This is a genomic window from Fibrobacter sp. UWOV1, from assembly GCF_900142495.1.
Classification (GTDB): Bacteria; Fibrobacterota; Fibrobacteria; order Fibrobacterales; family Fibrobacteraceae; genus Fibrobacter.
Genome location: NZ_FRBA01000017.1, coordinates 1 through 42,641, shown reverse-complemented (window position 1 = coordinate 42,641; position 42,641 = coordinate 1). Strand labels below are relative to the sequence as shown.

Here is a 42,641-nt window from a genome sequence, read left to right as displayed (position 1 = left end):
TGAAACGGGAACTGGAAAAGAGCGGAAAGAAAGGAAATGTAGCCTAAATCTGATGTTGGAACAAACTATTTTTGCGAAAAACCCTTGACACTACCACAAAAATATCGTTCATGTGGCGATTTCGGGTGGCCCGGAAAAACCGTATTATCTAAAAAAGGCGGGTATGACGCCCGAAGGTTGCTTTGTGCGTGTGGGAAGTTCAGTCCATGGAATGAGCGAAAAGATAATTCTGGAGACGTTCGCCTCTCGTGCAAAGATTTCTCTTGCCAAGATTCCAGCTCCGCGGCAAGACCTGACATTTAGCCAGCTAAAAATCTACTACGAAGAGAGCAAAAAGCCCTTGAACAGTCAGTTTGCCAAGACGCTGGAGTTGCTTACTCCCGACGGAAAATACAATTACAATGCTTATCTCCTTGCTGATGAAAACGGAGTATCCATAAAGGTGGCGCGGTACAAAGGCACGGACAAATATGACCTTATTGAAAATGAGGAATTTGGTTATTGTAGCATTATAAAGGCTGTAAAATCGGTACTCACGCGATTGCAGGTGGCCAACATTACGCATGCTAAGATTACTCCTATGGAGCGTATTGAAAAGCCCCTGGTCGATCCGGTTGCCTTGCGCGAGGCTGTAATCAATGCCGTCGTTCATAATGATTACACGAAGGAGGTCCCGCCCCTGTTTGAGATTTTCTCTGACAGGATGGAAATAACGAACTACGGCGGGTTGGTGGAAGGCCTTTCAAAAGAAGATTTCTTCAACTGCTGTTCTATGCCGCGCAATCGCGAACTTATGCGTATTTTCCATGACTTGGACATGGTCGAACAACTCGGGAGCGGCATGCGGCGTATTCTGCGTTCCTATGACAAGAAGGCGTTCTCATTTACGGATCATTTCATGCGGACTTCGTTCTATTTTGAAGGATTGCAGCGGTTGGGTGATAGGATAAATGATAGGATAAATGATAGGATAAACGATAGGATAAAACTTACGGAAACGGAATCGCTGATTTACGCAGAAATAAAGCGGAATCCATCTATTACGACTCCCTTACTTATACATGAAACAGGTTATTCCGAACCGACGATTAATAGAACTTTGAAGTCTTTACGGGAAAAATCGTACATTGCTCGCATTGGCGCTCGAAAGAATGGACGGTGGGAAGTGTTGAAACAAGGGTCTTGACAAATCTGTTCCAGAAATATATATTTAGTGCACAAGTGAGTAGAAAATGGTGAAGGTATGTCGAACGAACTAGCCAAGCAGATATCGTATATTCTTTACAGTAGTCCTGAAGAAGATGTCAAGGTCATGGCCTTAGTCAAAGACGAGACCATCTGGTTGACGCAGAAGGCTATGGCCGAGCTGTTTGATGTTAATGTTCCGGGCATTTCGAAACATTTGAAAAACATATACGAGGAAGGAGAGCTTAGTGAATCCGCAACTGTTTCCATTTTGGAAACAGTTCAAAATGAAAATGGTCGTTCCGTAAAGCGCAATGTCTCTTTTTACAATCTCGATGCAATTATTTCCGTCGGTTACCGTGTAAATTCTGCGAAGGCCACAAAGTTCCGCATTTGGGCTACGGGAATCCTGAAGGAATACATCAAGAAGGGTTTTGTGCTCGACGACGAGCGCTTAAAGCAGGGTAACGCTGTTTTCGGTAAGGACTACTTCAAGGAACTTTTGGAAAGAGTCCGATCTATCCGTGCGAGCGAACGCCGCATTTGGCAGCAGATAACGGATATTTTTGCCGAGTGTTCCATAGACTACGACAAGGATTCTGAAATAACGAAAAAGTTTTTCGCCACGGTTCAGAACAAGTTCCACTATGCGATAACAGGGCAGACTGCTGCGGAAATCGTGTACGAGAGGGCCGACCACAAAAAAGAGCACATGGGGCTTACGACCTGGAAAAATTCTCCGAGCGGCCGTGTGCTGAAAAGCGACGTGAACATTGCCAAGAATTATTTGTCAGAAAAGCAGATCCGTCAGCTGGAACGCGCTGTGAGCGGTTATTTTGACTACATCGAAGACTTGATAGAGCGGGAGATTGCTTTTAACATGGAGCAGTTTGCTGCAAGCGTGAACGAGTTCCTGGAATTCAGGCGCTACGATATTCTTGATGGCAATGGAAAAGTCAGCCGGGACCAGGCGGACGAGAAAGCTTTCGGAGAATACGAGATTTTCAACCGCACGCAAAAGATTGACTCTGATTTCGACAAGGTAATCCGGAAAATAAAGAAGAATTAAGGGGCTTTTTGCCTCAAAAACGCCATTTTGCCTATTGCGCAGAAAAATAATGAATTTATTTTTACTGCATGGCGTTCAAGGAAGCCGACTTAGAGAAAGTGTTTATTGACCTCCTGGTTCAGGAGGGCTGCAAGTATGTGCCCGGCGAGGCGATTGACCGTGGCGAGGGCGAGGTCTTGATCGAGCAGGACCTGCGTGACTACTTGTACCGTCGCTACGATTCCGAGGGCATTACCGAGAACGAAATCCGTTCGGTTGTTCTGCAGTTGCGGAATCTTTCGGCGAGTGCGCTCTACGAGAGCAACAAGAAGTTCTGTTCCTGGCTTTCGGACGGTTTTATGCTCAAGCGCGAGAACCCGAAGGACAAGGACATCCTCATCGAGCTTTTGGATTTCAGGCCGCTGGGTGAGCATAGAAAGTCGGGATTCGGTGTTGATGCCGATGAAGAGCCGATGCCGCTGGCGGCCGATGTGGCGGCGAAATACTGCGCCGACTGCAATATCGTCAAGATTGTAAACCAGTTTGAAATTGTCGGTTCCGAAAAGCGTATTCCCGACGCAATCCTTTTTGTGAACGGGCTCCCGCTTGTGGTGTTCGAGTTCAAGAGTGCCGTGCGCGAAGAGGCGACGGTTTTCAACGCCTACGAACAGTTGACGGTTCGGTACCGCCGCGATATCCCGCAGTTGTTTGTCTATAATGCTTTCTGCGTGATTAGCGATGGCGTGAACAACCGGGCGGGCAGTTTCTTTGCCAAGTACGATTACTTTTATGCGTGGCGACGTGTGGAATTTGGCGACAGGCGAATCGAGGCCGAGGGCATCGAAAGCCTGTACTCCATGATTCAAGGGATGTTCAATCGCAAACGCCTGTTGGATATTTTCAAGAACTTTCAGTATTTTCCGGACAGTAGCAAGAAAGAGCAGAAGGTTCTGTGCCGTTATCCGCAATATTATGCGGCGCGGTCTTTGTACGAAAACATTTGCAAGGCTCGCAAGCCGTATGGCGACGGCAGGGGCGGCACGTACTTTGGTGCGACAGGTTGCGGCAAGAGCTTTACGATGCTTTTCTTGACGCGACTGCTCATGAAGTCGCTAGAATTCAAGACGCCGACGATTGTGCTGATTACCGACCGCACCGATTTGGACGACCAGCTTTCGGGATTGTTTACGGCTTCCAAGAAGTATATCGGCGACGAGCGTGTCGAAAGTGTGGAGAGCCGTGCCGACTTGCGTGAAAAATTGCAGGGCCGCAAGAGTGGTGGCGTGTTCCTCACGACCATCCAGAAGTTCAGCGAAGATATCGAACTGTTGACCGACCGTGATAATGTTGTCTGCATTTCGGACGAAGCGCACCGCACGCAGACTAACCTGGACCAAAAAATTACCGTGACCGATAAGGGCGTCAAGACGAGTTTCGGTTTTGCGCGCTACCTGCACAATTCCCTGCCCAATGCGACTTACGTGGGCTTTACGGGAACGCCGATAGATGCGACGCTCGATGTGTTTGGCCCCGAGGTCGATGTTTACACCATGACCGAATCGGTAAAGGACGGCATTACGGTGCCCATCGTTTACGAAGGCCGTGCCGCCAAGGTGGTGCTGAACAATTCCGTTCTTGAAGAAATTGAAAAGTATTACGAAGAAGCCGCAGAAGCAGGTGCCAACGAATACCAGATTGACCAGAGCAAGCAGGATGTGGCCCAGATGGGCGTGATTCTCGGCGACCCCGACCGGTTGAAGGCCGTGGCGAGGGATTTCGTGGCGCATTACGAGGCTCGCGTTCAGGAAAAATCGACCGTTCGTGGCAAGGCGATGTTCGTTTGTTACAGCCGCCAGATTGCATATGCGCTGTACAAGAACATTTTGGAACTGCGCCCGGAATGGGGCGTGGCGAAAATTTGCGACGATGCGGAATTTGCAGGCGAGGCGACCGAACTTACCGACAAGGAAAAGCGGGAACTGAAGCCGGTTGAAAAAATCAAAATGGTCATGACCCGCAGCAAGGACGACGAGAAAGAACTTTACGATTTACTCGGCGACAAGGACGCCTATGCCAAAGCGGAAGTAATGAGAAAAGAAATAAATCAGTGAATGTGGCTGGAGCCCTTGATTTTATTGGGTTTTCTTTTCTCATTTAACCCGAAAAATGTGTGTTTTTTGATTTTGCCGTTTTTTCGCTATTTTCGCGGTTTCTTCATTTTGCGGAAAAAGATGTTTCACTTTTCGTGAGACATTTTTTTTGTGAATTGGCGTTTTTAAGCCGTTAAAGGCGTTTTGAATTTTTATTGAAAATTGGGGTGCGGACATTTGGTGCGGACATGTTTTTGAGGCGTGACGCATTTCGTGAGATAAAGTATATTTAAAATATGATAGATGAATTCGTAGAATGTAAATTTGCCGAAAAGGCTGAATCTGATGATTTAAGCATTATTGAAATTCTTGGAAATACATTCAATGGAGTAGCAGCTGGAAAGGCTTATTCTCCAGATCTTATGTCGTATTCAGAAGATGTAATGAAAAATAAATTTCGACAAATGATTTATGGTCAGGATATAGCTAGTAATCTATCTAAAGAAGAATTGAAGGAATACTCGGAAAAATTCATCGGTTTAATTATTGCATCTACATTTGGTGATAAGGTGATTTTAACAGAAGAAGAATTCAAGTTTTTCAAGAAATATGCTGGTATGACTCCGAAACAATTTATTGAGAGCACCAATCGCAGAATTGACAAATTGAATGTAAGTATTGAATTGAAACTATAAAAAAAGGCAGGATTTTGCATCCTGCCGTTAAATTTTTCGCGGTGTAGAAAATCAGCCTTCGGTTTTATCACCTTTTTTCTTCTGGAATATGGCGGCGAATTCTTCGATGGTTGGCACCTGGAGCGTTCCCTTGCCGTAGGGGTTCGGGGAGCGCATCTGCGGGCATCCCGTGCCGAGTTTCTTGCTGGTGGCGTATTTCTTGACCATTTCGTGGACTTCGAAAACGTTGAAGTTATAATCGAAGCGGTCGAAGCCGTAGAACTGGAGCACGGTGCCGATGAACGGATCGTGGAATACGAGCTTTTCTTTCTGCTTGGCGAGCGATGCCGTTTTCTTGAGCAGCATGGGAAGCAAAAGCTCCAGCTGGCTGTCGGTTTCAGCCTGTTCAGAGGTCTTCTGTGAGCCCTGGAAGTCCTTCCAGTTCCTGAGCGCGGCATGCCAGTCAGAGAGCGGGAGCCCGGATTTCATCTTCCAGCCGGTCATCGAATAGTAGTTGTAGAAGCGCCTTGCGCAGTCTGCGGACTTGCCAAGCTTCGCGGCATACTCGACGGCTTCGTCTTCGCTTGCGGGGCGGTTGCCCACGTTTGTGCGGGTGTTCTTCCCGGCGCGTTTGACGGAAACGACGCAGTAATCGTCCTTGATGCCTACGGCGTCCTCTGCATGCATGATAAAGGTGATACGCACGGTAAGGCTACGGCCTGTTTCATTGCCGCCTTCGGTCTCGAAGAGCACCAGGCGGTCGCCGACGCAGTAGAACTTATCAACCTTGTGGATGACGAAGGTCAAGTCGCCGTTCATGAGCGATTCAAAGTTCCTTTTTCTGATTTTCAAGACGTATTCCATAGCGTTTACCTCACGAATTGCCAGCTTTGCGGAGCCCTTTTGATGTGCAAATCTTCGGGATAGAGCCAGTCGGGACCGTATTCATCGACGCCACAAATCTCCCAACCGTAGAGCTTACCTCTGCCTTTTGCCTTGTATTTCTTGATTTCATCGAGAGAAACGCACGAATTTTCGACAATCTTTGGCGTTATTTCGGTGATTTCATGGCAAAAATTCACGTATATGACGCTAGTGATGCTTTTCAGTTCGGTGTCGTAGAGGTAAACCTTCAAACCGTCGCCGTCCAATGCTTTCGGGGCTGTCTTGCGGAGTTCCAGTGTCTTTTCGCCGCTGTAGATCAGTTCTGCCCACTTGTGGTGGATGCTCATCAGGATTTCTTTCATCTTTTACTCCTTTACAGCAGGGCGTTCACCTTGGCGGCGATTTCGAACATGCGTTCTTCCAGGTACTTGCCCGGGCAAGCCTTGTTCTTGAACCACTTGTGCAGCGTCATGTTCTGGATGAGTTCGCCGTCGCTGTTCTCTTGGCCGACCAGGGCCTTTTCGTTGTGCCAGCGGAGTTTGGTGATGCCGTTCCTTTTGCAGATGTCGGCGACCAGGTAGATGAGGCTTGAAAATGCAGCGTCGGTTACACGGTAGGGTGCTTTTTCGTCGCTCGACACCTCGATGGTGACTGCACGGTGGTCATTGACGGCGTTGCTGCTGCACCAGCTGCGGTCGGATTCATCGACATAGAGTGCGATGTGGCCCTGGTCATCGATGCCGTAGTTGGCAGACGCCATGCGGGCCTTGGCTGCGAACAGCTTGCCGAGTGCCCGCACGTTGATGTGGCCTGCGGTGCAGTGGATGGTGATGGTGTCGATCTTGTGGTTCCGGGGCGTAGTCCTGTTCGGGCTTATCTCGGCGTGGGATACTAGCGGACTGTTCATTTTGACTCCTATAGTGATGAGGCTACCATGTAGAGTACGGTTATTGCGAGTGCGACAAAGGCGACGCAGTAGGCCGCCTTTGCCGTGGTCTGTATGACCTTGAGTATGCCTTTTCGGGTAATCATCTGAATGCGTTTGCGGTGATTGCCCTGCCGTTGAAGCGTTTGAGCGTGAAGCCCTTGCTGTCGAGCCACTGCATCTTCACGAGGGTCTTGTTGTGGTTGTAGATGTCGCCCTGGTCTTCGTCGAGCGTGTTGTAGTGGGAACCGGCAAAGAACTTGACCGCGTAATAGACGGCGTTACGCTTGACGGTGCCCATGCCTGCGTGTTCCAGCATTTCGCGCAGGAGCAGGTCGGCATATTTCTTGCTCAAAAAGCCGTGGTAGTTGACATCGTGGATGAGCCAGGCGAGTGCAAGAAGGATGTCGCCTATTTTCGGGATGAACGGGTTCACGACGGAAGGGCCGCTCCTGAAGTCGGTCATGTAGCCCGCCATGATTTCATACACCAGGGTTCCCGGAATGCAGTCGCACTGGATTTCGATGCGCAGCTTGTTCACGATTTCGTAGAGTTCCAGGTTCTTCAGGCTCTTTTTCCAGGTGGGGACTTGCGGCCTATACGCGATGTTCACGGTCAACTCCTGCGGGGTGGGTGGTGTCGCAGGCCTTGCAGACCCACTTGCGGTCTTCGAGCTTGCAGTATTTCTTGTGACCGCACCAGCTGCAGGTCACGTATTCGTTGTATATTCGGGTGTCTTTCATTTGGCCTCTGTTGTAAAAGGGTTGCCTGCGGATGCTTCGCGGCTGCACCCGCAGGCGTCGTTTGCTGCTTATTGGTCAGCTTTGCCGAGTTTAGGGGCAGTGCGGGGACTCTAACCCCGCCGCCGAAGGCTTCACAACTCCTTCGACGTGGCCAACCGCAACCGCCCGGGGACTACCGCCACGACAATGGCTTAAAACGTGACGGTAATCGTGAGGACTGCCGCCGCTACCCAGTAGACGATCTTGCGCACATTCATGTCCACCACTCCTTAGACGACGGCTGCCAAAAGGTCGAGGATGATGAGTACCAGCGGGAAGATTTGTTGTTTGGTCACTAGCCCTTCTCCCACGTTTCGGCAAGGTCTTCCATCGCCTTGTGCGGGGTGGAGCCCACGCCCCGGAGGAGCGGCTTGCCTTGGTTCTGCCTGAGCACGACCGCGTAGCCGAACTGGGAGTCGGCTTCGAGTTCAAGCTGGTCGCGGAAAAGGTCGAGTGTCCTGTAGGTTTCGCTATTCGGCATCTTTCTTTTCCTTCTTGGCTGTTGCTACGATGTCGTTGAAGTTGAGCACGATGGTTTCCCACACTTCGCCGGAGTCCTTCTTCACCTTGCGCCTGAAGTTGATGGACTGCTTGGAGGACTTGACGATGATCGACTCTTTCAGCATGCGCATCGCCTTCTTCCACTCGGAATCCTCGATTTCGAGGTGCAAAAGCTTCATGAGCATGGCGGTGTTCACGCGGCCCTGCTTATCGACATTGAACGCCTGCGTGATGACCTTGCCCAGGTTCTCGTCGATACCGTCAAGACGGTCGTTGAGCCACTTGTCAACGATGGTTTTCACCATCTGGAGCTTTTCGTCGAAGCCGATGTGGTCGTCGATGCGGCGCTCGATGACAAGCGACTTGTCAAAATTCTGGAGAAGGATGTTGCCCTTCCAGTTCTCGCGGACACGGTTTTCCTTCGCGATTTCGTCGAGATACTTGTCGATACTACCGACGATTTCGACCTTGGTTTCCGCAATCTTTTCGGCGAGCTTCACGACCTTCTTGAAGGTCGCTTCCACCAGCTTGTCGCGCTTCTTGTCGATAGCGGGAATGTACTGTTCGGGCACGGGGCGGCCACGGTCGTCGAGCCAGTTCCCGTCTTTGTCTTTCTTTGCCATAGGGTTACCTCTGGTTGTTGTTCTTGTTTCGGTTAAATTCTTCGGGGCTCTGCGCCCCCATGGCGTGTATCGCCTTGATAAGCACCTTCGCGTCGTCCTTGCAGATCCATGTGACCACTTCCACGCTGGTGAGCCGCTTGCAGAAGGCGTTCAGGGCCTTGCGGCGGTCTTCGGAAGTCTCTGCGCGGCTGACCTGCGCCCACATCGCCTCAATGGCGCGGAGCTGTGCGGGGCTTGCCTTGTGCTTGGCCCTGCCGGAGAGCTCGTTGAACTTCTGGGCCTTGCCGTGGACCTGTTCGCGCAGGCTCTTGATGAGCGAGCTGCGCTGCTGTGTCGAGAGCTGCTTGGAGCTTTCGACCTGGTAGCGGTCGCGCAGCATGTCGCGATAGGCTTCGTCGTTCATCCCGAGCAGGCGCACAAGGCCGTGGATTTGCCTGTACTGTTCGGCTCTCTTGTCGGCGGGAGTAGTCATTAGCGTGCCACCACGAGCATCTGCGATGCGGATTCAAGGATTTCGTTGTCGAGGGTTTCGCGGTCGTTGTTGCGCATGAGTTCCTTGCTCCACATCACGAGGTGCGAGAGCAGGCGGAAGTTCCTGCGGCAAATCTGGGCGGCGCGTTCGATGCAGTTGCCTTCGTACTTTGGAAACCGGCTCTCGATGAACGCCTTCACGTCGGCATTGTCCAGGAGCTTTGCACGGCACGGTGCGCTGATACGGCTGTTCAGCTGGGCGTAGTGGTTCTTGTCGCCCTGCACGTTCTTTTCGAGCCTGGGCATGCCGCAAAGGGCGATTCCCACGCCCGCCTTGTCGTGGACGCGGCGGATGAGTTCGAGCGCACGGTAGGGCAGGTGCTCGGCCTCGTCGATGATTACCAGACGGCCCGAGTCGTTCAGCTTGTTCACGACGCGCACGAGCTTTTCGTGCAGGCTTCCGCGTTCGTCGAGACCGAGTTCTGCGCAGAGTTCGTCGAAGAGAGCCTTGGCGGTGTAGCCGTGGTCCGCCTCGATAAGGATGACGCTCGGGTGGGCCTTCGCGAAGGCCTTCAGCGCGGTTGTCTTGCCGCAGCCCGCGTCACCCGTGAGCATCCCGCAGATCTGGTGGCTGAGGACCAGCGAGCAGAACTTGTGAATGGTCTTGAAGCACTTGGTCTGCACGATTCCTTCGTTCTGCTTGATAGTCTCGCGCTGGGCTTCTACTTCGAGGAAGTCCTTCACCTTCTCGCAGATGGCGTCGATGTCGCCGGTATAGGTGCCCTTGCAGAAGTAGCTGAGCGTGGCGGGGCTTATGCCCATGGCGTTCGCCACCTTGGTCTGCGATGCCCCGGTGCGGGACATGTAGTCCTTGAGTTGCTTGATGATTGCGTCCATATTCTATCCTTTATGGTTGCTGGGTTAAAAAGGGGTGCCTCCGGGGGCGGTTTTCAGGGAGACAAGTGTTGTGTTGCGGCAAAGTGTGCCTGCCCCCATCGGCTAAGTTCTAGAGGAGTCCCGCCTTTACCAGGCGTTCCTTGATGCGGTACCAGGTGCGTATCTCGTGCCGGTCCACATCGTCCGGGAACCGTCCGGCGCGTCTGATGATCATCAGCGCCTTGTCCACGTTGTTTTCGGCAACGGGTCCGGCGACCGCACGGTAGATTTTCAAGAGCTGTTCGGAGTCCATTACATCGCCTCGCCTGTCAAGAGTTCATCCCATAGGTCGGTGCTCGGCTTTTCTTCCACTTCACCATCGACGATGTTGTAGAAGTCGGCGTTGCCCACCTTCTTTTCTGCCTTGAGCTGTTCGGAGTCGCGGTCGTGGCGCGTGAGGTGCGTTGGGCCTTGCGGCACGAAGATGTCCTGCGGGCCCACGGCGGTGCGCATTGCGCTGATATACTCTTCGGCCTGTTCCTTCGACATGTCGGGGCAGATTTCCTTGAGCATCTTTTCTTCGTGGCGCTTGCGGGCGACACCTTCGGCAATCTGCGCCTTGCCCACCGCATCGTCATCCTTGACCATGGCACCCACGGCGCTCTGCAGGGAGCATTCGCCGATGAGCTTCTTGTTCTGGTCGTAGCACCAGGCGGTGCGCATGTCGTCGGGGTCGTAGCGGAAGGTGACCTCGCGGCCCTTCCACACGGGCATCCATTCGGCCCAGTACCAGGTGTCGAGCTGTGCCAGGTGGAAACCCATGTGCATGATGCGGCCCGACACGGTGCGGCTCACCAGCATGGAGAGCGTTTCCTTCGAGACGCGGCGCATCGGTTCGCGCTTGACGATTTCTTCGTTCCAGAGCTCGCGGCGGGTCATGCCGTTGTGGTGCTTTCCCTGGCAAGGGAGCCCCGGGAAAACGTTCGTCATGTATTCCTGCGCAAGGCCGTAGAACTCTTCCCAGGTAAGGAAGTTCCCGCTCTTGAGCACGCCCTTCAGGGGCTCCGGCTTCTCGACAACGGTGCCGCCCTTGAAGCTGTTGAACATACGGTCAAAGCCGTTTTTGATAATCAAGAAATTGCGTTCAATGATCTTCGCGCGGGCGTTACGCACGATGGCGAAGTGCATCTTGATACCGAGACGGCTTGCCATGGATTCGGCATACTGCTCGTCTTCCACAATCTGGTGGCCACGGCTTTGGCCGGAGAAGTCGCGGTTGCGGTATTCGCGACCGTTGTCCACGTAGATTTCTTCCGGCAGACCGTAGCGTTCGATGCCGTGACGCATGGCGCGGAGCGTGTTCTCGGTGCCCGGGGCGTCGTGGTGCAGGCACCAGCCCATGGGCATGTAGGTCTTGAAGTCCATGAACAGCGTGATGTAGCAGGTGGCGGGCTTTTCCTGCCCCTGCACCTTCACGAACACGTCCCACGTGCGGGTATCGCCCACCCACACCTGCCCCGCCTTCAGGTCGGAGTAGTCGCGGTCCAGGTGGAAACCCTTGTTGTCGTAGAACTTCTTCTTGCCTTCGCGGGCAAAGTAGATGACATCGGGCGCGAACTCGCTCTTGAGCCTGCGATTGAAAGCCGACTTGCTCGGGAACTCGCTCTGGTCCTTCACGTCGCCGCGTTCCATAGCCTTGCCGAGCGCAATCATCCAGCTGGAGAATACGCTTATCTTGTTCGCGGTCAAGTAGGCGTTCTTAAAATCCTCGAACCAGGCGTCGCGTACGGTGGAGTGCATCACTTCGCGGTGGTTGATGAGTGCAATCTTCCCGCACTCGCCGACCTGCGAACGCTGACGGTAGATGCTCTTGATGCTCGTCTTCATTTCGGGGTGGGCCTTGTTCCAATCGTCCACGAAACGCCCGAGTTCCTTGGTGCCCGTGATGCCTTCGCACTTGAGCAAAATGAGAGTCCACTTGTCGAAGTTCTTCTTTGCGCGGTCGGTGGCGCGGTCATAGCTCCTGATGACCGTCTCCACGTCCTCTGCGCGGGTGGCGACTTCGGGGGCTTCTGGCAGGGTCTCCTGGACATAGCGGTTCGAGGCCTCGGCGGGAAGGCTGCGGACATCGATTTCGAGAACCTTGCGCCCGTCCTTTTCGCTCCAGCGGTAGTTCCACATGGAGACGCTACGGCGAACCTGCCTGTCGGAAATCCCGAGAAGCTCCGCTGCCTTCGTTGAACTAATCCAGATAGGTTGCATTAGCGGCTGGCCTTACCGAGGAGAAACGCGCGGACACGGCGGGACTTCATGCAGTCGCCGCAGAAATGGTCACGGTTGATGGTGATGCGGGCTTCTGCACCGCAGATGTCGCAGTGGCGGACTGGGGCGACGAAAGCGGGACGGGCGGGGATAGTTGCGGTTGCGGTAATCATGGAAAACTCCTTGGTGGTGTGTGGCGGTGTTGTTTAGTTCATCAGGCTGTCGATACCCTTCTTGACAAGGAACTTCAGGAAATCCTTGTTGGAAGGGAAGGTCGTGCCGTGTTCGAAAAGGCTCTGCTTCGCGGCGTTGATTTTTTCGGTCAACGGCTTCGGGAAGGTCATCGACGGCATCATGTTGGGGAACAGTTCGCACTGTGCGGACTCTTCGGCAGGGGCGACCGTCGTGGCGTCGGTAGCCGCCGCGTAGTCGATTTTGCGCTTGACGGTGTACTTGCCCGTCTTGCGGATGGTTGGGAGCACGTCTTCCACCACCCAGCGCTCGAACCTGACCGCGTCGGGCATGCGGCTGCGCATGATGAGGCGGTAGAGGTCGGGCTCGTTGATGGCGATCATCGCCTGCTTGCCGCCCTTGGTGTCCACCGTAATCTTCTTGGCGAGTTCGTTTGTGCCGTCAAGGTCCTTGCTGTCATAGACCTTGTTGCAGTGTTTCTTGATGACTGCCGCCGTGTCCTTTGTATAGCCGAGAATCTTGCAAATGTCGTCGGCGACGAACCACGCGTTCTTCTGGTCATCGAGAACCATGCGGATTGCGGTATCGTTGAAGATGCGATAACGGAGTCGCAGGGCCCCGGACATGGTCGGGTCAAGGTCGTCTTCCTTGACGCCGGTTTCCCTGGCGATGCAGTGGGCGGAACTGCCGGAGTATTCGGCGGGAACGATGTCGCCGGACTGGGAGTCCGTGTCAATAGTCGGGGTTTCCACTTCGTCCAAAGGGGCAACCGTTTCGGTTGACCCTTCGAGGGTGGTTTCGGGTTCTTCGTCGAAAATTTTCTTGATCATTATGCTACTCCTTTGGTGGTGAGTCCCAGGTCCTTGAGGATGGGGGTAAGCTGGTTGTTGGTGCGGTAGCCAGTGGCTACTTCCCTTATGTATTGGGCGCTATAGGGCTTTCCGGCGATTTCGGAAACCCTTTCGGCGGCCTTGCGCCATGAGAATTTCGTCACTGTAAGATTTTTATCCATTTGGAAAAGTTCCTCGTCTTTTTTAACTTTTGTAGTGGTGGTTAATCACTACTACATTCATAATTTAAACAATAGTTTTATCCTTGTCAAGATAAAATTAAACAAAAAGTGAATTTTTCTTATGTTCGGCGATAAAATCAAGGCTTTTGCGCAAAAAAAATATGGTGCAGACAAGCATTTGGCGGCTGCATTGGGTATGTCTCCACAGCAGTTGGCTGCATACACGGCTGAAAAAAGAAAGCCGGGTTTTGAAATTCTGCAAAAATTAGCCGGTTTGGGGTGCAGTGTATCGTGGATTCTTGACGATGATAAAACTATTGATGAATTAAACAATAGTTTCAACTTTGTCAAGGGGGATTCCGAAAATAAAGGTATTCTTGACCTTTCAGGCGCTCTTGAGCTGTCGAACACGCCCGCAAGCCGCCTCGCCCAGCTCGTGGGGGTAAGCCCCGCCACGCTCGACTCCTGGCGGCAGGGCACCGCCACGCCCACCGTCGAGGAACTCTCCCGCCTCTTCAACCAGGTCGTCGCCCTCGCCCTGAGCTCCCGCCACGCCGCCACCACGCCCGAAGCAGAGAACCCACCCACCCAAGCTACCGCGTAGCGGGGAATATTATTGAACTTTTTTAGGACATAACCAATTATGGCAACAAAGACATCTTCAACAAAGGAAATTACACTCAGTCTTTTTGCTCTTACAGAGACGAAAGACGTGAATATTACCGAAGAAATCAAAAAGGAACTTAAGGGCAAGATTACGGTCGAAAGTAGAATAGTTTCGCTTGAAGACGGCAAGGGTAAAGCATGCGCAATGAATGTCACGACTAAAGGAGACATTGTTTTATTGCATATAGCAAGATATGAAGAGGGGGCTCCGATTGATATCATAAGGCGTGCAACCAGCGACTTGCAAAAGGATTCTATTGAAGTTGAAGTGAAGGCTCCTGAAAAGGATTCTGATTACCTAAAATGTCAAGCCATGGCATTGTTCTGTGGTAATGCCGCTATAGCAATGGTTTCCGACGGTCGCGAATATTCCCTGGTGTGGAATTTTGTTCACAAGCTTCTCGGCAAAGCGAAATTCATTCCTGTTCAAGAGCCTTCTCGCGCAATTCAAGAGGCTATCGAAAATCACGGCATCAAGTATGTGCGATTGAACGGTTTTGCACAACCAAAATCTGTTCAAAAGGCGATTAGAAGTTCCGATATGAGTAAACTTGATTTTTGTACTTCTGAATGCAGAGCTGAAAGCAAAAATGATGCAGTAAAAGTTGAGCTTAAGTTTATCCCTGAAAAAAATGTCAAAGCGTTTTTCGGTTCTTTTTTGTCGGTGGGAGCACGTGGAGAAACAGTGTTTGATTCTGACGATGGAATGTTCTCTGTAGTTGCTGAAACTAGTCAAGGAGAAAAAATTAAGAAAGACGGTTTTTGTCGTACAAAAAAAGTTAAATTTGAAAAGTACGGATCTTTTGTTTACAAGAAAGAAGCTTTTGCGGAATTGACAAATTGGTTTAAGGAGCTTAACGTAAATCATGATTGGCCTTCTGAATAAAATACCGCCTAACGCCAAGCACTCTTTTGTTGCGATACTTGGCATTGTGTTGGGATTCATGGTTTCACGGCAAGAACATTTTAATATCGTCTTTGAATCAATGGACGGTGCTCTCACGTATTTGAGCATTATGTCTTCCGTGTCCTTTGCAATACTTGCCGTTCTTATGCAGATGTTCGACCATAGCATTTCTGGAACATGCGCAAAGGAACTTAAAAAGAAAGCCATTAAAACAAATAACGAAATGAGTGTAGAAGTATGGAGAATTATATTCATGCTTTTACCTGTAGTAGCTTATTCAGCAATATCCTTTTTTGATGTTCGTACTCCGGAGAACGCCGGTTTCCTTGTTGGTATAACTTTTGTTGCGTTTGTATTTTCGTTTATCCTCCCTTTCAAATACCTGAATTTCATCAGGAACCAGATGGTGAACATTGTCGAGGAAAAAGAAGACGAAGAGATTAAAGAAAATCTCGATAACGCCGACGAACTCTTGAAACAAATAGACTGCATGTCAATTCCAAAGGATGAATCTGAAACCGATGCTGGCGAAGACGCAAAAGGCGAAGAAGAAGGCAAGGAATCTTAAACAAAAACGCTTGGAGTCTTTGATTTCTTCACCGAGTTTATCACTAGTGCTAGAAATGATTTTTCCAAGGATAGAGAGTTCTTCTCTATCCTTTTTTGTTTGAGCAAGACATTCGTCAAGTACAAATAAAGAGTTTATACCTGATTGAAGTTTCCCATTCATTTTTCATTTCCTTTTTTTACGTTGTTGTTTTTTTTGCGTTTTTTGATTATATTTGGGATACAGAATGAGCTTCTGGGATTCCCTGACAATCGACGACCTTCCGAATGACGACCTGAAGTGGGTGGCAAACACCCTCGGGCTCGACATTGCCAAACGTATCTGGAAGAAGTTCGCGGGCAACCATGTAGCCTGCCCAGCCAGGATGAACCCGACAGCAGTGCGCCGCTATATGCGCGACAACTTCGACAAGCCAGTTCACCAGCTTGCGTTTGAAACCGGAGTCAGCGAGCGCACGATCTACAGGTACATGAACGTGGTTGAAAAGAAGCCTGAAAACAAAGGGCAGCTTAGCCTGTTCTAGCATACACTTTATTCCTTCATCCATTCGCCGGTTCTTGCGTGGTGCAGATAGTTTTCGGCCTTGCGGATATCGTCTTTCCAGTCGTTGTCGGGCTTGAGTCCTGCGCGGCATTGATACTTGACGGCGGTGCCGATGTCGTAGGCGGCTTCACGCGGGAGTTCTTCGCGCTTCACGATAGCGTGGATAATCTTGATTGTCTCCACGGGCATTTCGTTGTAGTAGGCGCGTTTGGGCTTGTTTGTTTTGGGTGCGGGTTTTGTCATTTGAGACCTCCTTTCTTTTTCATTTCATCGACGATTCTGTTTGCCAGAATATCCTTGATCTTGGTTTCGTCCTCTTCCTGGAGAAGCATGTAGGGGCGGGCGGGAATGTTCGCACCCGGGTGGTGGGCGCTCTTGCGGTAGAATACCGTGCCGCCCACTGTGAAACGGAGCGCCCTGCGGTTCTTGGCCACGATGTCGTGTGCTGGGATTGAACCGCCGAACTGATGGATGTGGGCATATTTTTGGGGGCCGGTCATTACGGTGACGGCGTTGCCGTCGCTGTCGAGCTCGTAGTGGATTCCCTTCATGAGCGCCCCGGTGCCAACCAGGGTCTTTCCCTTGGGCTTTTTCGAGCTGGGCCACCGGACGGGGCGGCCACCTTCGCGGAAGTTCTGCTTGACGCTCTTTGTCACAAGGTTGCCGATAGCCGCCATGGCGGGCTTCAAATCACTGGCAGTCCGCTTCGCGATATCGATAATTTCGTTGAATTTATCGATTATTACGTCTGCGTTGATAAAATTTGACATGGGGTTGCATTTCCTTGGGTAAAATGGTATATTGTCCTAAAAGAGGTTAATATGCAAGGTCCAGAATTTGAAGAACTTTTCGAGTTGTGTTACGAATGGTCTAATCACGATGCACCGCGTTTTCTTGAATGTTCTCTCAAAAAGAATACTCCTGATCATGTAAAAAAGGCCTTTGAAAAACTCAAGAAACTTCAGAAAGAATATGATGATGCTGGTGTTATCATTTAGCCATTTATTACGTTTTTTCTAATCTCCTTTAGTTTTCCCATTAAAGCTTTATAGACTGCCTTTGATTCCTCGACTGCTTCTGAACGGTTTGTAAATACATCCGCCATTGCTTCTGCAATAGTTTCCCTGTAATTGGTTTCGGCATAACGAGAGATCTTTGACCTGAATTTTAAAATGCTGTCATCATTCAGTGGAATGCCTTTGTCTTCTATAGCTTTTTTTACAATTTGTTCAGCAACGCTCTCTGCTTTAGTGTAAAAAGAGAAATAGTTGACTTGTGTTATCTTGAAGTTTATAACATGTCCCATTTCGTGAGCGGCTGTGGAAAACGGGCTGCCGTTCTTTGGGTGATATCCTGTATCCTTGTAGGGGATTCCGTCTTTGCCGAAATGTTTTTCGTTTAATCCGATGGATAGCGGAGAATTTGGAATCTTTTTGTATCCTGTATAAGCACGCTCTCTTTTTGGTGGCTTGATAGCCTTTTTTAGTATCTCAATTTGAGCTTCGGGAAAAACTTCCATTACAGAATCAATACCTTTTAAAATTCCTTTGATATTGTCCAAGTCAAATTTTTTGAGTTTTTCATCTATTTTAAAACCCCGTTTGTTTTCCATATATTCAAACAGTTTTTGGTGGTTGTTGAAAGAATCAATTTTTTCATCAATTACGAGCTCGGGAATATTACCTGCAATAACGTCCTTTCTTTCGTCGATTTTAGCTTTAGCGACAGTTGAATTCTTTTCCTTTGCAAGTTTTTGAATTTCGATATCTTTTTCAAACAGCTTTTCTTCTTTCTCTTTCGTGTATTCCTTTAGCCTCTGGTTTTCGGCATCGGCGTCGCCGATACTGTAATCCCAGTTCTCGCCGATGTTCCTGGTGTCGTTTGCGGCGGTCGGCGCTCTGGTCACCTTCTCGTCGCCACGGTCCATTTCGTACTTGCTGATGAACTCCTTTTCGCAAAGACAGCCGAAGCCGTTGGGCGGGCTGTGCTTTTCCCACCAGGGGTCATTTACAGGGAGCACGGTGCCGTTCCAGTGCTTGTGTTCCTCGCGGCTCCCGGGGAGCATCATGCACACGTACTTGGCATGGGTGAACACTTCGGGCATGGCCCTTGCTTGTCGCTCCTGGGCTGCCGCCGCTGCAGTGAGCATATTCGTCTGGTAAATGACCTTGGAACGCCATGCACCGTATTTCGGCTTTTCCATCTTTGCATCAAAGCTGGGGTCTGCTGCTCGCCACTTGCTTGCAATCTTGTAGAAGTTGTCGCGGAAGTCTTGCAGGGAGTCACCCTTTTCGATGGCCCTGTCAACTGCGTTTCGGAAATCGAGCAGGATGTCGGCGCGCATTGCGCCGGCAACGGTGAACGCCCTCGTGTGCATTGCGCCCTTGAGGCTGTTCCAGCGTTTTGTAGGAATGTTGATTTTCTTCTTGAAGTAATCGACGGCTTCCCTGTAAGCGCCCTGCTTGAATCCGAGTTCCTTAGCCATTGACGATTCCCGCCTTTTTCAGGATGGAGAAACGGCCCGCAAGATCTGCGGCAATAAAGGCCTGTTCCATTTCGTCAGCAATTTTGTCCATGGGCATTTCGCCATAGCAGCCGCCCAGCTTGTCGCGGACTTCTTCGAGGCTCTTTGCGTTTTCCACCAGTTCCCTGATGGGAGCGAGAATATCCACCTTTTCGCATTCGTCTTCCAGGAGTTCTGTGAATGCATTCACCTGGTTTCGGAGTTCGTGGGCGGTCTTTCTGACCTTGCCCTTCTTTTCGGGGCCTTCGGCGAACATGCCGCCTTGCTGAACTTCGGTCATCTCGAAATACTTCTCGTCGATTCCGTAGATGTCGCTGATGTATTGGGCATTGAACTTGACTCCCAGCTGCGAGAGCTTTGCGTCACGTTCGAGGCGTGCCTGCTGCATGTCTTCCGGGAGAATGATGTTCATCCACGGTATGACCTTTTCGCCGGGCCAGTTGATTTCGTAGATCCACCTGATAAGCTGATTGAAGCTGGATTCAATCATGGCGGCATCGTCAAGGGCCAGGTCCAGGCGCACGTCGTTGTGCACGGTGGCCATGGCCTGGGTGCCGCCCGAACTTGTTTGCTCGGTGGTGAGCGTTTCGCCGAGCCACGCCTTGCTGATTTCGGAATCCGCCCAGGCCACGATTTCGCTGTGGGGGTTGGTGCCGCTCATCTTGGTTTCCAGGAGCTCCACGGAGCCCGTCTGCGGGATGACCGCCACGGCATCGCGCACAAGCCCAGAAAGCATCCTGAGGAAGGTGTTCTGTTCCTTGTCGGTCGCTCCCGGAGGAATCTTCCCGACGGCCTTGGGCATGCCGTACTTCTCGACGAATATCATCCAGAACTTGAGACCGCCTTTCTTGAAGGCCATGGGCCAGAAGCAACGGGCATAGACTGGCTCGCCATAGGGATTGGTGGCCGTGGGGCGGTTGCGGGTCACAATGAACTTGCGGTCGGGTACGGGAACCTTCGCGTCGAACTTGTTCTGGAATAGCAGCTTGCCTTCGTCGTCGAAGCGGAACCATTCCTGCGGGCGGTCCTTGATGGCGACAGGCAGAATGAGCGTTCCGTAGGCCGTGGGGACGGAATCCCACACGATTTCGTGGACGGCAAAACCGAAGCCAATGGCCTGGAGCATCTGCGAAATGGTGTTGCGCAGTTCCAAGTTCCAGAAGTATTCTTCAAGCATCTTCGCTTTCTTGGGGTCGCCCTTGCTACCGTCGATTGTCCATGCGCGGCTTGTGATGGATGCGAAACGCTTGCTCTTGACGGAATCGAGGTGTCCGTCCACGAAGTTTCGGTAGACCTTGATGTTTCCACCCTGCGCCTTGAGGATAGGGTCGGGGTTTGGCAGGTAATCTTCGCCCGTGACGAAAGTCGCTGCCGCCCGGGTGGCAACTTCGGTCGCCAAGCGGAGTTTTTCACCGCCGTTTTGGGTGTTTTCGGTCTTTTTCTTACTCTTTTTGCTCATGCAATCCTCGGTTGTTTTCTAATCTCGTTGAATGGCCGTTCAAATTCGTTGAATTTTGATTTTCTAAACTCGGATGACCGTTTACTAGTCCAAAACAAAAACGGGCTAGAAAGGGCCTTTCTGTGCGATTTTTAGAAGCCGTTAAAATTCATGCTTTCCCCTTTGAACGGATTGGCGGTCTGGATGAATACCGGACCCGCGTCACTTGCGTTTTTCGCATGGTATGCAAGTGCGGCTCCCCAGAAGAAGTCGCCGTGGCCCTGCTCGGTGCTTGCAGCGTCGTAGCGCACGTTCCCCGCACTCGTGACAATCTTTCGGACGGCGTGGATGCTTTCGGCCTGTTCGTCCTCGATTTTGGTGTCGATGCCCGGGAACTTTGGGCATTTCTCGATGATGAGCTTCTGGTCTTCAAACGCTTGCAAAAGGGTGATGGCAAGGTCGGCCTTTACCGTGTTGGAGAAAAGTACGCCCTCGACCTTGACCGTGCCGAACTTGTCCTGGGCCCGTTCGGTGAACTGGTCGCCGCATCCGGTGCGGTCGATACAGCCGCGGACAAGGTTCGGGAGTTTCAGGAACTTGTAGAGTTTCTGTTCAAGGTAGCTCCACTTCTTGTTCTGATAGGCTTCTACTGCACGGCAAATCAGGCGATCACCGATGTCTTCGAACACGTAGATGACATAGAGGTGGCGGTGGCGGGCCACGTCGCAACCCAGGTAGAGCGGGCCTTTGGCCTTTTCGAGCCCGAGTACTCCTAGGCGCTCGCAGCTGTGAATCAGGTCGTAGCTGATCATGGCCTTGGATTCGTCCTGCGGGTTGCAGCAGTATTCCTCCTGCCAGATGGCTTCGGTAAGGCAGCCTTTGTGTTCCTGCTCCAGCCATTCTTCGCGTTCTTTCCTGGAGAGTTTTCGACCGCAGATGCGGTCGGCAACGCCTTCCTCTACTGCGAGCTGGATTGGCACGGTGTGCACGCTGTAGTCGAGTTCGCCTTTTTTGCATTTCTCGATGAGCTTGTAGAAAAGGCTGTTTACGCCGTTGTGGGTTGACAAAATGCGGATGGGATAGCCCCACATGGCGGCAGGCTTTGCGGCTGCCCACATTTTCTGGTCGTTTTCGTGGTGGGCGGCTTCGTCCCACACGATTTTACCGCCCTTGGAGCGGAACGCCTTGGGGTTGCTGGAGAGCACGTAGATTTTGGAGCCGTTGTTGAACTCGATAATCTTGCTCTTGATTCCCTTGTCCTCGTCGGCAAATTCGCAGTCCTCGATGTCTTCGGAGTTGATTTCGGCCAGCGCCTTGGCGATAGCGTTGAGCTTCTGAATCCACGATTCGCAATAGTCGATGTATTCAGCTGCGGCGGTCATGTCAGCTGAGCTGAAAAAGACCTTGAGTCCGGGCTGCTCGATACAGTCCTGCACGTCTTCGAAGCTTTGCACCCACGTGCCGCCGATACGGCGGGACTTCTCGAAAATCTTGACTTTCGACTTGTCGGCGAGCCACCGCTTTTGATACGGAAAAAAGAATTCGTCTAGTGCTGCCATTATACGCCCAGGTGTTTCTTGATTTCTTCGAGCGCCTTCTTGGCACGTTCTTCCGGGGAAAGCTCGGACTTGTTTTTCTTGGGTGCCACGGCCTCGTACTTGCGGGCGTGTTCGGCGGTGTCTATGATTCGCTGGAGTGCGGTGTAGCGTTCGGCTGCAACCTTTACGCCGTCAAGTTCATCCTGCTTGATCTTGCGGGCCATTACTTCGCCCAGCTCGAACAGCTGCGCGTGAAAGTTCTTTTCGCTGCCGCTGATTTCGGCACGTGCTTCGTCCCAGTGTTCTTCAGATTTCCAGTTCTGAAGGGTGCGCGTGGAGATGTTGAGCCGGCGGCTAATGTCAGCTAGGCTCATCTGGTGAATGGTGTAAAATTCTTTCGCCTTGGGCTTGAGTTCGGACTTGCTCACGGTTGCCTCCCTGTCGTATGCGATTCCATGCAACAGGCCCGTATCGCGTCAAGCGCCCTTTTCTGGTCGTCGCTGTACTGTTTCAGAACCGATTCCCAGCGCACCTGGTCATTGGCGGCGTTCTTTTCCCACTTGGCGTTTTCGTTCGTGTAGAAGATGGCAAGCATCAGCGCGAAAATGACGCCGATGCCGAACTGTTTCAATGCTTCCTGCCAGAAAGTTTTATCCATGGTATATACCTCCTCGCAAAGTTACCCAATAGGCTCTGACATAGGGCATGACAATGTCATGTCCTCGTTCGCTTTTATTCGGGTATCTTTGAGGCCATGAAAGACAAAATTCTGAAATCGGAAGATTTGAAGGAACCATGGGTCGAGGCGTTCAAGGTCGGCAAGGTCACTGACATGGCTGGCAATGAACACGACTTCAGTGAAGCGGACCTCAATGACCTCAACGAAGGAATCCATGACCAGCTTGCAGCCGGTTACCAGCCGCCGATGGTCAAGGGCCACCCGAAACTCGACGATCCGCGTGTAGCCTCGATTGTCGATTCCAAGGTGGAAGACAATGTGCTGAAAGTGAAGCTCGACGATGTGAACCCGGACTTTGCCGAAGAAGTGAAGAAGGGCGGCTTCAAGTATCTTTCCGCAGCCATTTACAGCAACTTGAAAAAAGGCTTGCGGCATCTGGGCGCTCTCGGTGCGGTTGGCCCTGCTATGAAGGGTATGGCCCCGCTGTGTTTCGGTGAAGGAATGTTTGCTGAAGCCGACAAGGGCGTTACAGAGCAGGACGTGTGCGTCTTTGCAGAGCCTTTCGCATGGGACCGCCTGGTGCCTCGCAGTGTCTTTGAAACGCTTGTGTACAAGCTGAGCGGCATTGGACGTATGTTCCGCAGCCAGCGCGAACAGCTTATCGAGAAGGATGGCATTGAGGCTGCCGACAAGGTTTTCCCGGAATACGCCATCAAGGACATCGAAGAAATCGAAAGCGTCTTGAAGGACGCAAAGGACTTCCCGCAACAGCCGAAGCCTGTTGTGGAAAAGCCTGCGGAATCTACAGCTTCTTTCGGTGAACCGAATACCGACGGTTCTGATTCGCTGGAGAACGGGAATCAGAATCCTCAGCCTACAACGCCCCCTCGTAACGAACCGACCGAATCTATCCCGGAAGGTAATTCTAGCGAGGCGACGCGGTTGAGCGAAGAGAATGCCGCACTCAAGGCTGAAAACGAGGCACTCAAGGCCGACAAGCTTGCGGCGCAGCGCCAAAAAGCCGGTGCGGCGTTCTCTGAGACTTTAGACAACGCCATTGCCGAAGGCCGTTGCAACCAGGCGATGAAGGATTGCTTCATGAAGGTCTTTGGCGCTATGCAGGCCTTGCCTGTTGATGGCGAAGGCTGCTTTGGCGAAGGCGACGAACGAATGAACCCGATGCAGGTTCTGGGCGACACGGTAAAATCCTTACCGAAGATTGTCCAGTTCGGTGAATTTGCGCCCGCGGCAGCTCCTAGCTCGGAGTCTGCGGCGGTACGCATCAGCAAGTATCACGATGAACAGCTGGCAAAGGGGCGCAAGCTCAGTTTCGCCGAAGCTGCGGAAGAATGTTACAATCAATAAGGAGTACCTGATGAAGGGCAATATCCTCAACTTTACGGCGGAAACCGCCGTCCCCGCTTTCCGCTTCGTCAAGGCTGGCGAAGCCCAAGGCAATGTTAAACTTGCAGGTTCCGGCGATGCCGTGCTTGGCGTGTCCATGGATGTGGATGTCAATGAAGGCAACCGCGTCGATGTGCAGCACGACGGTATCGGCCATGTGGAACTGGGTGCCGACGTGACCTACGGTCAGGCTCTCGCTTCCGATGCCGAAGGTCGCGGCGTTCCTGCCGAAGGTGCGTCCGGCATCGTGGCCCTTGATTCGGGCTCCGAAGGCGATGTGGTCCGCATCAAGGTGGACTGCGCCGGTTCTGCTGCGACGGCATCCACTGGCGACGAAACGCCTTCCACTGGCGATGACACTCCCGCTGGCGACAACGACGCCCCGGCAAACACCGAAGGTGGCGAAACGCCCACCGAACCCACTGAACCTGAAACCAGTGGAACTGAAGGTGGCGACACCAACGGCAACGAAAACGAATCTTCCAACGAAGGAGCATAACCCATGAAGAAAATGACCAAGATCGCTCTTTTCCTCATCACCTTTGCGCTTACCGTCTGCGCCTTTGCAGGTGGCGACGCGCTTACCGCCTGCGGCGTTCCGCAGTTCATCGTCGATTCGCTGAGCTTTGGTAGCGCAGGCGCAAGTTTTGCCACCATCCTGCCCATTGGCGAACAGCAGACCGGCCTTGTGACCGCATTCAAGAACGGTCGCCTGATTGCCGACGAGGTGATGCCAATCAAGCAGCTTGACGGTAACGAACTCGCATTCAAGTATTTCCGCAGGAACATGGGCGATGCATTTGGTGCCCAGGATACCCAGGTGGGCCGAATGTCCGCTCCGAATGTCGTGTATTTTGGCGGTGAAGAGATTCCGGGGCTTGCCAAGGCTTACGGCTTGCAGACTCCCGTTCCCTACGAAGACCTTGACCAGGTGAAGAACAAGGACCGCTTCGTCAACAAGACCATCGAAAACCTGATTGACCGTATTCTCCTGGACAGGGAAATCCGCATCGCGAAAATCGTTCAGGATGCAGCCAACTATGAATCCTCGCAGGTCAAGACCCTTTCTGCTTCTGAAAAGATCGGTGCTGAAGGTTCCAACATCTTCGAGCTGATTATGGATATGATGGAATCCGCCCTTGTGCGTCCGAACGTGCTTGGCATGAGTTCCAAGGTGTTCTACAAGCTGCGTACCGACAAGTCCGTGATTAACGCCATCTGGCCCACCAACAACGGCTCCGGTGTCGCTACCCGTGAACAGATTGCGGACCTCTTCGAAGTGGACCGCATCATCGTCGGTCAGGCCCGCGTGAACACCCGCAAGAATCCGAAGAAGCCCGATCTCACCTCTTGCTGGGGCGAAAACATCTTTGCCCACTACCAGGAAGAACTTTCCGACTTGAAGGAAGGTCTTGCCTGGGGTATGACTGCCCAGGTCGGCGAACGCTACGTGGAAGTCATCGAAGACAAGAATATTGGTCTCAAGGGCGGCGAAATCGTGAAGGCTGGTTTCTACCAGGCTGAACTGGTGACCGCCCCGGGCGCAGGCATTCTCCTCAAGGACGTCCTCAAGACTGCCTAAGGTAAGCCGATGAACTACTGCACTCTCGACGATATACGGGGGCACGTGCCTGATGCGCGCTTGGTGGAGGTCACCGATGACCTCACACCGAATGCCGACGGTGAAATCAAGGAGAACATCGTGGTCAAGGCCATCGAGGAAAGTTCTACCCTGATTGACGCCTACATCGGCAAGCGTTTCAGGTTGCCGCTCCCGCGTATTCCGAGAGTGCTTCGCATGATTTGCGTTGACCTGACGATTTACAATCTTTACGAGCGCCTGACGGAGATGAATATCACCGAAGGGATGAAGCTCCGCTACAATAACGCCATAGCCCTTTTGAAGCGAATCGCCGACGGTGAAGTTTCCATAGGGATTGACGAAATAGGCCCCGTCGATGAATCCGGATTCAAGGTGTCTTCAAGAGTCGATGGCGGGCCTGCCATTTTCTCGCTTGAATCCATGAGGTCCTTATGACCGATTTCGATATCGAGGAAAAGATAAATAAACTCTTTTGCGGTGAGAATGGCAAGACTCCTGCGAAGGAAAGAGATGCCTTTTGGTTTAAGGCTGTTGAAATTGGCTCCGTCGTAACGGTCCTTTCGCGCCCAGGTTTTTCTGCCGCCGTCGTATCGGGCAGCTATGAAAAGGAAGACTCTACCGACAAGCTGAAAGTGACTTCCAAAATTATCGTTTACCTGGTGTTCAAGAATGTTGCGAACGAAGTTGAACGCCGCAAGCTTTTGCACCCTGCAGTCAAGTATGTGGTAGGCAAGCTGCAAGGTAACAACCTTGGTCTTGACATCGAACCCCTGAATGCCAAGAACTGGAAAGAAACGACTACTCCAGAACATCTTATCGACAAGATCCTGGAAGCTGAAGTTGAATTTGAAACGGCGTACACGCTGACGCCTGAAACAGAAGAAGCAAGCTACCGCAACCTGCTTTCTATATGGAGTTCCTTCAAGAGCGAAGAGGAACCGCACGAGGAACTCGCTACATCCAAAGTGAACTTTGATAACGGAGAAACACCATGACACTGACCAACAACATCCCGGAAACCATGATTCCGGGCTCCTACTCGGAATACAACTACTTTGCCGGCCCGAACGGACTCCCGGCGAACATCCAGAAGGTGCTTCTGGTCGGCGACATTGCCGAAGGCGGCACCCTTGCAGTGGCGAAGCCCACGGCGGTCTACAACGAAAGTGAGGTCCTCGCTCTCGCCGGGGCCGGTTCGGTACTCCACCAGATGTACAGGGCCGCAAAGAATGCCTGGAAGTACGCCCAGATTACCCTGGTGCGCCACAAGGCTACTGCGGGAACCCCCGCCACCTGGACCATCACGCTTTCCAACCCCAGCGGCGAAACCGCTGCAACCGTTGGCGGCCTTGTCCGTGTCGTCTATAACGGTAAGAATGTCAATGTCGGCGTGAAAATCGGCGAAAAAGCTGCCAAGGTTGCTGAAGACATTGCCACTGCTTTGAACGCCGAAGCTGCCGCACCGTTTATCGCAGAAGCCGCATCGGGGGTCGTGACCCTTACAGCAAAGGCAAACGGTGCCTACATTTCTGCCGCCAAGGGTGGCGTGAATGTCTCGGTCGAGGTCGTTTCCACCGATATCACGGCAGCAGACCCGATTCTTACTGCGGGAACTGGCGAAATCGACGTGGAAAGCGCCCTTGCTGCGGCCTTCCCTGAACGTTTCCACCTGATTGTGCTCCCTACGGCCGATGCGCCCAATTTGACCCTCTTGAAGACGCACTTGATGCAGGCTGCCGAACCGCTTGAACAGCGTGGCCAGCGTGGCATTGTGGCTACAATCGTTGGCGGGGCCGGCGACGCCATTTCCCTTGCAACCGACTTCAACTGCGAACGCCTGCACATTGCCGCAGTCAAGAACGCCATTCCCGCCACTACCTGGGAAATTGCCGCAGGCCTTGCCGCCATCTTTGCCAGCAATTCCCAGCCCAACAAGCCCATGAACGGGCTTCCGATCCCTGGCATCGGTCTCCCGGATATCGCCGACAAGTGGAGCGGCGAAGAACAGGATGCCCTGCTTTATGGCGGAGTGATTCCTCTGGTGGAAACCGACAGCGAACTTTGCATTGTCCGTGCCGTGACTACTCGCAGCACCAAGGACGGCGTCCGCTTCCCCAAGCTCATTGATACGGGTGTCATCGCCTCGCTTGACTATTTCCGAGACTCCATTCTCGCCATGCACAAGGTGAAGTACAAGAACAAGGTCATCCACGAGCTGTTGCCCGATGCCCTGAACGAAGACAACATCGCCGTGGCAAAGAGCCTCGAAGGGGTGCAGATTCTTCGTTTCATTGACCAGTATGCAGACCAGTTCATTACCGAGGAATCGAAGGATGAACCGGGCCGTATGCTCTGCCAGATTCCGGCTCCTGTCGTGCCTGGCCTGAACCAGATCTATTCCACCATCGACCTTTACCTCAACTAAGGAGTGAACCATGAAGATTTCCCAAGTTACAGTTGTCCTTAACGGCGACAAGATTACGGGCTTCAAGCAGTTCAAGGAGAACGAAATCGAAGAAGCCCAGACCGTGGAACTCGCCGATGGCGTAGATGTGGTGGAAGTACCGCCCAACTATGGTTTCCTGCTTACCGTCGTGCCCGATAGTGGTGCCGACCGAGACTGGACCGGAACCAGCGACGCCACTGTTGTCGTGCAGTACAAGGGCGGCAAGAAGGTGGTGTTCACCGGTTGCCGTCTCCTGAAACAGACTCCGGGTGACATTGACGGCAAGACCGCCAAGGAAACCCAGCTCGACTTCTATGCCCGCGCTCGCAAGGTAAGCTAATGACGGAACTCGAAAAAGCCATTCGCGACGACGAACCCGACGAACTCATTGCCCGCATCAAGGCATCCCACGATGTCAAGCGTGTCGTGAGTTGGCCGGGCAGGCCGGACATCAAGATTGAAATCCGCCTGCTGACGCTTTCCGAAACCCGCAAGGCTAAAGTCGATAACCAGCTGGAGTTCAAGCACGACGGCATTGATATCGCAATGCACAATGTTACCGACTACCGTGAACAGGAGGCTGCTCACGGTATGTGGCGGGCTTTCTACAACGTCGATACGGGAAAACGCATTTTCCGCTCTGCGGAGCACCTGCGTTCGTTCTGTACCCCCGACGAACTGAAGAAACTCTGCGACGAATACAATGCATTTGCCGAGGAATGCGACCCGAGCCTTGACGAAGTTTCGGACGAAAGTATCGAGACGCTCATCGAAACGCTAAAAAAAACGCCGGACCAGGTTCAATTGAAAGTCGTAAGCTTGAATACGGCCTGGAAGCTAGTGCGTACTTTGGTTGCCCGGTTGCAAGCATAACTGACGCCCAGTGGCTCCTTGTCTTTGCGATGAAGGGGCTTTTGGAACCCAACGAAAAAGATAAAGGATGGCAGACAATTGGCGAATAACGAAGTCACATTGCGAATCGGTGCGGATGCTACAGGTCTCCAGAATGGCCTGCGCCAGTCATCGACTGCTGTCTCTTCTTTCGGGACGAAGGCACGGGCGACCATTGCACGTGTCGGCGGATCCATGCGGGGCCTTGCCGACAGCCTGGTGACTCCGTTCAATTCGCTGGTCCTTGGGGGTGGCCTTGGCATGGCCGTCAAGAACGTGGGCGACCTTTCCGAATCGCTCATGTATTACGGCTTTGCGGCAAAGAAAAGCGACGCGGACACGAAGGTGTTCCGCGAATCGCTGCATAAGACGGCAATCGAGACAGGTGTCGCCGCCAATGAAATCCTGAACGGTGTTTCAAAGATTGGCGAAATTACAGGTGATTTCGATTTTGCTGAAAAAATGAGTGAAAGCCTGGCTAAAGCGTCCAAAGCATCTAAGGCTTCTGTTGAAGATTTGGCCACTGTAGCGTCTTCCATGAAAGGTTCTATGGGGTATAGCGCCGACCAGGTTTTTAAAGCCTTTAATGCCTTGATTATCCAGGGAGAAAAAGGGTCCTTTACTTTACAGGGCTTCGCCACCGAAGGTAAGGCTTTGCTGGCGTCTGCTTCTACTTTTGGCATTAAATCTACGGATCAATTTGCCAAATTCGGGGCATTCCTACAAATTGTCAATGAAAAAATCAAGAGCCAGGCGGAAACGACGACTTCCGTTTCGACATTGTTTTCGGAACTTATTGACAAGGCCGCCGATATTAAGAAGAAATTTGGCGTTAGTGTTTTTGACAAGAACAATGAACTTCGCGAATTTGATGTAATTATCAAAGAAATCATGAAAAAAACAGGCGGAAGTCTTAAAAAATTGTCGCCTGTGTTTGGCGCTTCTTCGATGAAGGCAATCAACCCCCTGATCGGGGAGTTCCAAAACAACTGGGAAAGAATGGATGAAATTGCCCAAGCTGGTATCGAAGGCATGAAAAATACCGATGTTTTGGAAGATTATTATGAAAAGGCTTCCAATTCGTTCAACAGCAATGTTGACAAGATGAAGAATGTCGCCCTGCAATTTGCAGACACGAACCTTACAGGGCCTGTTGAACAGCTGACGACCGCTCTGGGCTTTCTATCCCGCCACCAGGGAATAGTTACGGCGGGCTTCAAGATGATGGCCGTTGCCGCTGCAGCTTTGGGTGCTGTCAAAATTGGCGGTCTCGTGAAAGATGTGGCCGGACTCGCCAGGGATATCAAGGGTATCTGGAGCAAGAAGGGCGGCGCAGGGGCATCTGCCGCAGGGACGGGCGTTTCCGCTTTGGATGCATCTGTCCAAAAGGTATTCGTAGTCAATATGCGCAGCGGTTTTGGCGGTGGTTCTGACTACATGGACGATGATGCGCCTATGTATCAGCCTGCTACCCAGAAGGCGGCCCAGGCTATGGAATCGACCACAAAAGAGGTCGGCAGATTCCGCCAGGGCCTTTCCACCGCACGTGCGGGGCTGAACAAGTTCGGGAGCAGTGTCATTGGCGGCACATTGATGACGGCTGCCACAGGCTGGGCCATGAATCAAATCTACAACTTTGGCCAGGCCTTTATGGAATGGCGTAATGTCGTCGCCGATGTCGAGGCCAACAGCCGGGCCATGGTGGACCGTAACCAGGCAGAATTTGAAAAAAGATATGGGCCTGAAGCGGCAAGGTGGAGCAAGAAGCATGGGGACACCCTTCTCGAAATCCAAAAGGAAGAAAACAGCTTCTTGCCGTCACAAAAGAAACTTGACAAGCTTTATGGCGATTTACGGCTATACAATCAGCTGACGAAGAATGCTGTCGCGGCTCAAAAGGGCGATAAAATGATGTCGCCCCAGGAATACATGCAGGCTTTGAACCAAAACATCATTATCAATGTGGATTCCAACGGCAAGGCTGTCGTCGAAACCGACAAGGGTAAACCGCCTAAAGTCAGCGGACGAAAAACAACACCGGGATGGGGGGCATAAATGGCAGAAGAAAAAATTCCAATGCTTGGCCCATGGAAACTTCGGCTGGAGTCGATTGGCGACGAAATCTCTCACGCTATAGCCGAAACTAAATACCCTTACAAGAACGGAGCCGATTTCGAAGACATGGGCGTTGATCCTGAAACGCTCAAGTTCTCTGGTGTTTTGATCAATGACGAGTATGACAGAAATTATACCGAGCTGAGAAATTGGTTCCTATCGATTTTCAAAGCGCCAGTCTTGCTGGTACATCCCAAGCATGGCGCGGTTACAGGCTATCCCAAAAACGTATCATTCAGTAATGACCGTCGCAAGAGATATGCCGCATTTACATTTGATTTTGTGGTAGCGCATGTTCAGGACGATATCCAGAGCTATACGGACCCGTATGACGCCAATTTCGAAGAAACACAGGCTCTCAATTTGGAAGTCCAGGAGAGTGTCGCCGTATCGATGCAACAAACCGGCGTTCCCGATATTCCCGGTTCTTCGGACTGGTCGCTTATCGATGTATGGGCATCTCTCGGAGACGCTGCCAGAAGCTTTGGCGAAGCGACAAACAAGGCCATGGGGCAACTCCTGGGAACAATTGAATCCATAAAGGCCCCTGTCGATGCAATCAATACGACCATCGATTATATGGACTCGCTGTCAGGAACCTTGACAAAGGCTATCCAGGAATGCTGCGATTCTTTCGTGACACTTGCCAGAAAGGCCGGTTCCAACAAGGGCAAATCCAGGGCATCTACCGCCACCTTGGTCACCAACGCCTCATCGATGTTGGCGGCTCTTTATGGTGCCCCCGCAAGCGTTCGGGCTGCATTTGCAACCCTTGCTGCCGCTACTGTCGCTACGGAGACCGCCAAGCAAATATCCGATGATGAGAAAAAGATGGGCGAATCTATTGCGGCTGAACGAGTCGCCATTGACGATGCCGAAGGCCGCGAACTGGCTTCGGAAAGCGAACCGTATCTGCTTTCCCCCGATGAACTTGAGGATACGTTAGCCTTGGCAAGGGAGTTCATCCAACAGGTTCTTCCGCAGGCTGTAAGCCCCTACAGGCTCAAGAAAATGGCGGCGACGCTGTCGGATGCGGTGCTTCGTATCAAGCTGGAATACATGACCACCAAGACAATCAACGTGACCCACGAAACACCGCTCCACAAGATTGCCCTGGACAACAAGCTGAATTATAAGGCGGCTGAGCGCCTTTGCGCATTGAATAACGCCAAGAATCCCACGTTCATGAAAGGCGAGGTGCTTGTCTATGCAGAATGATGAAGTCGTCGTGCTTGTGGCGAATGCCAAAGGGAGAGCTCGGGTGGACAAGTTCGTGAGCTACACGATCGATGCGGACCTCTATTCCCCGGAAGGCTCATTCTCGTTCGAATGCGATTCTAAGTACGATATGAACCGCGGCAACCTGTGTCAAATCTTTGTGAACCGCAAGTGCGTCATGGCGGGGATTATCGATACCGTGCGCCGTTCCCTTTCTCGCAGCGGGCCCAAGATGGAAATCGAGGGGCGATCGGTGGCGTCGGTGCTAGCCGACTCCAGCGTGACAAAGTTTGGAACTTTGCCAAGGACGCTTCCCCAGCTGGCAGAACGGCTTGTGAAGGACCTGCCGTTTCTCTCCAGGAAAGATTTTGTTTTCAACTCGGGTTCAGACAAGGATAAAATCAAGCGCAAGTTCGTCGAGCTTTCTCCGGGAGACAGCGTCTTTGATGTCCTGAAGAAAGCGGCCAATTCGCTCGGTTTTCTATTCTGGGCATCTCCTGACGGCTCCTTGGTCTTCGACAAGCCTGTTGAACGTGGCAAGGCCGATTTCAGAATCCATGCCTTTGAAAATGGCGAGAAAATGGACTATATCGAGGGATCTGTCACCGAGACATTGAACGGTCAGCACTCGCTTATCAAGGTTATCGGCGAAAGCCAGGACGATAGCGACATCAAGTATGTAGCCGCCTCGGTCAAAAATGACGATTTCCCGTTCTATCGCCCTCTTGTGGTAAACTGGAACGAGAACGAGGGCCCTGCCAAGAAGACCGCAGAACTTCAGCTGGCAACGGAAAAGGCTTCCGCAATCCAGCTCGAATACACGATGCCCGGGCACTCGCAAAACGGTATTCCCTGGACAATCAACGCCTTTTGCGACGTAGAGGACCATTACAATGGCGCTGTTGACTCGTATCTGATTAAACGCCGCATGTTCACGCTCTCCAGGAGTGAGGGCAAGCGCACCCGCCTTGAATTACAGCCCGGAGGCTCGTTATGATGAAATTTTTCACCAGTTTGGTTACCAGCTGCAAGGATGTGGCAGGCAAGCTCCGCAGTATCAGCGGCAAGGCCAACGGTATCGAATTTGAAGGCCGTCAGATGATGCAGCATTATGGTTTTATCAGCATTCCCAAGGCCGGAGAGCGTTGCCTTTTCTTGCAGTTTGGCAATGTGGTCATTGCGGTTGCAAGCGACGGCAAAGAGCGTCCTGCCGTAAAAGAAGGCGAAACGGCCCTTTACCGTGCTAAGGACCACTATATCATCCTCAAGGATGATGGCACAATTGCCATCAAGGCCGAGAGCGGTCTTGATATCGATGGCGACGTGCGTGTCAATGGCGAAGTTAAGGATAAGATCGGAAATCTCTCAAAACTTCGCGATACCTTCAACCAGCACACTCACGTGGGCAACCTCGGTGCACCAACCGCACCGCCTACACAGCAGGATACGGGGGTCTAAATGCTTGATCTGGACACTCTCGATTCCGAATTTTCCCGGATTGTCAAGTCTGCCGATGGCAAAACAAGCGTGGCCCCTCAGCTTGCCAAGGCCTACGATGACTATGCCAAGGGCGGCATCATTCTCGGAGCGGACCTTTCGGCGGGGGGCGACAAGTCTCTCCTGGAAAGCGCCTTCTCGGTGCTCGACCCGTCCAGCGGGACGCCTGCCAACATGGCCGCCAGGCTCTGTGCCTATTGGCAGGGGCTGCCTAAGCCTGGAATCCCGTCCCACGGTGGCGTAGCCGTCGTGTCAGTCATTCCGACTTTTACAGCGGCACAAGCGGGCGTTTTGGCGGTCATCGCGAATTTGGTAAACGCTCAAGCGGTTTCCAAGCAGGAAGTTCAAAAGCCATACAAGAAGCTTTTTGGGGCCATTGAAACGGTCTTGAAAACCGCTATTTGTACCGTGACTGAAACCATGCCCACGACACCGCCCAGCCCGTCATCTTTCCCGGAGACCTTACAATGACTACAGACCAGATCAAAGAAGAAGTTCAGCTTTCGCTTACCGTGGCAAAAGGTTCATTTTACAAGAAACCTGAATTTGGCCACCGTTTCAAAGAACTTGCCCGTGAAGTGGCATCCGAAAACACCAGGAGCAAAGCCGAAACTTATGCCACCGAGGCACTAAAGTGGATGCTGGACTACAAGCACCTTAGAAGCGTAGAATCGACGGCAACCTATGCCGATTCCGACAAGCTCCTGGTGCATGTGGTATGTGTCGCATACAATGGCGATGTGATTGAATTTAAGCGTTTTGTGGAGGTCGGCGATGTCCGTAACAGTTGATCAAATCTTACAGCGCATGATTGTTGATGCGAAGAACTACAACCCGACAATCAAAATTAGCCAGGGCACGGAAACCTATATCCGATTCGCGACTGCTGCGTCTGCCATCTGGGGCCTCTACAAGCAGATGGACTGGACCCTTGACCAGATTTTTCCGACCACGATGAACCAGGAAAGCCTGGAACAGTGGGCGAACGATCGTGGGCTGGACTACAGCAACCTGACCGCAAGCGAGCTTTTGACGTTCATCCTGTCGTATCTTCGCAACCCGAAGAGCGGCGGCAAGCCTAGTGATTACGAACGCTGGGCCTTGGAAGCGTCTTCTACCGGCAAGGCTATCGGGCTCGAATCCTCGATGATTTCCGGCAACATGCCCGACCTGAACGCGGCCAACGCTGTCAAACCGCACGACCGCGAAAACATCGCCTTTACTTGCGGATCCAGCGACACTGAAAAGAATGTCGTGATTGATTTGGGCAATTCGAAGGAAATCTTTGGAATTGGTCTTGGTTTCATTACCAAACGACCGGCTACTTTTGGAATTTATACGTCCGACGACGCCCAGACCTGGACCAAGCAGGGCAAGGTCGATGCCGCCTACTGGTGGGCTATGGCCACCTTCGATTCTGTTTCTACCCGCTATGTCAAGGTTGAACTCGAAGAAATCGAAGCGCTCGAAAGCTGGCAAACCGAAGCTTTGAATACCGTCAAGTGTTTCGGCGTCGAAATTTATGTGCCCAGTGACTCAAATGAGGCCCCGACATCATCCCGATGCCTCAAGAACCACTATGGCGTGGGAACGGTTCTCATGCTGATGGGTCCGAGTTCACTTTCGATGCGCTGCTGTGAAGCTATCCGGGCAAAATGCGAATACGAAGGCCCCGTTGCCCCGCGTGAAATTTGGGTCAATGTTCCTGTAGAAATAACTCTTTCTCTACGTGTTACGGTGCGAAATCTGCAACAATTGGACGAAGACGGTTTCCGGGAAGATGTCAATAAATATTTCGCCGATTTAGAACCAGGAGATCTCTTTATTCCTTCACAAATTGTTGTATACGCAATCAAAAATGGTGGCGAGAATGCGACTACTATCGAAGTGTCGAAAAATAGTGGGGAATATCAGGTTGAAACAGATGCTATTGAATCGTATCCCACTGAAAAATTCGTTCTTGGCAATCTGGTGGTACAGTAATGGCAGTCAATCCCTTTGAAAGCAGACACTACAGGGCCCTTACGCAGCTCTATCCGCTCCAGATGGATGCGGAAGAATATGCCGTAGCCAAGGAGCTTGACAGAGCCCTGGAAAGCGCCGATGCCGTCTACCGTGAAATCTTTCCTGGTTCAGCAGTAACGACTCTCGAACGGTGGGAAAACCTTTATGAATTAGGCCATTCCGGCTCCTTGGAAGTTCGCCGCCAAGCCCTTTTAGAGGCTATCAACAGGGATTCAGGCATTGCGGAACGTCATTACAAGGCGCTTGCAGCGGCAATCGGTTTCGATATCGATATTGTAAAACCGCCCAGGATGCTCCGTGCGGGCCTTGGCCGAGCAGGCTTTGAAGTATACGACCAGGATGAACAATACACCTGGACGGTTAAATGTGATAGACTGAAATCTTCTTGTACCAAATTGATACAGACATTGGAAGCTCAGAAAATCCCGTTTACTCAAATTAAATGGAAATTCCAACAGCCACCTGCAGGTCGCTTGTTGCTCGAAGATGGCGGAGCCCTGCTTCTTGAAAACGGACATCAACTTCTCCTGGAGAACGAAACATGAACGAAGAAACCTTAGACAAAAAAATGTCTCAAATGGGAACAAAAACCTTGGCTCAGGCCTTGGCCGCAAATGCATCTTTGGCCGGATTTGCCGGACAGGAGAATTTTTGCATTCTACTTTCTGAACTTGCAGGACTAGCAAATGGTAAAATCAAAGTTTCTGACGCAGATGCTGTTCCTGGGAATCTTTTTGATAAACTTAGTTTTGGCTCCGGGCTATCTGCGGAAATCGTTAATCGTCCTGGTTCTCCGCAAGAAAACAATGATCTTATCATCCGAATTACTAGAGATGATGACGGAGAAATCTTGCTTACCCCAGCGGTTCCTTTTGACGAGGTTTTGGCAGATACCGAGGTGAATGCATCGAATGTTCCAGCCGGACAGATGCTGGATGTAAGGTTCGCGCCAATCAAGTTACCTTCGGGTAGTATTGGCTCTATCGCTTTTTCTCCTATAGCAGGAAGCTCGTATAGCGACAATCGCGCTAATGTTGCCATTTTTGGCAATGACGCAAAAACGTTAAACGGAGCAACAAAGCTGTTGTCTTGTGTCAACCAAGAGCTGGGCGAAAACGCTATAATCGTATTCGACAATCCTGTAGAAATTGTCAGAAAGAAGTTCTATTGGGTATTTGTTGCAATCCATGGACAAGGTCGATTTCTTGGAAAATCGGTTAGCAGCGTAGTTCCAGCGAGTGGTGATACTGCTGTTTCCGGAGTTATCAACAACTTCATTCAGGATGGTGCCGAAAATTGGCCCGATAGTGTTGCCGGAACAACGCACAACAACGGTTCCATTCCATACATCCAATTCAACATTGTGAGGTAAGGTCATGATTAGCAAAATTTACAGTATTGACGGGAAATGCATCTGGATGGATGCTGAGTTTTATTCTAAAGACGAAAATGCTGTCCCAAACCCAGAAGCAACCTACACAGATGTTTTTGGCGATGAGATTCAACCACCTAAAGATTTTAGCTTCGAACGCACTTTCGTTGCCGAATCTGTCAATGGCGATAACCTATCTAGAATACTCTACAATCAAAAGTTGGCATCTCATATTATCGCCATTTTTAGGGAAGATTCAATGAGATTTGGTGTTTCAGGACAAGGAAGGGAAATCCTTTTAGCGTTATCAGAGGTTTTTTCCTGTTTGTTGGCGGGAGCTTTTTTCGAAGCAACATTGGCTCTTGCCGAAATTCCTGAAAACGACTTTTTGACCGAAGAACGCAAGAACCGCTATATCAGCATGATGCAGTCTTCTGATGCAATAAACTACCATTCAAACGAGGTTGAACATGAATAAAAAGACCTTTAAAACCGGTGATATCATCACCCCCGAATTCTTGAACGCTCTCCAAAATCCCTCATTTGAAAAAGGCGAAGAGGAGGTGGGACACCTTCCCACTCCCGAAGGAATCGAATATTTAGGTAAAGCCCGCGTAAATGAAGAAGACTCCAACCCTAGATTCCTAGCACAAATCTTCAATCAAGCCACCCATCCAGCATATCGTATTGGCAACCTAGTCTTTACGGTAAAAGAGACCAGAGGGGGATTGATGTTTGCAGGAGATGTTATTTCTGGATGGGAACCAATGGGTGTTGGCGAGGCAACTACTTTAAATTGTAATTCGGACAAAGATTACAATATATATTTTTCGGGTTCTGGTTACACCGTAACCATTGAATCTCCTTTTTTGGCTGGTTTGAATGGAGCCGAGGGAAACCATTTGGCTATTTTGCACAATCGCTCAATTGGCGAAATTACCATAAAAATGAAGTGCTCTGCTAATGGTAATACTTGGTATGATGAAATAGATTTGCCTGAAGGCGTTAGTTTTCTTCATTATATTTCGGGCGATGGGTTTGGCGTCTATCGATTGCAATCATTTAGCGCGGCAATTGAAGATGCTTTGAATCAGGCTACAGTAACTTTTTTGGCGAAAACTGGCGGAAACATCAACGGGTCTTTGTTTATTTCCCAAACTTTAAATGTTAATAAAATCTTCACTGACTATCTATCTGTAAGTAGAATCAACAGGAACATTGCTATTCCTGACACTCTTACAACCAATGACCTTCAAGATACTCTTGGAAAATATTTGACTCATTACGAACCTAAGTCACTTGATGTGTTCAGAATTCCTGATCATTACAGCCACCAGGGAGGGGATGTTGGGATGAGTACGGACTTTTATTTAACTGAATACACTCCTACAACTGGTGACGAATTGATTGTTCATAATGTGGGTAATGACGATTTAACAATTCATTGGACTGGTTATGGCGGCACCCAAAGTGCAACTATTTCACCAGGGTATAGCAAAAAATTTGTCGCAATTTCGACAACACTATGGAATGCTATGGCTTAAAAAAAACAAAATCATCTTTCGTTTTGTCTCACGAAAGGTGATTTTTTGTCTCACAACAACCGCGCCGTTATAACGCCCGCAAGGAACTGGACCGCCTTTTCAAACAGGAACGCTCCAACTTCAAGATTGCGATAGTCGTGGATATGTGGCTCACGGGTTTTGACGTTCCGTGCCTCGATGCCATTTATATCGACAAGCCGATACAGCAGCATTCCCTGATTCAGACGATTTCCCGCGTGAACAGGACGTTTGCGGGCAAGGACAAGGGAATTGTCGTTGATTACATCGGCATCAAGCGCAAGATGAACCTGGCACTAAAGCAGTACGGAGCCGGTTCGGAGCAGAATGTAGAAGACATTACCGCAGCGATTACGGAGTTTCGCAACCATCTGGATTTGCTTGACAAGTTGATGTACAAGTTCGATGCGTCGGCGTATTTTAAGAGCGCGGGCAATGGCGCGGAACTGAAGAAACTGGATTGCCTCAAGCAGGCGCAGGAATTCGTGCAAACCACGAAGGAAAAGGAAACTCGCTTTATGGGCCTCGCGAAACGCCTGAAAGCCGCATACGATATTTGCGTTGGCAACGAAGGAATCACGCAGACCGAGCGTGACCGTGCACATTTCTACTTCGCAATTCGCTCCATTTTGCATAAACTCACAAAAGGCAATGCACCCGATACCGCGCAGATGAACGCCCGCGTGCGCGAGATGATTGCCTCGGCGCTCCAGAGCGAAGGCGTGGAAGACGTTCTGCAGTTGAGCGATGCCGAAGCCGACCAGGCAAAACAGAACATCTTTGACGACGAATACCTGCAGCACATCAACCGCATCAAGCTGCCGAATACGAAAATCAAACTGTTGCAAATGCTCCTGCAAAAAGCCATCGGGCAAATCCGCAAGGTGAACAAAGTCAAGGGCGTCAACTTCACGCAGAAAATGCAACAGCTTGTGGAGCAGTACAACGACCGCACCGAACAAGACATCTTGAAAAGCGAAGTCTATGAAGAAATGGCCGAAACATTGACCGACATGATTGTCCAAGTCCGCAAGGCGTTTACCGAAGGTGAAGAAAAAGGCCTCAGCTTCGAAGAAACCGCGTTCTATGATATTCTAAAATCGCTCTGCGTCAAGTACCACTTCACCTATCCCGAAGACAAACTAATTGCCCTCTCGAAACGCGTCAAGATTCTCGTTGACGAACAAGCCGCATACCCCGACTGGGACAAACGCGACGACATTAAATCCGCACTGAAAGTGGACCTGATAATCCTTCTTGATGAATTCGGCTACCCGCCCGTCGAACGCGACGAAGTCTATGGGGAAATCTTTGAACAAGCTGAAAATTTTAAGAAGAATTTGTAAGAAATGTTTAATTTAAAGGATGAAATATGGAAACGCAATTAAAAACTGTTGAAAGTCAAGTAGTTCCTCTCAAAACGCTTTTTTCTGAAAAGTTTGATGTTGATTTCTATCAACGTGAATATGTATGGCAAAGGAAGAATATTGAAGATTTGGTAAATGACTTATCAACAGAATTCTTGAAAAATTGGCGCCCAGAACATGACTTTAAAGAGGTTGCTAAATATGATCCCTATTATATGGGTGAAATTGTTTTGTCGGTAAAAGGAGATGATAGAAATTCTATTATTGATGGGCAGCAAAGAATAACATCATTAACATTGCTCTTGATTTATTTACTTAGAAATTACGGAACTGTTGATAAATTTCCTGCAAAAATCAGTACTTTAATTTCATCTGACCACTATGGAGAAGACCTTTTTAATTTAGATATCGAAGAACGACGCACATGTATGCAAGCGTTAAAAAATGACGGCTTATATATTCCAAACGAAAAAGAACCATCATCTGTTAAAAATCTTGTTGAACGATATAATGATATAGAAGATTGTTGGAATGAAAAAATCACTAACGAAAATGTTGTTCATTTTGCATATTGGTTGATGGATAAAGTTTCTTTTTCAAAAGTCTGGACAAATAGCGATGATTTTGCTTATGTGATTTTTGAAACAATGAATGACCGAGGTCTTTCATTGACGCAAATAGAGATGCTTAGAAGCTATTTGTTAGCGAATATTGATGATGATAATTCTAAAGATAAAAACAGAGATGCGGCGCTTAAAAAATATGATAATCTTGTCAATCGCCTTGCGTCAATAACTTTAAGCTCGAATTCTAAAGCTGAATTTGATTTCTTTAAAACATATCTACGTAGTCATTACGCACAAGATATGTCCCAAAGCAAGGGGTCAACTTCTGATTTTGTTAGAATAGGTAAGGAGTTTCATCGTTGGGTTCGAGATAATAGTGTGGCTCTTAATTTAAAAACATCAGATGATTTTTTTGATTTTATTGTTCAGCTAGATTACTTTGCAACAAAATATGAGAAAATTTATTCTTTAATACAGCAAAGAAAAACAGATGAGTTCCTTTACTTAATTGTTAATAGTGATTATAGTTTTACTTTGCAACCCGCCTTGATACTCGCTTCAATTAATTATCAAGATGATGACAAGGTTGTTGAAACAAAAATAAAAATTGTTTCTAAGTATTTGACAAAAGTACTATCGTGGCGTGTATGGAATCATACAATGATTTCTCAGAGTTCTATGGAAGCTAAAATTTATGATTTATGCAAAACTATTCGAGGAAAAACAGTTGAAGAATTAAAGCCATATTTGGATTCAGACCCTATTGAAAAAATAGAATTAGATAATTATCCTACTTTAAATCAACAGAATAATAGGAAATTGAAAGTACTTCTTTCTTTGATTACTGAAATTGTTTCTGCTGAATCAGGTAAGCCAGATTATATGATGAATCATAAGGATGATCCAACTGAAATAGAACATATTTGGTGCAATCACATTGAACTACATGCGGACGAATGTGGTTCATCGGCGGAATTTTCTGCTGCGAGAAATTCAATAGGTGATTTACTTGTTTTGCCAAAGAGCTTTAATGCTTCATATGGTGATGATAAGTATTCGGATAAATTAGTTCACTACATTGAACAAAATGTTCTGGCGCAAAGCTTGCATTTTAATAAATATGAAAATAATCCTGGTTTTATCGGCTTTATCGAACGAAGCGGATTAAAATTTGAACCTTATGCGGATTTTAAGAAAGAGCAAATCCAAAAGCGAGGTGATTTATACAAAAGCATATTAGAATGGAATTGGAGAAAATAAGATGTAAAGTGGTTTCGTTTATGGTATAATTATTACCTCTTCCTCATCTTCCCGCCAGCGATAACCACAAGCAATGCACCAACGGCCACGCCGCCAACCTTCTTGACGTCGCTCCAGAATTGCCGACGTTTGGCCTTGCATTGCTCGCAGAGCTTTTCGGTGTCTTCGGGCTTGTCGCAGCCGCACTTTTTGCATTTATTCCAGAGTTATTGAGTCATCGCGGAATCTCCTTGGCGTCTGGATTCTAATATACACTTTTATTCCGACATTAATCCGACATCATCGGCCAAGTAGCCAAAATTTTGCGGTCGAAATTTTCGTCCGCAAATGAAACGAGACGGCGGTTGGGTGATGAGTTGGGCAATAAGTTGGGTGATAGGATAAAAAAAGATTCGCTATGTAAAATTTTCTTGCTTGATTATTCCGGAGCGGCGGAGCCGCCAGTCCGGAGAAGTGTGAGCCACTAGTCCGGCCTGACGGAGCCACCTGTTTTTTGCCCTACTGGGCTTCCGACGGGTTCAGCCCATACACTTCCCTCATGGACTTGTCAACCGACTTGTCGATGTACTCGATGTTTATCTTGTACGAGTCGAACGATATCCGGTCCATGATGGCGTCCGCAAGGGTGCTTTCGCCGTCGCATATCTGGTTGTACCAGTCCTTTTCCTCGTACTGGGAACAGAATATGGTCGACGATTTCTTGCGTCTCTTGTGGATTACCTCCAGCAGCAACCTGGCCTCGTTCTCGCGGAGCTTGAACAGCAGCCATTCGTCGATGATGAGGAGCGTCGGCTTGGTGTACTTCTGCAACGCGTTTTCGAGGGCGTGCCTGTCTTCCGCGGCGGACAGGTCCATCAGCAGGTCGGGTAGTCTGGTGAACCTTACCGAGTAGAACCGCTTGCAGGCCTCCATCCCGAACGCGCAGG

Annotated in this window: 51 protein-coding genes and 1 pseudogene; 30 read left to right on the top strand and 22 right to left on the bottom strand. The window is 50.4% G+C overall.

Going from position 1 to position 42,641, the window contains the following annotated elements:
- Positions 1-112 precede the first annotated feature (112 nt).
- The 4 genes and pseudogenes from BUC02_RS14715 (at position 113) to BUC02_RS14700 (ending at position 5,018) form a co-directional block, all read left to right on the top strand.
- The gene (locus tag BUC02_RS14715) at positions 113-1,186 is read left to right on the top strand and encodes an ATP-binding protein (protein WP_073323819.1); all 1,074 of its coding nucleotides are present in this window, start codon (positions 113-115) and stop codon (positions 1,184-1,186) included.
- A gap of 57 nt (positions 1,187-1,243) precedes the next feature.
- Positions 1,244-2,254 carry a virulence RhuM family protein gene (locus BUC02_RS14710; protein WP_073323817.1) on the top strand — a complete coding sequence of 337 codons (1,011 nt, stop codon included), beginning with the start codon at positions 1,244-1,246 and terminating at the stop codon, positions 2,252-2,254.
- A 68-nt stretch (positions 2,255-2,322) separates the two neighbouring features.
- Positions 2,323-4,299: pseudogene (locus tag BUC02_RS14705) on the top strand (type I restriction endonuclease subunit R); the annotation flags it as partial.
- A gap of 320 nt (positions 4,300-4,619) precedes the next feature.
- A complete protein-coding gene (locus tag BUC02_RS14700; protein WP_073116431.1) occupies positions 4,620-5,018 on the top strand; it encodes a hypothetical protein in 399 nt (132 codons plus the stop codon).
- 51 nt (positions 5,019-5,069) lie between these two features.
- Here the strand turns inward: BUC02_RS14700 and BUC02_RS14695 are convergent, their stop codons facing one another.
- From BUC02_RS14695 to BUC02_RS14640, 14 genes are all read right to left on the bottom strand, one after another.
- The gene (locus BUC02_RS14695; protein ID WP_217653095.1) at positions 5,070-5,849 is read right to left on the bottom strand and encodes a DUF3850 domain-containing protein; all 780 of its coding nucleotides are present in this window, start codon (positions 5,847-5,849) and stop codon (positions 5,070-5,072) included.
- A gap of 17 nt (positions 5,850-5,866) precedes the next feature.
- Positions 5,867-6,244 carry an ASCH domain-containing protein gene (locus BUC02_RS14690; protein WP_073323811.1) on the bottom strand — a complete coding sequence of 126 codons (378 nt, stop codon included), beginning with the start codon at positions 6,242-6,244 and terminating at the stop codon, positions 5,867-5,869.
- An 11-nt stretch (positions 6,245-6,255) separates the two neighbouring features.
- Positions 6,256-6,789 (bottom strand): peptidoglycan recognition protein family protein, encoded by a 534-nt coding sequence (locus tag BUC02_RS14685; RefSeq protein ID WP_073323809.1) that lies wholly within the window; start codon positions 6,787-6,789, stop codon positions 6,256-6,258.
- A 121-nt stretch (positions 6,790-6,910) separates the two neighbouring features.
- The gene (locus tag BUC02_RS14680; RefSeq protein ID WP_139261218.1) at positions 6,911-7,420 is read right to left on the bottom strand and encodes a DUF1353 domain-containing protein; all 510 of its coding nucleotides are present in this window, start codon (positions 7,418-7,420) and stop codon (positions 6,911-6,913) included.
- Positions 7,404-7,550, bottom strand: coding sequence for a hypothetical protein (locus BUC02_RS16365; RefSeq protein ID WP_175549896.1), 147 nt, complete (start codon positions 7,548-7,550; stop codon positions 7,404-7,406). Before BUC02_RS16365 ends, BUC02_RS14680 begins: the two co-directional genes overlap by 17 nt.
- 334 nt (positions 7,551-7,884) lie before the next feature.
- Positions 7,885-8,070, bottom strand: a complete 186-nt coding sequence (locus tag BUC02_RS14675; RefSeq protein WP_073323805.1) for a hypothetical protein — start codon at positions 8,068-8,070, stop codon at positions 7,885-7,887.
- A complete protein-coding gene (locus tag BUC02_RS14670; protein ID WP_073323803.1) occupies positions 8,060-8,713 on the bottom strand; it encodes a DUF3164 family protein in 654 nt (217 codons plus the stop codon). The genes BUC02_RS14675 and BUC02_RS14670 overlap by 11 nt, the downstream gene beginning before the upstream one ends.
- 4 nt (positions 8,714-8,717) lie before the next feature.
- On the bottom strand, positions 8,718-9,185 hold the full coding sequence (locus BUC02_RS14665) for a regulatory protein GemA (RefSeq protein ID WP_073323801.1): 468 nt from the start codon (positions 9,183-9,185) through the stop codon (positions 8,718-8,720).
- Positions 9,185-10,081 (bottom strand): AAA family ATPase, encoded by an 897-nt coding sequence (locus BUC02_RS14660; protein WP_083564623.1) that lies wholly within the window; start codon positions 10,079-10,081, stop codon positions 9,185-9,187. The genes BUC02_RS14665 and BUC02_RS14660 overlap by 1 nt, the downstream gene beginning before the upstream one ends.
- 109 nt (positions 10,082-10,190) lie before the next feature.
- Positions 10,191-10,373 carry a hypothetical protein gene (locus BUC02_RS16450; protein WP_072807688.1) on the bottom strand — a complete coding sequence of 61 codons (183 nt, stop codon included), beginning with the start codon at positions 10,371-10,373 and terminating at the stop codon, positions 10,191-10,193.
- Positions 10,373-12,322, bottom strand: a complete 1,950-nt coding sequence (locus BUC02_RS14650; protein ID WP_083564622.1) for a Mu transposase C-terminal domain-containing protein — start codon at positions 12,320-12,322, stop codon at positions 10,373-10,375. The genes BUC02_RS16450 and BUC02_RS14650 overlap by 1 nt, the downstream gene beginning before the upstream one ends.
- The gene (locus BUC02_RS16360; RefSeq protein WP_175549894.1) at positions 12,322-12,495 is read right to left on the bottom strand and encodes a hypothetical protein; all 174 of its coding nucleotides are present in this window, start codon (positions 12,493-12,495) and stop codon (positions 12,322-12,324) included. Before BUC02_RS16360 ends, BUC02_RS14650 begins: the two co-directional genes overlap by 1 nt.
- Before the next feature lie 33 nt (positions 12,496-12,528).
- Positions 12,529-13,344 carry a BRO-N domain-containing protein gene (locus tag BUC02_RS14645; RefSeq protein ID WP_073323797.1) on the bottom strand — a complete coding sequence of 272 codons (816 nt, stop codon included), beginning with the start codon at positions 13,342-13,344 and terminating at the stop codon, positions 12,529-12,531.
- Positions 13,344-13,526 (bottom strand): hypothetical protein, encoded by a 183-nt coding sequence (locus BUC02_RS14640; RefSeq protein WP_073323795.1) that lies wholly within the window; start codon positions 13,524-13,526, stop codon positions 13,344-13,346. Before BUC02_RS14640 ends, BUC02_RS14645 begins: the two co-directional genes overlap by 1 nt.
- Positions 13,527-13,647: 121 nt before the next feature.
- Here BUC02_RS14640 and BUC02_RS14635 point away from each other — a divergent pair, with 121 nt between their 5' ends.
- The 4 genes from BUC02_RS14635 (at position 13,648) to BUC02_RS14620 (ending at position 16,190) form a co-directional block, all read left to right on the top strand.
- Entirely contained in the window at positions 13,648-14,130 is a 483-nt protein-coding gene (locus BUC02_RS14635) for a helix-turn-helix domain-containing protein (RefSeq protein WP_073323793.1), read from the top strand.
- A 39-nt stretch (positions 14,131-14,169) separates the two neighbouring features.
- The gene (locus tag BUC02_RS14630) at positions 14,170-15,078 is read left to right on the top strand and encodes a hypothetical protein (RefSeq protein WP_073323791.1); all 909 of its coding nucleotides are present in this window, start codon (positions 14,170-14,172) and stop codon (positions 15,076-15,078) included.
- Positions 15,059-15,667 carry a hypothetical protein gene (locus tag BUC02_RS14625; RefSeq protein WP_073323790.1) on the top strand — a complete coding sequence of 203 codons (609 nt, stop codon included), beginning with the start codon at positions 15,059-15,061 and terminating at the stop codon, positions 15,665-15,667. Before BUC02_RS14630 ends, BUC02_RS14625 begins: the two co-directional genes overlap by 20 nt.
- Before the next feature lie 226 nt (positions 15,668-15,893).
- Positions 15,894-16,190, top strand: coding sequence for a Mor transcription activator family protein (locus BUC02_RS14620; RefSeq protein ID WP_072807695.1), 297 nt, complete (start codon positions 15,894-15,896; stop codon positions 16,188-16,190).
- Between the two features lie 8 nt (positions 16,191-16,198).
- On the opposite strand, the gene BUC02_RS14615 is transcribed toward BUC02_RS14620, so the two are convergent.
- Positions 16,199-16,453, bottom strand: a complete 255-nt coding sequence (locus BUC02_RS14615; protein WP_072807696.1) for a DUF3310 domain-containing protein — start codon at positions 16,451-16,453, stop codon at positions 16,199-16,201.
- Positions 16,450-16,980 (bottom strand): phage virion morphogenesis family protein, encoded by a 531-nt coding sequence (locus BUC02_RS14610; protein ID WP_073323788.1) that lies wholly within the window; start codon positions 16,978-16,980, stop codon positions 16,450-16,452. The genes BUC02_RS14615 and BUC02_RS14610 overlap by 4 nt, the downstream gene beginning before the upstream one ends.
- 51 nt (positions 16,981-17,031) lie before the next feature.
- Between BUC02_RS14610 and BUC02_RS16355 the strand changes: the two genes are divergently transcribed.
- Positions 17,032-17,208: a hypothetical protein gene (locus tag BUC02_RS16355; RefSeq protein ID WP_175549892.1), complete on the top strand. Its 177-nt coding sequence runs from the start codon at positions 17,032-17,034 to the stop codon at positions 17,206-17,208.
- Here the strand turns inward: BUC02_RS16355 and BUC02_RS14605 are convergent.
- From BUC02_RS14605 to BUC02_RS14585, 5 genes are all read right to left on the bottom strand, one after another.
- Positions 17,205-18,695 (bottom strand): phage minor head protein, encoded by a 1,491-nt coding sequence (locus tag BUC02_RS14605; RefSeq protein WP_073323786.1) that lies wholly within the window; start codon positions 18,693-18,695, stop codon positions 17,205-17,207. The two genes, BUC02_RS16355 and BUC02_RS14605, sit on opposite strands and share 4 nt — an antisense overlap.
- Positions 18,688-20,193, bottom strand: a complete 1,506-nt coding sequence (locus BUC02_RS14600) for a DUF935 domain-containing protein (protein ID WP_073323784.1) — start codon at positions 20,191-20,193, stop codon at positions 18,688-18,690. The genes BUC02_RS14605 and BUC02_RS14600 overlap by 8 nt, the downstream gene beginning before the upstream one ends.
- A gap of 131 nt (positions 20,194-20,324) precedes the next feature.
- Entirely contained in the window at positions 20,325-21,731 is a 1,407-nt protein-coding gene (locus BUC02_RS14595) for a terminase large subunit domain-containing protein (RefSeq protein ID WP_073323782.1), read from the bottom strand.
- Positions 21,731-22,138, bottom strand: coding sequence for a terminase gpP N-terminus-related DNA-binding protein (locus BUC02_RS14590; protein WP_073323780.1), 408 nt, complete (start codon positions 22,136-22,138; stop codon positions 21,731-21,733). Before BUC02_RS14590 ends, BUC02_RS14595 begins: the two co-directional genes overlap by 1 nt.
- The gene (locus tag BUC02_RS14585) at positions 22,135-22,368 is read right to left on the bottom strand and encodes a hypothetical protein (protein ID WP_073323778.1); all 234 of its coding nucleotides are present in this window, start codon (positions 22,366-22,368) and stop codon (positions 22,135-22,137) included. Before BUC02_RS14585 ends, BUC02_RS14590 begins: the two co-directional genes overlap by 4 nt.
- A gap of 96 nt (positions 22,369-22,464) precedes the next feature.
- Between BUC02_RS14585 and BUC02_RS14580 the strand changes: the two genes are divergently transcribed.
- From BUC02_RS14580 to BUC02_RS14480, 21 genes are all read left to right on the top strand, one after another.
- On the top strand, positions 22,465-23,754 hold the full coding sequence (locus BUC02_RS14580; RefSeq protein ID WP_139261215.1) for a hypothetical protein: 1,290 nt from the start codon (positions 22,465-22,467) through the stop codon (positions 23,752-23,754).
- Between the two features lie 10 nt (positions 23,755-23,764).
- Complete coding sequence (locus tag BUC02_RS14575) at positions 23,765-24,292, top strand: DUF2190 family protein (RefSeq protein WP_073323774.1); 528 nt, start codon at positions 23,765-23,767, stop codon at positions 24,290-24,292.
- A 3-nt stretch (positions 24,293-24,295) separates the two neighbouring features.
- Positions 24,296-25,375 carry a hypothetical protein gene (locus BUC02_RS14570; protein ID WP_073323772.1) on the top strand — a complete coding sequence of 360 codons (1,080 nt, stop codon included), beginning with the start codon at positions 24,296-24,298 and terminating at the stop codon, positions 25,373-25,375.
- Positions 25,376-25,384: 9 nt separating this feature from the next.
- Positions 25,385-25,831, top strand: a complete 447-nt coding sequence (locus BUC02_RS14565; RefSeq protein WP_073323770.1) for a gp436 family protein — start codon at positions 25,385-25,387, stop codon at positions 25,829-25,831.
- Entirely contained in the window at positions 25,828-26,391 is a 564-nt protein-coding gene (locus tag BUC02_RS14560) for a hypothetical protein (protein ID WP_073323768.1), read from the top strand. Before BUC02_RS14565 ends, BUC02_RS14560 begins: the two co-directional genes overlap by 4 nt.
- Positions 26,388-27,821, top strand: coding sequence for a phage tail sheath subtilisin-like domain-containing protein (locus BUC02_RS14555; protein ID WP_073323766.1), 1,434 nt, complete (start codon positions 26,388-26,390; stop codon positions 27,819-27,821). Before BUC02_RS14560 ends, BUC02_RS14555 begins: the two co-directional genes overlap by 4 nt.
- A 10-nt stretch (positions 27,822-27,831) precedes the next feature.
- Complete coding sequence (locus tag BUC02_RS14550) at positions 27,832-28,182, top strand: hypothetical protein (RefSeq protein WP_073323764.1); 351 nt, start codon at positions 27,832-27,834, stop codon at positions 28,180-28,182.
- Positions 28,182-28,715 (top strand): hypothetical protein, encoded by a 534-nt coding sequence (locus BUC02_RS14545; RefSeq protein WP_072807711.1) that lies wholly within the window; start codon positions 28,182-28,184, stop codon positions 28,713-28,715. Before BUC02_RS14550 ends, BUC02_RS14545 begins: the two co-directional genes overlap by 1 nt.
- Positions 28,716-28,793: 78 nt before the next feature.
- Complete coding sequence (locus BUC02_RS14540) at positions 28,794-30,788, top strand: phage tail tape measure protein (RefSeq protein ID WP_073323762.1); 1,995 nt, start codon at positions 28,794-28,796, stop codon at positions 30,786-30,788.
- Positions 30,789-32,066, top strand: coding sequence for a DNA circularization N-terminal domain-containing protein (locus BUC02_RS14535; protein ID WP_073323760.1), 1,278 nt, complete (start codon positions 30,789-30,791; stop codon positions 32,064-32,066).
- On the top strand, positions 32,056-33,063 hold the full coding sequence (locus tag BUC02_RS14530; RefSeq protein ID WP_073323758.1) for a phage baseplate assembly protein: 1,008 nt from the start codon (positions 32,056-32,058) through the stop codon (positions 33,061-33,063). The genes BUC02_RS14535 and BUC02_RS14530 overlap by 11 nt, the downstream gene beginning before the upstream one ends.
- Positions 33,060-33,524, top strand: a complete 465-nt coding sequence (locus tag BUC02_RS14525; protein ID WP_073323756.1) for a phage baseplate assembly protein — start codon at positions 33,060-33,062, stop codon at positions 33,522-33,524. The genes BUC02_RS14530 and BUC02_RS14525 overlap by 4 nt, the downstream gene beginning before the upstream one ends.
- A complete protein-coding gene (locus BUC02_RS14520; protein WP_073323754.1) occupies positions 33,525-34,034 on the top strand; it encodes a hypothetical protein in 510 nt (169 codons plus the stop codon).
- Positions 34,031-34,354, top strand: coding sequence for a phage GP46 family protein (locus BUC02_RS14515; protein WP_072807717.1), 324 nt, complete (start codon positions 34,031-34,033; stop codon positions 34,352-34,354). The genes BUC02_RS14520 and BUC02_RS14515 overlap by 4 nt, the downstream gene beginning before the upstream one ends.
- Positions 34,338-35,546, top strand: a complete 1,209-nt coding sequence (locus BUC02_RS14510; protein WP_139261212.1) for a discoidin domain-containing protein — start codon at positions 34,338-34,340, stop codon at positions 35,544-35,546. Before BUC02_RS14515 ends, BUC02_RS14510 begins: the two co-directional genes overlap by 17 nt.
- Entirely contained in the window at positions 35,546-36,133 is a 588-nt protein-coding gene (locus BUC02_RS14505) for a putative phage tail protein (RefSeq protein ID WP_073323750.1), read from the top strand. Before BUC02_RS14510 ends, BUC02_RS14505 begins: the two co-directional genes overlap by 1 nt.
- Positions 36,130-36,960 (top strand): hypothetical protein, encoded by an 831-nt coding sequence (locus BUC02_RS14500; RefSeq protein WP_073323748.1) that lies wholly within the window; start codon positions 36,130-36,132, stop codon positions 36,958-36,960. The genes BUC02_RS14505 and BUC02_RS14500 overlap by 4 nt, the downstream gene beginning before the upstream one ends.
- Positions 36,961-36,964: 4 nt before the next feature.
- Positions 36,965-37,438 (top strand): hypothetical protein, encoded by a 474-nt coding sequence (locus BUC02_RS14495; RefSeq protein ID WP_139261210.1) that lies wholly within the window; start codon positions 36,965-36,967, stop codon positions 37,436-37,438.
- Positions 37,431-38,504 (top strand): hypothetical protein, encoded by a 1,074-nt coding sequence (locus tag BUC02_RS14490; RefSeq protein ID WP_073323744.1) that lies wholly within the window; start codon positions 37,431-37,433, stop codon positions 38,502-38,504. Before BUC02_RS14495 ends, BUC02_RS14490 begins: the two co-directional genes overlap by 8 nt.
- Before the next feature lie 86 nt (positions 38,505-38,590).
- Positions 38,591-39,868 (top strand): type I restriction enzyme endonuclease domain-containing protein, encoded by a 1,278-nt coding sequence (locus BUC02_RS14485; protein ID WP_371341036.1) that lies wholly within the window; start codon positions 38,591-38,593, stop codon positions 39,866-39,868.
- Between the two features lie 26 nt (positions 39,869-39,894).
- Positions 39,895-41,715 (top strand): DUF262 domain-containing protein, encoded by a 1,821-nt coding sequence (locus BUC02_RS14480; protein WP_073323740.1) that lies wholly within the window; start codon positions 39,895-39,897, stop codon positions 41,713-41,715.
- A gap of 498 nt (positions 41,716-42,213) precedes the next feature.
- On the opposite strand, the gene BUC02_RS14470 is transcribed toward BUC02_RS14480, so the two are convergent.
- Complete coding sequence (locus tag BUC02_RS14470) at positions 42,214-42,627, bottom strand: ATP-binding protein (RefSeq protein WP_083564624.1); 414 nt, start codon at positions 42,625-42,627, stop codon at positions 42,214-42,216.
- Positions 42,628-42,641: the final 14 nt, after the last annotated feature.

Excerpts from the sequence above, each read along its gene's own strand:
- BUC02_RS14710 (WP_073323817.1), top strand. The coding sequence starts at position 1,244 with ATGTCGAACGAACTAGCCAAGCAGATATCGTATATTCTTTACAGTAGT.
- BUC02_RS14700 (WP_073116431.1), top strand. The coding sequence starts at position 4,620 with ATGATAGATGAATTCGTAGAATGTAAATTTGCCGAAAAGGCTGAATCT.
- BUC02_RS14690 (WP_073323811.1), bottom strand. The coding sequence starts at position 6,244 with ATGAAAGAAATCCTGATGAGCATCCACCACAAGTGGGCAGAACTGATC.
- BUC02_RS14685 (WP_073323809.1), bottom strand. The coding sequence starts at position 6,789 with ATGAACAGTCCGCTAGTATCCCACGCCGAGATAAGCCCGAACAGGACT.
- BUC02_RS16365 (WP_175549896.1), bottom strand. The coding sequence starts at position 7,550 with ATGAAAGACACCCGAATATACAACGAATACGTGACCTGCAGCTGGTGC.
- BUC02_RS14675 (WP_073323805.1), bottom strand. The coding sequence starts at position 8,070 with ATGCCGAATAGCGAAACCTACAGGACACTCGACCTTTTCCGCGACCAG.
- BUC02_RS14670 (WP_073323803.1), bottom strand. The coding sequence starts at position 8,713 with ATGGCAAAGAAAGACAAAGACGGGAACTGGCTCGACGACCGTGGCCGC.
- BUC02_RS14665 (WP_073323801.1), bottom strand. The coding sequence starts at position 9,185 with ATGACTACTCCCGCCGACAAGAGAGCCGAACAGTACAGGCAAATCCAC.
- BUC02_RS14660 (WP_083564623.1), bottom strand. The coding sequence starts at position 10,081 with ATGGACGCAATCATCAAGCAACTCAAGGACTACATGTCCCGCACCGGG.
- BUC02_RS16450 (WP_072807688.1), bottom strand. The coding sequence starts at position 10,373 with ATGGACTCCGAACAGCTCTTGAAAATCTACCGTGCGGTCGCCGGACCC.
- BUC02_RS14650 (WP_083564622.1), bottom strand. The coding sequence starts at position 12,322 with ATGCAACCTATCTGGATTAGTTCAACGAAGGCAGCGGAGCTTCTCGGG.
- BUC02_RS16360 (WP_175549894.1), bottom strand. The coding sequence starts at position 12,495 with ATGATTACCGCAACCGCAACTATCCCCGCCCGTCCCGCTTTCGTCGCC.
- BUC02_RS14645 (WP_073323797.1), bottom strand. The coding sequence starts at position 13,344 with ATGATCAAGAAAATTTTCGACGAAGAACCCGAAACCACCCTCGAAGGG.
- BUC02_RS14640 (WP_073323795.1), bottom strand. The coding sequence starts at position 13,526 with ATGGATAAAAATCTTACAGTGACGAAATTCTCATGGCGCAAGGCCGCC.
- BUC02_RS14635 (WP_073323793.1), top strand. The coding sequence starts at position 13,648 with ATGTTCGGCGATAAAATCAAGGCTTTTGCGCAAAAAAAATATGGTGCA.
- BUC02_RS14630 (WP_073323791.1), top strand. The coding sequence starts at position 14,170 with ATGGCAACAAAGACATCTTCAACAAAGGAAATTACACTCAGTCTTTTT.
- BUC02_RS14625 (WP_073323790.1), top strand. The coding sequence starts at position 15,059 with ATGATTGGCCTTCTGAATAAAATACCGCCTAACGCCAAGCACTCTTTT.
- BUC02_RS14620 (WP_072807695.1), top strand. The coding sequence starts at position 15,894 with ATGAGCTTCTGGGATTCCCTGACAATCGACGACCTTCCGAATGACGAC.
- BUC02_RS14615 (WP_072807696.1), bottom strand. The coding sequence starts at position 16,453 with ATGACAAAACCCGCACCCAAAACAAACAAGCCCAAACGCGCCTACTAC.
- BUC02_RS14610 (WP_073323788.1), bottom strand. The coding sequence starts at position 16,980 with ATGTCAAATTTTATCAACGCAGACGTAATAATCGATAAATTCAACGAA.
- BUC02_RS16355 (WP_175549892.1), top strand. The coding sequence starts at position 17,032 with ATGCAAGGTCCAGAATTTGAAGAACTTTTCGAGTTGTGTTACGAATGG.
- BUC02_RS14605 (WP_073323786.1), bottom strand. The coding sequence starts at position 18,695 with ATGGCTAAGGAACTCGGATTCAAGCAGGGCGCTTACAGGGAAGCCGTC.
- BUC02_RS14600 (WP_073323784.1), bottom strand. The coding sequence starts at position 20,193 with ATGAGCAAAAAGAGTAAGAAAAAGACCGAAAACACCCAAAACGGCGGT.
- BUC02_RS14595 (WP_073323782.1), bottom strand. The coding sequence starts at position 21,731 with ATGGCAGCACTAGACGAATTCTTTTTTCCGTATCAAAAGCGGTGGCTC.
- BUC02_RS14585 (WP_073323778.1), bottom strand. The coding sequence starts at position 22,368 with ATGGATAAAACTTTCTGGCAGGAAGCATTGAAACAGTTCGGCATCGGC.
- BUC02_RS14580 (WP_139261215.1), top strand. The coding sequence starts at position 22,465 with ATGAAAGACAAAATTCTGAAATCGGAAGATTTGAAGGAACCATGGGTC.
- BUC02_RS14575 (WP_073323774.1), top strand. The coding sequence starts at position 23,765 with ATGAAGGGCAATATCCTCAACTTTACGGCGGAAACCGCCGTCCCCGCT.
- BUC02_RS14570 (WP_073323772.1), top strand. The coding sequence starts at position 24,296 with ATGAAGAAAATGACCAAGATCGCTCTTTTCCTCATCACCTTTGCGCTT.
- BUC02_RS14565 (WP_073323770.1), top strand. The coding sequence starts at position 25,385 with ATGAACTACTGCACTCTCGACGATATACGGGGGCACGTGCCTGATGCG.
- BUC02_RS14560 (WP_073323768.1), top strand. The coding sequence starts at position 25,828 with ATGACCGATTTCGATATCGAGGAAAAGATAAATAAACTCTTTTGCGGT.
- BUC02_RS14555 (WP_073323766.1), top strand. The coding sequence starts at position 26,388 with ATGACACTGACCAACAACATCCCGGAAACCATGATTCCGGGCTCCTAC.
- BUC02_RS14550 (WP_073323764.1), top strand. The coding sequence starts at position 27,832 with ATGAAGATTTCCCAAGTTACAGTTGTCCTTAACGGCGACAAGATTACG.
- BUC02_RS14545 (WP_072807711.1), top strand. The coding sequence starts at position 28,182 with ATGACGGAACTCGAAAAAGCCATTCGCGACGACGAACCCGACGAACTC.
- BUC02_RS14535 (WP_073323760.1), top strand. The coding sequence starts at position 30,789 with ATGGCAGAAGAAAAAATTCCAATGCTTGGCCCATGGAAACTTCGGCTG.
- BUC02_RS14530 (WP_073323758.1), top strand. The coding sequence starts at position 32,056 with ATGCAGAATGATGAAGTCGTCGTGCTTGTGGCGAATGCCAAAGGGAGA.
- BUC02_RS14525 (WP_073323756.1), top strand. The coding sequence starts at position 33,060 with ATGATGAAATTTTTCACCAGTTTGGTTACCAGCTGCAAGGATGTGGCA.
- BUC02_RS14520 (WP_073323754.1), top strand. The coding sequence starts at position 33,525 with ATGCTTGATCTGGACACTCTCGATTCCGAATTTTCCCGGATTGTCAAG.
- BUC02_RS14515 (WP_072807717.1), top strand. The coding sequence starts at position 34,031 with ATGACTACAGACCAGATCAAAGAAGAAGTTCAGCTTTCGCTTACCGTG.
- BUC02_RS14510 (WP_139261212.1), top strand. The coding sequence starts at position 34,338 with ATGTCCGTAACAGTTGATCAAATCTTACAGCGCATGATTGTTGATGCG.
- BUC02_RS14505 (WP_073323750.1), top strand. The coding sequence starts at position 35,546 with ATGGCAGTCAATCCCTTTGAAAGCAGACACTACAGGGCCCTTACGCAG.
- BUC02_RS14500 (WP_073323748.1), top strand. The coding sequence starts at position 36,130 with ATGAACGAAGAAACCTTAGACAAAAAAATGTCTCAAATGGGAACAAAA.
- BUC02_RS14495 (WP_139261210.1), top strand. The coding sequence starts at position 36,965 with ATGATTAGCAAAATTTACAGTATTGACGGGAAATGCATCTGGATGGAT.
- BUC02_RS14490 (WP_073323744.1), top strand. The coding sequence starts at position 37,431 with ATGAATAAAAAGACCTTTAAAACCGGTGATATCATCACCCCCGAATTC.
- BUC02_RS14480 (WP_073323740.1), top strand. The coding sequence starts at position 39,895 with ATGGAAACGCAATTAAAAACTGTTGAAAGTCAAGTAGTTCCTCTCAAA.
- BUC02_RS14470 (WP_083564624.1), bottom strand. The coding sequence starts at position 42,627 with ATGGAGGCCTGCAAGCGGTTCTACTCGGTAAGGTTCACCAGACTACCC.